Here is a 43,851-nt window from a genome sequence, read left to right as displayed (position 1 = left end):
TTGTTTTTTACACAAATCTATCTGCTCTCCCTTTATCTACTGGATTTTTACTTGTATTTTTATTTATAATCAAATTTTACTGATTAACCGGTAATACTATAGTAAATTCACTACCTTGTCCTATATTACTTTCTACCTCTATACTACCTTTATGGAGCTCTATTAATTGTTTGCTTAATGTTAATCCTAGTCCACTTCCTCCATATTCTTCTGAAGTAGTAGCATATGCTTGATCAAACCTATTAAAAATTGCTTTTTGTCTATCTTTAGCTATACCTATTCCATTATCTTTAACAACAATCTTAACTTTATTGTTTAAATCATATATCTTAATTTCTATTTTTCCGCCTTCTTTTGTAAATTTTACAGCATTTGATAATAAGTTTAATATTACCCTTTCAATATCTGATCCATCACACTCTATTAATTTTTCTTCTACTTCAGGATCTATAACTAATTCTATACCTTTACTTTCTATATACTCCTTCATTGATAATGAAATTTCTTCAACTAAATATACTATATCATTTTCCTTTATATTTAACTTATAGTTTCCTGCATCAATTTTAGATGTATATATTATATTATCTATTAAAGTAAGAAGCCTATTAGAGTTTCTTTTTATAGTTTTCATATAATCTCTAATCTTATCCTTTGGAATATTTTCATTATTTTCATTGAGCTTATCTATTAATTGCTGAGTAGATACTATTAAATTTAATGGAGTTCTAAGCTCATGAGATAAATTTATAAAATAATTATTTTTATATTTTTCATCCTTTAATAATCTTTTATATAATTCTTGATTTTCAATTAACTTTTTATTTAATTCTAAACTTCTTTGCTTAACCATATTATCAAGTATTTTTACTCTATTCCATACTATATATACTAAAATAACTGTCACTAATCCGTATATAAGATATGCAAAAGGTGTTTTCCATGGAGCAGTTCCTACTTTTATTGCTATAGATGTAACTTCACTCCACTCTCCATTCCCATTTCTTCCTTTAACTTTAAATGTATACTCTCCTGGATATAGGTTAGTATAACTTACATAATTCTTATTTCCTAAATTGACTTCTTCTTTATCTAACCCTTCTAATTTATAAGAATATTGAATCTTATTTGGTGTTGAATAATCAGGCATAAAAAATTCGAATCTTATTTGATTTTCATTATATTTTAATTTTATATTTTCACTTAATTCTAATTTATTATTTGCACTTTCTATACTTTGAATTTGTACTTTAGGTATATTAGAGGTTACTTTTATATCATTAGGATAAAAAGAGGTTACCCCCTGTATTCCCCCAAAAAACATCTCTCCGCTTTTACTTTTGTAATATGAATATTCATTAAACTCGTTTGATTGAATTCCATCAGTATAATTAAAATTTATAAATTCATTTTTTATTAAATCAAATTTACTTAACCCATAATTAGTACTAATCCATGGATTTCCAAATTCATCAAACAAAATTCCATATATAAAATTATTAGCTAAACCATCTTCCTCTGTAAATATATCATATTTACCTGTTTTTTTATTTATTTTTACTAAGCCACAATCTGTTCCTATCCATATTATATTTTCTACATTAGAACTTATAGTCATAATAATATTGTAGCTTTCATCTTCTAAACTATATATACTAAACTTTCCATTTTTATATCGTACTAATTTATTTTCATTCGCTACTACAAACCATATTTCTCCATCATTATCTTGATAAATATCTCTTATAGATAATTTATTTAATCCTAAAGATTTCAAATCATTATTATAGCTTTTAAATCCATTTTCTTCATCATAACTACATAATCCCTCTACAGTTCCTATCCATAACTGACCTAAATCATCTATACATAAGGACAACACATCATTATTTACTAATCCATCCTCATCTCCAAACATTTCTATTGTATTAGTATTTTTATTATATTTATTTAATCCATGTTGTGTTGCTATCCATATATTATTCTCATATCCAACTATATCTCTAATAAGATTATTACTAATTATAATTTCTCCTTCATAATCTTTTTTATAATCTAATCTTATAACCGTATTATTTTTTCTATCTAATATATTAACACCATTAAAAACTGTACCAATCCACAACATCTCATCATTATCTTCATATATTCCAGATATGTGGTTATCACTTAATGAATTATCATCTAAAACATTATTTCTATAATTTATAAAATTATTATTAGGATTAAATATACTTATGCCTAACGTACTTCCAATCCATATCATTCCTAACCTATCTTCACATAATACCTTTACTTCATCGCTTAATATGCTTGATTTATTTCCTCTTTCATACTTCCAAGTTTTAAATGTCTCACTTTCTTTATCAAACTTAGCAACTCCCCCTTCTGTACTTACCCATATATTTCCCCTAGAGTCACGTAGTATATCTGTTATTACTAAACCTGGAATACTTGTTGCTTCTTCACTATGCATATATCTATCAATTTTTCCTGTTGATATATTAATTCTATTTAAACCTCCATAATATGTACCAACCCATAAATATCCTTTATCATCTGCATATAATTTATATATATAATTACCACTTATTGTATTACTATCTTGCTCATTTTTAAAATAATGTATTACTTTGTTATTTTTTTTATCTATTTTATTTAATCCATTTGACGTTCCTACCCAATAATCACCATATATATCTTCTGTAATTGTATATACCTTTTGATTACTTAATCCATTTTCATCCTCATCATATATTCTAATAAAATTATCATTTTTTCTATTATATTTATTTAATCCATTATATGTTGCTACAAATATATCTCCATTTTTAGCTATTAATATATTTCTTATTCTATTATTAGAAAGATTACACCCATCAATATTAGATATGTATCTTATAATTTTATTACTTTTCTTATCTATTCTATTTAATCCAGTAGCCGTTCCAACCCATATATCTCCATTGAAATCCTCTTTTATATCAATAATAAGGTTCCCAGATAAAGTCTCCTTATCTTTCTTACTACTTTTATATACCTCAAATTCATGTCCATTATATTTATTTAATCCCTCTCCTGTTCCAATCCACATATAACCTTCACTATCTTGACATAAAGAATAAACTGTACTTTGTGATAATCCATCATCTATAGTTATATTTTTAAAACCGTTAATATTCATTTTTATAGTAGCTGAAACCTCTATGCCAATATATTGAAATATCATAATAAATAATAATACTAATAATAATGTTCTTTTGTTATTTTTCTTCATATTGTTCCCCTCATTTGTCTTCATTGAATATTACGTCTTGAATATTATACCATTTTTAAGTATTTTTTTGTTATATTAGAAATATTTTTCGATTAATTTATAAAAAAATAAGACTAAATTAAAAATTTAGTCTTATTTTTCGTATTATTTACTTACTTTGTGTATTCTTTCTAAATAAAATGTAATTATCATGGTCATTGCATAATCATAAATTAAAAATATAGGTTGAGCAACTATCCATAAAACAATACTAGCTATTAAACTTGTAGAAGTATCAACAAACTTTGAAACTAATGTTTCTAATCCAGCTACTATATTTATTCCTAGAATATTTTGCATTATTATAAATCCTATTAAAAAAGCTATATTAAAAAATAATAATTTTAATATTATTTCTATATTTTCTTTTCTCATTCTCTCTATAAAATATTTTATTATTCCATATACTCCAAAGAAAATAAAATATAGTAATCCAATATTAATTGGCACTAAGAAAAAAGCAATTAAACTAGATGAAATATAAACAAATATTGATGTTTTAACATTACTTCTTATAATACATACTGGTATTATTGCTGAAGCAATTGTTAATATGGTTAATGTACTTATAGGTAAAATTGATGCACTATATAAAATTATACTTGTTAGCGCAACTAATATTCCACCAAGTGATATGTCCTTTGCCTTCACTTCATTTCACCCCACATTTAAATTTATGCTCAATACTTTAACAGCATCCTATAAGGTCTCCTCCCATACATTCACACATTGAATCTAGACACCATAAATTCATACAGCAATCGCATGTATCCATACCACTTTGAGATGTTCTGTATGGTTGACTATATCCTCTAGTTCTAGCTTGTAGTTGGCTTAACGCTTGCCTATATTCAAAATTATTAGGATCCATAGAGCATGCTCTTTGAATGTTGTTATATGCTGATTCAAACCATCCCTTTGCCATCATCACTGTTCCATATAAATAATACCATTCAGCATCCCTATCTCTTATTGAATTTAATTTACTTTCTGCAACCGAAATATTTCTCATTTGAATTAAACTTCTTATTTCTGAATAAATTGCTGTGTTATTACTATATGTATTAGATTCATTATTATTTGAATTATATCCATTTGATGATGATGTATAGCTTCCACTTCCACCGTTATTTTTTAGCATTTCATAAGCCTTGTTTACTTCAACAAGCTTTTCTTGTGCTAAATCCTTTAATGGGTTATCTACATATTGATCTGGATGATATTGTTTTACTAATTTTCTGTATGCTGATTTTATTTCTTCTTGTGAAGCTCCTGGCTTTACTCCTAATACCTCATATGGATTCATTTTTAACAACTCCTTTTTATCCTTTAACCACTATTCTAATCCACAAAACTTAAATTTATCTTAATTAGTTCTTTTCTTTTCCTTACAATTACAATTATTTATTATCTTTTCATACTTATCCATCATTCCAAGACTTATTATATTTTCGAGTATTTCCCTATTTCTCTTTAAAGGTAACTTATCTAAAGACTCTCTACAATTATATCCACAATTAAGAATAGTAAATTCCATCCTTGGTTTAATTTCTATTAATAATTCTTCATAACTCTTGTTATTTTTATTGTATAAAAAATTTATAGGATTAAATTTTTTCTTTTCTATATCTTCTTTTAAATCATCCATTGCATCTATTAAATAAATCCATTTTCCAAGGGCATATCCTAAGTTATATAACTCATATCTTAAATTTTCAGAATCATCCTCAAAATTTTCTGGATACATTTCTAATATTTTGGCTACTATTAAAGCAAAAGGATGTGAAATCTCATCAATAGAATTAAAATTCTTATTCTTTTCTAATCTAGATAATTCATTTAAATTTTCTTCTATTATATCATTAACTTTAGTAACATTTCTGTTAAATTTTCTTTTATATGGCGATAACATTAAACTTTCAACCTTACTTTTTAAACTTTTATCGTCATTTACATCATCTAATAACTTATAATAAACTAAAGATACATTCATAGCTGCTGTGTACTCTAATGACTTATTGCTTATAATCATAGGTTTATTTTTTAAAGGGTGAGCCATACATCTTTGAAATTTTATTTGTGGAGACTCCTTATGTAAACCATCTAATAATAATCCTAAAAAAGTCATATCATAATTTAAAGTTAATCTCGGTAGATTTCCAAAATTCTCTTTTATATGCATACAAACACCACAATAATAACTTCTAAAGAATTCATATTCTCTTATTTTTAACTCTGGTTTAAGTGGAGTTACATATCCAAACAAACAATCACTCCTCACATTATTGTAATTAATATAAATTCAGTATAATTTATTTAAATTCATTAATCAAATTATACTAACAATATTTTCTTATTTTATTACTTATAATGAAAATAAAAAATCAAAATATTTTGCTTCTAACAATACTCTTGTATTCCACAATATATTTTGATTATTATTTATTTAATTTATTATTTTTAAAATTTTCCTGTACGTCCCCCATGAGTTCTTCCTGAACTTGATTTATGAACCGTAGTCTTTCCACCATTATCATTATTTTTTTCAATCTTACTCCTAGTAGTATAGGTATTTATAAATATATCCTTCTTTTTATTAAATTTTATTGAATCTCTATCAACATAATTTATACTTGATGTCGCTTTTGGTGATTTATATGAAAATACTACTATTAAACAGGCAATTGTTGCTGCTATAATACCAACTATTAATGCAATAATTAGTACTTTTATTACATTAGTGTTTTCACTGTATAACTGTTGATTCTCTACAGTTCCTAAATCCATATAGTATTTAATATCCGTCATAAATATTTTAAATCCATCTAAATACTGCTCATTACTTAAATATTTACTAACATCTTCAATTATTGAATCTAATCTATTATCATCAAAATAATTCAAAGCCTGTCCTTCTGTTGATATGCAAATATCTCTTTCTTGCATATCAATAAGTAGCAATACTCCACTATATTCTTTTCCAATTCCATAATTGTTTTCTTCGTAAAAGTCATCGGCAAAGCTTTGAGCATCTTTTCCACCTAATCCATCACTAGTTACAATAGCTAAATCAATTTTATAATCTTCCTTGAATTCATTTATACTACTTACTAGCTCTTCCTTTTCCAAATCAGAAAGTAACCCTGCATTATCTACTATTGGAGATGCTACAGCTAATGCTGAAACTTGAAATGAAATTATAAATATTAACAAACTTAATAAAAATAATATACTTCTTTTTAAGCACTTCATAAAATCATCCCTCCTAGAAACACAGCTAGAAATACTATACAAAATACAGTTATAAATAATAGTGCTAATTTCTGCTTTGAAATAGGTAAAGTTCCAAAAACTTTACCGTCTTGTCCATTCATTACAAAAATATATTCTTTTTTATCTGTACTATAAGTCATCATCCATACTGGTAATAGAGCATAATTACACTTTGTTTTATTAAAACTAATATGACTTTCTCTCATTTCTGTAGAAGAATACCCAGTTATAGATTCATTTAAAATTTCATTAGTTCCTTTCTTAATTCTATCTTCAATCATTGGTAAAACTTCTTCCTTTTTCATATCATACTTTTCCGAAATAAATCCCGGTAAATATGCTATTGAAAATTCTTTTAAATCACTGTAATTATAGGGTTCTATAGCCTCCATTACCTTATCATTCATTTTATTAGATGCATTATGTGGAACATTTTTAAAATTCAAATCAGCTTCCCTATAAATATCATAAACATCAGTTTTTACATACTTATAATCTCCACTTGTCCACACTGTAATTTTCTTTCCTCTAGCACTTAATTGCCCTGTAACAGATGAGTTAATTAACCAAAATGGAATATATATACCCGTTATCTTTTCCAATTGCTTATATGATGTAAATTCTCTAGATAAAAACCATTTACTTTTACTCCACTTTATAAATTCCTCTATTGCCGTATCTTTATCAATTTTAAAAGGAATTATTTTAGATGGTTTAAAATCTCCAGTAAACTTATCACTCATTACTATAGGACCATGACAATAGCAGCAAAAAGTGGTTGTTGTATTATTATCAGCTATGATTTCAGCTCCACACCTTGGGCATAAATATAGTGAGGCTTTCTTTTCTATATCATCTAATTGATTATTATAAACTTCTTCTAAATCTTCTTCTGTTATATGTTCTTTTTTTATATCATGAAGTTCTTCTATTTCTTCTATATTAAATTCACTCAAACAGAATTCACATTTTCCTTTTTGTGAAATCGGGTCAAATTTAATCTCAGCTCCACAATTAGGACATTTATAAGAAATTGCCGCCATACTACTCCTCCCTATATTTAATATTTAAAAATTATTTCTCTTAGTTAATTATATAAAAATTACATCGTAACTATTAACACTTTTTTTCAATAATTTTCATTTAAAATACTACTTCTTCATTTTTAAATTTAATAGAACACCTTATTATATTTTGTCTATATTTTTTTCATTAACAATTTTATATTTATACAGGAAAACTTGTTATATTTATCCTAATCACTTTAAATCTTTTAAATCTTTTTATATCATCTCAGCTATTATATTTTGTAGCCTTATATAGATTTGGTTAATTTTAGAATTTATTTTTTGGCTTGATTTTCACTTGTATTTTTATTCCATGAAAATTTGACAGTTATTTTTTCTTATAGTATAACCTATTTGCAGACGGAGGAATTAAATTTAATAATTTTGGAGGTGTTTTTTCTGTTTAAGAAAATTATTTCATTAACAACTTCGTTAGCTATATCAATTTTAGGTATAAATGAATTTTGTGCTAGTGCAAGCATGTTAATAGATTCAAATAATAAAGTTGTTAATTCAAATTATATTAAAATTAATGATAATAAATCAGATTTATCTAAAGAATTATCTAGCATCACTAATTCAAATATTTTACTAGATAACTCTATAGATAATACTGTTAAAAATACTTCAACACAAACTATAGTTCCTACATTTGAAAATATATTACAAGATGTTAATAATTATGAACTGAATAAAAATATCGATAACTCTCAAACAGAGGAAAATGTAAATAGAGCTATAGATGAGAATACTGATACTTCTATATCAAATAATACAGAAGTATCAGAAAATAATATAAGTCCATATAAAGCTACTTATACAATGGAAGCTACAGCTTATACTGGTGGTGATTATACTGCTATGGGATTAAAACCTACTCGTAACCCTAATGGTCTTAGTACAATTGCTGTTGATCCATCAATAATTCCTCTAGGGTCTAAAGTTTATATACCTGGTTATGGGGAAGCCATTGCTTCTGATACTGGTAGTGCCATAAATGGATATATTGTAGATTTATATCTTAACTCTTATGATGAGTGTGTATCTTGGGGGAGACAATATGTTACTGTTAACATATTAGCTTATCCTGGTGAATGGTAAATAAAAGTTTTATATCTAAAAAGATGTGTTAACTTAGTTTATTCTTTATTAAAGTTTATATTCTATATTTTTTTATTTAACTAATATTTTTATTACTTTTAAGCAATACTATTTAAGGTATTGTTTTAAAATTAATATATTTCTAAAGGAGTATTTCAATATGTTAAATAAAAAAACTATCTTTTGCCTTCATAAGTATAACTGTGAAAAAATTAAAAACTTATGCTTCAATGGTGGTTTTTATCAAAAATTCACTTGTGTAAAATGCGGAAAAATAAAAAATTACTATTGGTAATCCCAATAGTAATTTTTTATTTTAGTATTATTTAATTAATTCTGCATATTTAGCTTCAGCATCAGAAGAAACTTGACTATTAACTATAAATAATGAAACTAAATTTCCATTTACTTCAACTTTAGCATTTTCAGCAACTTCCTGTTCCTCTGGATAGAACGCACTTCCTATTTTATCTTGTAAAACTTGTTCAACTGAAGCTTTTACAGCATCAACTTTTCCATCCTTTGCTTTAACAACCATAATAAATCCTGGCCCTGGTGAAATTTGAGTTTCTAATATTCCATAGTCTTCTACATCATCTAAATTTAAATGATAAATTTCATTTGCCATAGTATCATCTATTTCTGCTGGCATTCTTACGTATCCCTCTTCACCTAACTTTTCAACAACTTCTTTTGCTGATACTGAAGATGCTTGTTCAACTGAAGAACCATTTCCTACATTTTTATTTCCACAACCAGTTAATGTTGCACCTACCATTATTGCAATTAAAGCACTAACTAATAATTTCTTCATTTTTATAACCTCACTTTATATATTTTGCTTATGTTATTTTTTGTTTCATTCCATTAGACTATACTAAACATAAAAATGTTCCTTAAAAATAAAAAATTTTTTAAAAAAATTTTTATAATAATTCCACTTCGACAATTTCCATTTATTTACATTTACTCTTATTTTGTTTATACTTTATATAGATAGTATCTCAAAATAAATACTTAAGGAAATGGGGTGTTATTCATAGAAAAAAAAGGATTTGATTTAAATTACAAAAGACAATTGCTTTATAGAAAAAAAAGAAAACGTAAGTTTATTTTACTTATAAGTACAATATCTCTTACTTTATTTTTCTTTTCACTACTACCTATAATAACTATTATGTCTAACAGCAAAAAACCAACTGTAAATTTCAACTTAGCAATACCAAAAGCTGTAGAAGAACCACGTTATACTATTTGTATAGATCCTGGTCATGGTGATTGGGATTATGGTGCAATTGGTGTTAATGGAACTGCTGAGAAGGATATTGTTTTATCTGTTGCCTTAGAGCTTGGTAAATTATTAGAAAATGAGGGTAGTTTCAATGTAGTTTATACTCGTGTAACAGATTCTATTCCTTGGATTGACTCTGCCAACGATAGTCTAAAAGAAAGAATTAATATTTCTAAAGTATCTAAAGCTGATTTGTTTATCTCTATACATTGTAACTATAGTTCTGATTCTAGTGATACCAAAGGAATAGAAACATGGTATAACCCCAATGATGAAAAAAGCTTATTACTCTCTCAATATCTTCAACAATCACTTGTGGATTTAGGATATTCAAGTAATAGAAATGTTAAAGCTTATGTTGATGGAGAAGAATTAGCTGTATTAGAAAAAAATACTGCTACCTCTTCACTTGTAGAACTAGGTTTCTTAACAAATATTTCTGATGAACACTATTTATCATCTAAATCAGGACAAGCTAATTGTGCAAATGCATTATTTTCTGCAATTGTTGAATATAAAAATAACTTAAATATAGACAAAGGTACGGAGTAGTAATTTTTCTTCTCCTTACCTAATTTTTGCTTATAACTTAATTTTTAATAGTAATTTCTATATACTATTTTTCCTCGTTAGTATCTTGTTCCTTATCCACAGTCTCTTGTTTCTTATCACCTAAATACCATTTAGCTACTGTTGTAGGATTACTTACTATTCCTGCTGCAACTAAAACAGCTAAAATTGCATTAGTTAATTCGCTATATTCTTCTGGAACAACTTTTACTCCAAATGCATTTAATACAAGAGGAATTAGAGCAAAAATAGATACCCATAAGCCATAATTTTTAAAACGACTCCAATCTATCTTCATCTTTATCACTCCCTTATACTATCAATATATAATTTTATTTTTATCCTGCTATACATTACTTCTTAATTTTTAAAATTAACTTATTTTTTAACCACTAATACTAAACTTATATTTTATAATCTTAATTTCTTCCTTTAATATTAATTATTAAATCTTTATATAAAAATAAAGCCATCTTAAAATAACTTCGTTACTTTAAAATGGCTCTTAATAACTATTTTATCGTTAGTGTATATGATGAGTTAAACTTTTCTCCAACTGCTAACTTTTGAATTCCTTCTTTATCTTTTAATTCACCATTAAAATCTTCATAATCAGCATGTCCATACCATGGTTCTATACAAACAAAAGGTGCTCCCGTTACCTTTGTCCATAATCCCATATATGGAAAACCAGTAAAGTCCATAGTTATATATTTATCATGATTTCTCGACTTTATGCTTATTTTGTTAGATTTTAAATTTTCAAATACTAATGCATCATCTTTGAATAAATCAAAACTTAAAGGTATAATATTTTCATTTTTTAAACCTGGTTTTTTTTCACGTTTAATATAACCTTCAGGACCTACTACCTTTTGTTGTAAATCCTCTTTTTCATTAAACTCAAAATAATAATCTTGTATTATCTCTCCCGGAAGAATAGGACACATAAATGCTGGATGTGCTCCTATCTGGAAATATATATCTTTATCATCTTTATTTTCTACTATATAAGATGTTACAACACTCTTCTCTAAAAGTGTATACTCTATTTTTAATGAAAATTTATATGGATAAATATCTAATGTTTCTTCCGAATATGTTAATTCAAAAACCAATTTATTATCAGTTTTTTCTATTAATTCAAATTCCCTAACTCTTGCAAGACCATGTTGTGGCAATTTATACTCCCTGCCATCTACTCTGTAAACTCCATCCTTTACTTTACCTACTATTGGAAATAAAACTGGGGCATGATAACTCCAGTAATTAGAATTACCATTCCAAAGATATTCTATATTACTTTCTTTTTCTGTAATATTATGAAGTTCAGCTCCGTGAGAACTTGCACTTATTCTTATGTTATTATTCTCCAATGTATATATCATAACTTCTTCCCCCTATACTTTTCTACTAGCTAGTTATTATTCTAATAACCTCATATACTAACTAATAAATTCTTATCTTCATTTTATAGTATAAATTATACTTATTAATTTAACAATATTTTTTGTTAACAATTACATAAAATTTAAATATCTTTTTTATTTTAGTGATAAATTGCTAATATATAACTTTAATATTATTAAATTAAGGTTAATTATCTTGTTATATTATAAATTTGGAATTGATTCCAATTTAAAAATACAAAATCCTCTGAAATCTATTGTAAATTTTTACTAAGTAACATATAATAATAATACATATGGAAAATGTTAGGAGGGTTTTGGTGTGGAAAATAACATTAAAAATACAAAAGAATCATTTCAAATATTTTTAGAGGAGCGTAATATTCCCGATCCAGATGAATTGCTGGGAAAAGCTCTTAGATATCTTAAGAACAAAGGTCAAATAGTTGAATTTAAAGGTTTTAATAAAAATAATGATGCAATCGTTGAAATAGATAACACACTATATAAATTTGATAAATGTTTCGGTCTTTGGCAATCAGCTAAATTCACAAAAATAGAAGATAACTATGTAAGTACTAATAGCACTACTAGAAAAACTAAAATAGAAAGTTTTTATTTATAATCTCTCTATACACATATGTAAAACTTTATCTATAAGCCTTAATTTATTTATAATTTCTAAATCTAATCCAAGAAATAAAGAGTTTGTATTTTCATATACAAACTCTTTATTTCTATTTCTTTACTCTCTCTTCATTTTCAGTTTTTTTAACTACTTCCTTATTATTTTCCTTTTTATCCATCACAGTCTTTTGCTTTGCTTGCGGCTTTGGTGGAAGTTTTTTTATAAATTTACCACCTATACTCAATTCTTCTTTCTCATTAGCTACCATTATAATTTCATCAGTTAAATCAATTGCTTTCTTTGAACAAAAATCTTTACATAACCCACAAAAAGTACATGATGTTAAATCAAATGACATTGTTATTTCTTGTCCACCCTCTATCTTTTCTACTGTTCTAGTTATAGCATTAGCTGCACATACTCGCATACAAATTCCACACCCAATACAAACATCTGCATTAAACTTTAATTTACCTCTATAATTTTCAACTCCTTTCATATCATCCAATGATTCTTCATTAGTTAATACCGGTTTAAAAATATTACTAATTCCCTCTAAAAAGTATGGAAGTTTAAACATATTCATATTCCTCTCTCTTCTTATTTAGTAATTCTATCGCTTCTAATATTCCCTTTGCTATTGCTTCTGGCTTAGGAGCACACCCTGCAACTGTAATATCTACATTAGTCCATTTATCTAATGGTCCATCAACAGAATAACTTCCTTTAAATACATTACATGATGCTGGACAAGAACCAATAGATACTATAACTTTTGGTTCTGGTACTTGCGCTAAAACTCTAAGCATTCTATCCCTTGATTGTGAAGTTACTGGACCTGTCACTACAACAATATCTGCATGCCTTGGAGAACCTGCAAGTTTAACTCCAAATCTTTCAATATCATATCTTGGTCCAAGTAATGCAACTAATTCAATATCACATCCATTACATGAACCTGTATTTACATGATATATCCAAGGAGATTTTTTTCTTCCATTTTCAATTATTGACATATGCTCTTGCCTCCCTATAGATTAAAACTTACTAATACATAACTTAATAAAGCTAGTATAGTTGGAACAGTCCAATAAAACTTAAACATTTGATGTGTTTTATATCTTCCCATAAGCCCTCTTACTATTGATAAACACAGTAATGAAATTATCGTAACAAGCACTAATAATATTAAAGTGTTAATAAGTAAATCTAATTCTAGTGAATTTGTTTTTACACCAATTCCCCCCAAAAATAGTACTACAAATAATGCACTCATTACATAAAACTTAATATTATGAGTAAGCTTGAATAAACCTAAATGTAATCCACTATATTCTGCAAGTGGTCCCTCACAAATTTCTGTTTCAGCCTCTGCTACATCAAAGGGAGCTACTCCTACTTTTGCCGGTAAAATCATTAAAAAAGCTATTGCTGCAGGAAATAATGATATAGTAAACATAAAACTATTAGTACTTTGTTGTGCATTTGCTATAGCTGATAATGAGTATGTTGTTCCTTGTCCTAATATTATTCCAGCTTTTTTACAAACAGCAAGCATGCAAGTTATAAGTGGCAATTCATAAGAAACCATTGTAACCACTTCTCTTGATACTCCAATAGATGCAAAAGGTGAACCTGAAGCCATTCCCCCTATAATCATCGCTACAACTGGAATTATTAATAAATATATTATTACAACTATATCTGCTGTACCACCAATAAATGTCCAATTATAAATAGGTAGTAATACTGGAATTATACAAATGCTCACCAATGCTATTATTGGTGCTATTTTAAATACTATTTTATTTGCATTTCTTGGAATAATAGTATCTTTCCCCATAAGTTTCACAAAATCATAAAAAGGTTGAGTAAGTTTAGGTCCTCTTCTTCTCTGCATCCTAGCCACAATTTTTCTATCTAGTCCTGCTAAAAATAATCCTACAATAACTGTAAAAATGAAGCCTGGAAATACAAGTAAATATATTAATTTATTTAAATATTCCATATTTCCCACCTCCTATAAAACTATAAACGTAACTACTATTACTACTACCAAAGTAGCTACTATCCATAAAGAATACTCATTTACACTACCATTATGCGCCTGCCTAATACTATTAAAGTATCCCTTTAACTGATGCTTCATTGCCCAAAACAAATCATTGCTTTGAATTTTAACATCCTCTCCCTTTTCTCCTCCAACGTAAATATCATATTTACATCCCTCAGTAAAAGGTGCTTTGCTATAGTTTGTACCATCTTTAGCAATTTCTCTGTACTTTTTAAATATACTCATATCAAAATTATTATTTTTAAATTCATCAATTTCCTTTCCTGAATTTTCGCCCTTAAAAGTAACAAATACTAAAACACCTAAAGTTAGTATTATAAATAGAACTAAAAAATTAGTTGGCTCATATATACCATTAGTTGAAAAGTTTATATCCTTAATAACTTCATTGCTAAATAATTCATCATATCTATTTCCTAGTGCTGAATTAACATATCCTCCTATATTAAAAATACTCTTAATAACAGGTGTTATTAAATTATTTATAATAAACTTAGGGAAAACTCCAAACACTACTGTTCCTAATGCTAATATTCCCATTGGAATTCTCATTGAAAGCGGAACTTCATTAATTTCAGTATGTTCTTCTCTTGATGGTCCAAAAAATGCACTAATTCCAACCTTTATAAAAGATGCCAAAGTAAGAGCTGAAACTACTACTGCTATTATTGAAACTATTCCTAAATTCCCACTAAATCCTGCTTCATAAATCATCCACTTTGATGCAAAGCCGCTAAATAACGGTATGCCACTGATTGCTGCTGCACCAAACATAAACATAGTCATAGTAAAAGGCATTCTTTTTCCTAGCCCTGACACCGAATCTAAGTCTGTAGTTCCTGTAGTATATAGTATTGCTCCTGCAATTAAAAATAATAATCCTTTAAATATTGCATGGTTTATCATATGATAAACTCCACCAGTCATTGCTAATACTGCAATTTCACCACTTTCTATAATTGCTATTCCAAAGGCTGTTATTATATATCCAATTTGTGAAACTGAATGGAATGCTAAAAGCCTCTTAAAATCATGTTGCAATAAGGCCATTGAGACACCTATTACCATAGTTATAATTCCCCATGCTAATATTAGATAGCCAATAGGTTCATTACTTGCTAATCCAAATACCATAAATACAAGCCTTATTATTGCATATACACCTGTTTTACTCATTACACCTGAAAGTATCATTGAAACTGATGATGGAGCCGCCATATGCGCATCTGCTGGCCAAGTATGACATGGTACCATAAATGCCTTTACAGCATATCCAACTATCATAAGTGAAAATGCCACTATCATTATAGGAGTTATTTCACCTTCCATTTTTATTAAAACTGCTATTTCTGCTAAATTTAATGTTTTAGTTTCACTATATATTAAGCAAGTTCCAAGTAAAATTAATGATGATCCCAGTGATCCTGTTACAATATACTTAAAAGCAGCTTCTACAGACTTATATTTATAATTTCTAAATGCAGTCAATGCTATTGCTGCAAATGTCATTATTTCAAGCATTACGTACATATTAAATAAATCACCAGTAAATACAAATCCTATCATACTTGAAGTTAATAATAAAAATAATACATAATATTTTTCTAGACCGTTATCCTTGCTCATATATTTTAAAGAAAATATTGAAGACAACAAACACGCTCCAGTGATTATAAGTCCTAAAAATATACCTAGAGAATCTATTTCAAGGGCTATACCATAAGCCTTTCCATTTATAGGTCTCCAATTTCCCATCCAGGTTACTATATTATTCCCATCAACTAGTACAGGTTTAACTAAAAGTAATACACATATAAAAGATATAAAAATAGCTGATACTGCTAAAATTTTTTTAAGTCTTAAATACTTATCTTTAAAAATTCCTAATACAAAAGCTAGTATAAAGGGCGTCATTATTGCTATTATTGGAAGATTATTAATAAACTCTTTACTCATCCTCTAATCCTCCTTATATCATCACTTTCTATACTTCCATAATGCTCTTTTATTTTTATTACTATAGATAGTGCTAATGCTGTAACGCAGGCCCCTATTACTATGGAGGTAAGAGTTAATGCTTGTGGAATAGGATCAACAAAAAATGTACTATTATCACTAAATATTGGTGCAGTCCCATTTGTTCTATATCCAATTGAAATTAACAACAAATTAATCCCTGAATCTACTATTCCCATTCCAATTACAATTTTTATTAAGTTTTTCTTTAATACAATTATGGCAATACCAATTGATATTAAAAGAAAAGCTCCTATATAGTTAATTGTCATTTACTCGCCCTCCTTTTTCTTTAAATTTGCCAACATAATTAGTATTAAAAAAGAAACACCAGCAAAAACCTTAAAGCCTACTGCAAAATTCATTAAGAATATACTTCCTGATGAAAACAAATTTCCCGGAATACCCTTTTCCAATATATTTCCAAAGAAAACTCCAGAACTTAATAATCCTATAAAAGCTAAAATTATGAATCCTAATGCTCCTATATCTTCAGCGACTTTAAATGTATTCTCCTTTATTCCTTTATTTATACCTTTAGATCCATATCCAATATAAATAGTGGAAATTGCACCTGCTATTAACACACCACCTTGGAATCCGCCTCCTGGTGATAAATGTCCATGTATTATTATATAAAGTCCTAATGTAAGCAAAATTGGTAATACCAAATTTGTACAAGACATAAGAATTGAATCTCTTCTTTTTCTCATATTATCTTTCCTCCTCTGCCTTTTTAGAAACTCTTAATACTGCAGCAACACCACAAATCGCTGTAAATAAAACTATTGATTCTCCTAATGTATCATATCCCCTAAAATCAAATACTGTTGCTGTTACTGTGTTTATAGCACCAGTCTCTGTCATAGTTTCATTTATTATTATTTGAGATGCATCACCAAAATGTTCTGGCTCTGATCCCATCTTAAAGGCCGTATAGGAAAATATTGCAAAAACCAGAAAAAGTATTAAATAAGTTATTTTCTTTTTCATTTCTTTTCCTCCTTTACCTTCTTATCTTTAACTTTATTCATTGTTACAATGAATATTACTGGTGTTAATATTGCACCAACTGCTGCTTCTGCCAATGCAACATCAGGAGCTTTTAGAATTAAAAACTCTAATGCTAAAAAACTACCTAAAACAACCATAGCTATTATGCAATGCAATATATCATCTAAAAAAAATATACAAAGAGCGGATATAACTAAGCCAATTACTATAAGTGTATTTAAAATACTTAAACTATTCATTTATATCCCTCCCATAATGATCAACCTTTGTTTTATCACATAATGGGACTTTTATTTTGTAGGCTGCTCTTGACATAGCATGTGCTGCAACTGGATTGCTTATAAGCAAAAATATCATGATAATTAATGCTTTTATCCCCAAAGATATATTAGAATTACCAAAACCATAAATGCTACAAGCTAAAGCTATTGGCATAGCTCCCATAGTCGCTATATTAGTTGCTGATTGAAGTCTACAAAAAGTATCAGGCATTCTAATTACACCAATAACTCCTGCTAAAGTGAAGAATAGCCCAATTATTATTAATATACAAACTATTACTTCTAACACAGACATCACAATTCCCCCTCTAAATATTTAGAAATTAAAACTGTACCTATAAACCCTAAAAGAGTAATTATTAATCCAAGGTCTAAAAACATTGCCCTTCCTTCAGTTGTTCCAAATAAAATCATTATTACTCCTAAAATTATATCTATAGAATCTGCTGCTAATACTCTATCTATTACTGTGGGCCCTTTAAATACCCTATATATTAGAACTAACGCTAGGATGGCCAAAATTATGGATACTACTGTAAATATAAGATTCATATTCATTATTTAAAAAGCCTCCTTACAAAATATTCAAACCTACCCTTTATAATCTCTGATGCTCTTTCTGTATCTTCAGTTTCAACATCAATCCAATGAATATACATTGCATTTTTATCTTCTTCTTCATATATATCCATAGTTATAGTTCCAGGAGTTAAAGTTATACAATTTGATAACATTGCAAGACCATAATCTGACTTTAAATCAGTTGTTATTTTTACTATTCCTGGATTAATATTTAACTTTGGAGCTAAAGCTTTTATTGCAACTACGAAATTTGCTTTTATTAATTCCCATGTGTATACTGGAATGAATATTATTAAATTAATTATTCTTAAATTTTTAAATAACCAAAATCCATCTTGTGGTGCAAAAAATGAACTTGTAAAACAACTAACTACTATGGCTACAATAGCACCTACTATAAGTTCTTGATGACCTAATTTAAATATATTAAAATCTTGCATTAAAAATAAAATCCAAAATAAATATGACAAAATAAAGGTCGAGATAAATGCTGTACCTTTTTTCATTAAATATCCACCTTCTCTTTTATATTTTTTTTAATAGCCAATTTATAAATTTTTTAGTTCCCCCTTCTTTTAATGAGTCCACTTTAAATATTTTAGAATATGGATTTCTAAGAAGTGTTTGCTTTTCAACTTCATTGTCATCAAATTTAAAATATTTAATCATATCATATTTTGTAATTACTACTGCATCAGCTTTTGAAAACATTAAAGGATATTTAACAACCTTATCATCGCCCTCTGGAACACTTAATAACGCTATTTTTAAAACTTCTCCAATATCAAATTCAGCCGGACACACTAAATTCCCTATATTCTCCACTATAACCAAATCTAAATCATCTAAGTCAAATTCACCAATAATATGCTTAATAGACATAGCTTCAATATGACAAGCACCTTGAGTATTAAGCTGAACTACAGGAATTCCCTCCCCTTTTATTCTTTTAGCATCTATAGTCCCCTCAATATCCCCTTCAATTACACCTACTTTTTTATCATATTTTTTTAATTCATTTATCAAATTTAATATAAATGTTGTCTTTCCTGCACCTGGCGATCCCACTATATTTATCATTGATACTGATTTTTCTCTTAGTTCTTCTTGTACTTCTTTATGACAATCTTCATTCCACTCTAATATTTGTCTCACAACTTTTATTTCCATCTTAATCAACCTCCATGGTATCTAAATAAAACTCTCTTCCTTTAATTATTTTATAGTTATTACCTTTACATTTAGGACATACATAATTATTTTCTCCAAGTTCACCTTTGTATCCACATTTATTACAAGTTATAGCAACCTTTATTTTCTCTATATTAATTTCCGCTTCTTCTGCAATTGTATCTTTTGCAACTATTTTAAAATAGTATGATATACAACTTGGAACTAAATCAGTTAATTCTCCAACCTTTATATTTAACTTTTTTATTCTTTTAACATTATACTTTTCGCCTTCATCTATACATATCTTTAGTATAGATTGTGTTACAGCTAATTCATGCATGATTTATTACCTATCCAAACATGAAAAACATGGATCTATACTAGCAACTATAAGTCCAGCATCTGCAATTGTATTATTTTTGAGCATAACAGGAACAGTCATTGCATTCTTAAAGGTTGGTACATGAATATTAACTCTTCCATTGGTTTGTCCACCATTGGATACTACATAATAAGTTACTTCTCCTCTTGGTGCTTCTGTAACTGCTATATACTCCCCTGCTGGAACTTTAGGTATTTTATTGCCTAAATTAATAGGACCTTCTGGCATATTCTTAAGTGCTTGCTCAATAATCTTGCAGCTTTCTTCTATTTCAATTAATCTAATCACAGCCCTAGAGAAAACATCTCCATCATTTGCTAAAGCTACATTAAAATCAAAATCTTCATAACAGTTATATGGCATACTTTTCCTTACATCAAAATTTACTCCTGATGCTCTTCCATGTGGTCCACAAGCCCCATAATTTAATGCATCATCAGTTGTTAAGATTCCAACTCCCTTTGTTCTTGCTGCTATACTTGAATCTTTAGCATATACATTATAAATATTTTTATATTCTCTTCTTAATTCTTCTATCATTTTTAATACCGTATCTTTTTGTTCTTTGGTAATATCTCTTCTAGCTCCCCCTACTATATTCATAGCATAATTTACTCTATTACCTGATATAACTTCTAACATATCCATTATCTTTTCCCTTGATGCAAAACACATCATAAATAATGAATCAAAAGCAATTATATGAGCAGCTAATCCTAACCATAAATAATGTGAATGTAATCTCTCCAATTCACTTATTATTACTCTTATATAACTTCCTCTTTTGGGAACTTCCATTCCTGCAATATTTTCTACAGCTAAACAATATGTCATGGCATGAGAGTGTGAACAAATTCCACATACTCTCTCTACTAAAGTTATTGTTTGAATATAATTTCTAGACTCTGTTAATTTCTCTATTCCTCTATGGTTATATCCTATAAATACTTCAGAATCTTTTATAATCTCTCCCTCTGTAAGTAGTTTTACATGAACCGGTTCTTCCAATGCAGGATGATAAGGTCCTAACGGTAAAATATAACTCACTTTTTTACCCCCTTTATTTATCTTTCAATTTCTTTAATTCTTCTAACGTCATAATAAGTATTTGTCCTTCTCCATTCTTAAACTCTTCCGGCAAAAATAATCTTCCACTAAATTCAAGTCCATCAAATTTTACTGGCATCATCTCTTGTATTTCTTCTTCAAACCATTGTGCACCCTTATATATATTAGTTAATGTTGGTATTCTATCTTCTCCGATTATTCGATACTGCCCTCGAACATCATCATATTCTAATGTATACACTACAATATTAGTTTTTTCTTTATTTACATATCCATTTATAGCGACTAATCTTCCACCTTTATCCCTAATATTTTTAACTATAGTTAAAAGATTTTCCTTAGAAATCTCATTAATAATATTATTACCCATGATTTTTCCCTCCTCTCTTTCTATTTTACTTTTTTTACCATTTCCATAATCTAATTATACTTCATTTCTATTTACAATTTAATATATTATGGTCATTTTAAAAAAATATCTTTTTATTCTTACTTATCACATTACTTATATTTTTTTGTTTTATATATACATTTTTTATGATATAATACATAATATATGATTGTTGTTTACATAGTATAATTTATAATTAAAGGAGTTTTTGCAATGGGTTTCAAAGATAAAATGACGAAATATTACTCTGATGCATACATGGAAAAATACGGAGATAGAATGACAAGTGTTTCTGGTACAGTCTTATCAGTAAAAAGTGAAACTAAAAGTTTTCTAGGTATTTTTAATAGATTACATGTTTGGTTAGTTGTTAAATCTGATGCAGGTAAGCAAATAGCTAAATGTGAATATAAGAGAAATAGATGGTTTAAAAAGCCTGAATTTATAGATATTAATCAAGGTCACAAAGTAATTATCATGGGTATTAAAGGTGAAAAAGGTAAAGCTAATTCAGAAGTTATTATGGCTTCTAACATCGCAAACTTAAGCACTAGAAAAGACCTTCATCCATTCGATCACAGCCAAATAAAGAAGGCTAGACAACAAGCTACAAAAATGAGATCAAGATAATAAAAAGAGTCGCAAAATAGCGACTTTTTTTATTATAAATATTTATCTATCAATATATTTCTATTTTTATATTTCTATTTTTCTTAAAATTATCTTTTTTAAGTATATTTTTTATTAATTATTTTAACATTTTATTCTATTTTTTTTCATTTTACCTCATCTTTAAACACACTTTAAGTATGCTTTTTGTAAAATACCACACTTTTATATTCATTATATGTACAAAATGTCTAATCTTTTTTATTCCTTATTTATACAAAAATGTTATAATATATCATATAAATTACAAAAAGAGAGGTGTTAAATATGAATTGTTGGTCAATACTTGGAATAGCTCCTACAAAAGATGTAAAAAGAATAAATGAAACATATGATAATCTGTTGAAAAATAAACCTTCAAAAAAACAAATGCTTAAAGTTGCATATGATAAAGCTGTAACATTAGCTAATTCATCTATTCAAGATATCGCTGGTGGTATAACTAAAACTAACAATTCTAATATATTAAATTACATAACTAACTATTGTAATGATAATACTCACATAGATAATATCTCTGATATTTTTTCTAGACTTAATTATATTTATTCTGATAGTTCTCTTAGATTTAATGAAAAGAATTGGATGTTAATATTAAATAACATCAGTTTTGATGATGAAAATACATTTGCTATTTTAGAAAATAAGTTTATTAACTTTTTAATAACTCACAGATATATACCAAATAAAATATATGTTTTTCTCAACAAAAAATTTAATTGGACTGAAAGGAAAAATTATCTTTATTCTCTATATAATAAAAATTCTATAGACTTACTTTTAAATACAATTTCAAATCCATTACCTATATCTTATAAATATCTTTCAAATATTAATCCAGAAATTGTAGAAGAGTATTTATCATTAAGAGAAAAAGCATATATCTATTTTAAAGATTCAAACATAAAAGAAAGTTATAAAAATCTAATTGCAGCCTATTCTCTTTATAAATTTGATTTTGATTTATTAAAATTATTAGGAAGTTATTATTATGAAAAAAAGGATTTTATAAGTGCATTACGTTATTTTAAAGAAGCACTTGATATCAATAAAAATGATTTATACTGTCTTTCAAAGTATGGTCATATTCTTTATAGCTGTAAACAATATTCTAATGCCGTTATTTACTTAGAGAAATACTTAGCTAATATTAGAAACGACTTAGATATATCGTCATTATACGACTTAGCCTATAGCTATTATTATTCTTTTGATTACGATAAATCTGAAAGGTTATTTAAAATTTTATTAAAACTAAACCCTAAAGATACATCATTAAATAACTATATAAAAAATATAAAAGAAAATAATTCAAACACTAAAGTCGCGCCAATTGTAAGACCTTCATATGAAAAATATATCGATAGTCAAATTGCACTATTTATTAATAATCTAGAGGAAATATACAGTAATTTTAATCTTAGAACTTCATTAAATATTTGGGAAAACTTTATTAACAACCATATGAATGACTCTAAATTATTTTATATTTTGGAAAATGAATTACTATTATTTTTAGAAAAACATAAATATATTCCTACCGAAGTTTTAAAGTTACTTCAAAAGCAATTTAATTGGAACGAACGCTATAATGAACTTATCACACTCTATCCTAAAATAAACATTAATTTTATATTTACAGAATCAAAAAAGATTAATGCACCTAGCTATAAATATTTAGCTAATGTACCTAATGATCTCTTAGAAATATATCTTGAAAATCGTACTTTAGCATCAAATTTAATTGATTCCAAATCTAAAGATGCATTAAAGTATTTAGATTTAGCTCATAATATTTATACAGAAGACTGTGAATTATTTAGATTATATGGTGATTACTTTTCTTATATGAATTTAACTTATGATGCTATAAACTATTATAAAAAAGGACTAGCACTAGATTCTAATAATTTTTTATGTTCTATTAATTTAGCTATTTTATTAGTTGATGTAAAACAATATAAAGAAGCTCTTTATTATTTAGAAAAAGAAGCTAATTCTATATCTGGTTGCCTTTTTACTAATAACGAAAATTTCTTATATAGATATGCACTTTGCTACTACTATACTAATGACTTAAACAATGCAAAGATTAACTTTAAAAAGCTACTTAAACTTGCTCCTAACCTTCACTATCCAAAAATATACTTACGCAATATTAATAATAGGTTAGCTGGCAGAACAAAGAAAATAGTTAATATAGAAGTTATAAATAACCCTAACTATAAAGAAAAAGAATTTATTCCTAATACACTTAAAACTATCTCAAATATTTTCAGCAATATGAAATATCTCTACAAACACTCTTAACTTTATTCTTGTCTAAAGTTAATAAAAAAATTATTATATAACATTCTTAAAGTTAATGTTCTTGCTACAAACACTATATAAAATATAGCAAGGACATTAACTTTTATACTAATATCCTTAATTATTGCTAAAATAGCCATATAGAAAAATTTATTATAATATTGTAGTGAAAATATTTGTAATTAATTTTTTAACTTCACTATAGTTTGCAATAGTCTATTTACAATGCTCACAGGCATATTGACGATCACACTCCTGTAGAGTACCACTATTTATTACTTTACTTCTTGAAAGTGTTCTACATGTACTACTCATATGATAACTCTTTCCTTTTGGAGTCCAGTATACTGTTATTAGAGTTTCTTCCGTTAATATATCTGTATCTTCATCTATTTCTTCGGCATTTATATAACTTTCAATATTTTCTTCTTTTTTTTCATCAATATCTATTTTAATTTCACCTATATATGTACTTTTCTCATTAATATTATTTTGATTTTCATCTATTATATCTATACTTATTAAATCTTCAATCTTATTATCATACTCACTAATCTCTACTTCTTCTGAAATATCTTCATCTTCTATTTGAACAGTATTTTCATATACTTTTTCTTCTTCATTATAAGAATCTTCTACTTTTACAGTTTCTATTTCTTTATTATTTTTTGATTCTTTACTATTTTCATCCTTATATTCTTTAACTTCTTTATTCTTATTTTTATCCTTCTTCTTAAATATATCTAATGGTAAATTTTCAACAACTGTAACAACTGCTTTTCGTCTAAAAAATTCTCCTTTAAATAGATATATAATACAACATACTACTATTATTGATACTATTATTTCAAACATTATTAATTTATCTTCCTTATTACATATTTACAAAATTTTAATCTAATAGCTATCAGTTGTAATACTATAATTTCTATAAATAAATTATATGAAACTATATAACAACTTCTAACCTTCTGTTAAATCTAAATTTTCTTATAATTAAAAATTCCGTGTATTTATAGTATTTAACTCTTTTGATTATACTATTACCATCAATGTAAATAAAGTGCTATTTATCAATATCATTAACTTATTTAAATAAAATTTTAATATTCTCTCTTTTTAAATTAAAATAAAATCCACAATGTATAATTTTAGGTATTTATACATATCTAAAATCGCATTGTGGATAATTTTATTATTACATTTTAAACCCTTAGTAAACTACTAATTCTGTATCATTAATAGCCTTTTCAACCATTGCATCTATATCTAAAACTGATTCAGCTTTTCTCATTGCTTCTAATTGTGGTTTTGTTTTAGGGTGCTTTGGTACGAATATTGTACAACAATCTTCATATGGTAATATTGAAGTTTCAAATGTTCCAATTTCCTTAGCTATATCCATAATTTCTTCTTTATCCATAATTATTAATGGTCTAAATACTGGTCTATCTGCACAATCTGTACTTACTATTAAACCTTCCATTGTTTGACTTGCAACTTGACCTATACTTTCACCACTTGAAATTGATTGTACTCCATACTTTTCTGCTAAAGCACAAGCACATCTCATCATAAATCTTCTCATTAATATAGTTAATTCATCTGGTCTGCACTTTTCCATTATATCTAATTGAATTTCTGTAAACGGAACAATATATAAGTTAACTCTTTCTGTATATTTTGCAAGTATTTTTGCTAATTCTTTAACCTTATCCTTAGCTCTTTCAGAAGTATATGGATGACTGTGATAATAAACACAGTTAAGTTCAACACCTCTTCTTGCCATTAAATAACCTGCAACTGGTGAATCTATACCACCTGATAACATAAGCATTGTACTACCATTCATTCCATAAGGTAATCCTCTTACCCCTTTTATTTTATCGTTACTTGTACATATATATGCCTTTTCTCTTATCTCTACTTTAACTAAACATTCTGGATTTTTAACATCAACATCTAAATCGCCTTCAAAATGATGTAGAATATATCCTCCAACATCCCTAGATGTTTCTATTGAATTTAAAGCAAACTTTTTATTTGCTCTATTTGTTTCTATTTTAAAAGTCTTAGGATTAGCTTCTTTAATTCTCTTTAAACACTCTTCCTTAATTGCAGTTAAATCTCTTTCAACTTCTGTTACTATCCAAACTTCAGCAACTCCAAAAACCTTTCTTACTCTTTCTGTAGCTTCTTTTATATTTTCTGCCTTAATAAAATATCTACCTTGATCAGTAATAAACTCATAGTTTAATCCTTCAAGCTTTTTCTTTATATTATCTCTTAATTTCTTTTCAAATTTCCCTCTATTTTGCCCCTTTAAAAATATTTCTGGCGCATACTTAACTAATATTAATTCATTACTCATCTTTTTACTCTCCTTAAAAACACTAACGACTTCTTTAGTACGTCAATTGTATAATCTACATCATCTTTTGTATTTTCATATGAGAAAGAAAATCGTATCGCTGATTCAATTTCTCTATTATTTAATCCTAAAGCTTTTATTACATAACTTCCATGAGCTGCACTAGATTTTGATGTACACGCAGAACCAGTTGCAACATAAATTCCTTGATCTTCTAATAAGTGTAATAATACTTCTGCTCTAACACCTAAAAATGATACATTTAAAATATAAGGTGAAAAACCATCTAAAGGACTATTAATTCTAATATTGTCTATTTCTTTTAATCTTTCTATAAAATAAGCTTTAACTTCTAATACTTTATTATAATTTAAATCCATATTTTCAAAAGTAATTTTAGCAGCTTTTTCAAATCCAATTACTCCAGGTAAATTTTCAGTACCTGCTCTAAATCCTTTTTCCTGTTCACCACCAGAAATAAGAGAATTTAATACAATCCCCTTTTTTATGTATACAAAACCTACACCTTTAGGTCCATGTATTTTATGCCCTGCTACTGTTAAAAAGTCTATTTTTGATTTATTAACATCAATAGGAAGTTTTCCATATCCTTGAACTGCATCTATATGTAATTTAGCTCTATTACTTTTTTCTTTTATTAGATTTCCTATAGCTTCAATATCTTGTATAGCTCCCATTTCATTATTTACATACATTATTGAAACTAAAACAGTATCTTTACATATTGCTTCTTCCAAATCTTCTAATGAAATTTTACCTTCACTATCAACATCTAAATATGTAACCTTAATGCCTCTATCTTCTAATTCTTTACAAGTATTAATTATAGAATGATGTTCAAAAGTTGTTGTAATTAAATGATGTCCTGGCTTTAATAGCCCTTTTAAAATTAAGTTATTTCCTTCACTTCCTCCAGAAGTAAAGTATATTTCATCTTTATTACACTTAATAGTTGATGCAAAATATTCTCTTGCTTCATTTAATCTCTTTTCACATTTCATTCCTATCTTATGTAAAGATGATGGATTGCCAAAATACTCCTTCATACCTTTACTAACTTCTTCTATTACTTCATCGTAAGGCACAGTAGTTGCACTATTATCAAAATAAATTTCCATTGACAATCACTCCTTTCCTTTAGTATTTGCATCACATTATTTTAAAATTCTATCATTTACTTTAACATAAGTAAATAATTTATAAAAGAAAAATCTAGTATTCCTATATATTTTGTATGAAATCTAATAATAAATAAAAAATCTTTTAATACGCTTTATTCTATTTAAATTAAAGAACTTTAAAATACTAAATCATTTAGTGTATCATGATTAATTGTAGTTGCTAAAAGTATAAGTAATATTGCAATTAAACTTCTATAATTGCTTTTTATTGTTTTCTCATTTCTTGCTTCACCAGTTTGTGCAGCTGATGTCATATAACTATCCCATATAATAAAAGTAAAAATTGATGTTGATAATAAATATAACTCATTAGTTATTTTAGGGCTTTCACTTAAATCTGCTAAATTTTCCGAGTAATTTGTACCATTTATTTGATCTGAAACCTGCATTCTTTGCCAATTAATATATTCAGCACTTAATAAAATCCCATAAATAGTTATAAATATTCCTATTAAAGATAAATTTAATATTGACTGTTGTTTTAGTAATGCTTCCTTTTCCTCCTCAGTCAAAGTGCTTTGTTCCTCAGTAGTAGTATTATTTTCTGTATTATTTATAGTTTCTTTATTCTTACTTCTTTTGGCAGTACTATTTTTATTATTTTTCTTCATATCATATAGCCCTAAATTAGTTTTCATTATAATATATTCCTAATATTAATTGTTGATACCTTATAGTCATCTTCTATTGTTTTAAAGTTCTTTCATCTTAATTTAATTCACATATGATATTTGCTTAAAATTTTTTTATAGAAAAATAACCAATGCTTCTTAATTGAAACATCGGTTATTGTTGCTTTTCATTAATTTTTAGCTTCTAAAACTAAATGTTACTTTTATTCCATTGCTATAAATTCTACTTTATCAACAAACTCTAATTTACTTAAGTCTTCAAGTACTTTACTTAATTCAAGCTTTATTGTAGAAATATCTATTGTTAAACTTAAATTTGCTAAATTATTTATTGGAATACCTTGATCTATGGTTAAAATATTTCCACCTTGCTCTGAAATAAAATTTAATATATTTGAAAGCACTCCCTTCTCATGTCTAATTATCATATTAAAAGTAGCTTTTCTACCATTAGACATTTGTGAAAATTCAAATACATAATCTTTATATTTATAGTAAACACTTCTACTTATTCCTACAAGCTTAGTAGCTTCTGTAATTTCTTTAACCTTTCCTTCTTGCAATATTTTTTTAGTTTTCATTACCTTTTCAAAAACCTCAGGCAAAACTTTTTTATCAATAACTAAATAATCACCATTCATTTTAATCACCTTTCAAAATTTTTGCCCCAACTTTATCTATTGCTAATTCTTTAATATTCCAATTTAATTTTTCTTCTTTAATAAACTTTTTAATATCATCTACAAAATCCAAATCATTTTCATCTATAATTGCCATAATAGTCGGTCCAGCACCACTTAAAAAGCATCCATATGCCCCTATATTTAATACTTTTTCATAAACTTCATCAAAACCTTCAATAAGCTTGCTTCTATATTGTTGATGTAGTCTATCCTTAGTTGCTTCTCTTAATAACTTATAATTACCATTCATAAAGCATGAGATTAGAAGTGCTGCTCTTCCTATATTATAAACTGAATCCTTAAACGAAACTTCTCTTGGCAAAATTGCTCTTGCTTTTTCAGTAGAAAGTTTAAAGTTTGGAATTAATGCTATAAATTTAACACCATTTTTAATTTCTATTTTATTATATAAAGTTTCTCCATTTGCCATAACTGTTGAAACTAAGCCACCAAATATAGCTGGACATACATTATCCGGATGCCCTTCTATATCAATCGCTAATTTAAAAACTTCTTCTTTTTCAAGTTCTTTATTCATCAAGGCAAATGCCCCTATAAGCCCTGCTACTATGCAACTTGAGCTTGATCCTAAGCCTCTTGAAATCGGAATATCTTGTTTTATAATTTTAATTTTAAGCCCTTTAAATTTAAAATTATATTTATTAAATACCTTTTTCATTGCCATGAAAATTATATTATCTTCATTTTTAAATTCTTGTTCAAATCCTTCAAAAGATATACCTTCATCTTGCAAAGAAAATCCATACTCATTATAAATACTTAAAGCAATTCCCAAAGAATCAAAACCTGGCCCCAAGTTAGCTGATGTTGCTGGTACTCTTACTCTAATCATTATAATTCACCTTTAAAAATTTTAATAGTGCTTGTTTCATTTCTTTCTTTTCATATACATCTTTATGCAGAACTTTCTTTTTATCTAACTCTTTAAGATTTTTAGGAATTTTAATCTTAGTATACTCTTCTAATAAATTTAATAATTCAAAATCATTTTTTCCTTCAATATCTAATTCTAATGCTCTACAGATACTTCTTGGAAACTTATACGGACTTGCTGTAGATACAACTAATGCTTCTGTATAATCTGAGGTTTCTTTTCTATATTTTTCAAGAACAACATATCCTACTGCAGTGTGTGTATCTATTAAATATTTTTTCTCATTATATACCTTATTTATAGCATTATAAACCTCTTCTGTATTTGCATAGTTTCCATAAAAGTCATTTAACAACTTTTTGCTTAATTCTGAAATTTTATAAGCCCCATTTTTATTTAACTTCTCCATAAGCTTTGCTGTTTCTTCACTATTTCTATTAGTAATTTCAAATATTAATCTTTCTAAATTAGAAGAAACTAAAATATCCATTGATGGTGATTCTGTTAATATCAACTCTCTACGCTTATCATAAATTCCCGTTTGCATAAAATCAGTTAATACATTGTTTTCATTTGATGAACATATTAGCTTTTCTATAGGTAGCCCCATTTTTTTGCTATAGTACGCTGCTAATATATTTCCAAAATTCCCCGTTGGAACTACTATATTTATCTTATCGCCCTCTTTTATTTTTTGCTTATTTACCAACTCAAAGTATCCATAAAAATAATAAACTATTTGTGGTATTAATCTTCCAATATTAATTGAGTTTGCAGATGATAATAAAAATCCATTAGATTTTAAAAATTCCTTTAACTCAACATCCCCAAATATTTCTTTAACACCACTTTGAGCATTGTCAAAATTTCCTTCAATCCCTATTACTTTTACATTATTCCCATCTTGTGTTGTCATTTGCTTTTGCTGAATTGCACTAACCCCATTTTTCGGATAATATACTATAACTTTAAATCCATTCACATTACTAAACCCCTGTAATGCAGCTTTTCCTGTATCTCCTGAAGTTGCAGTTAGTATAACTATCTCTTCTTTTATATTTTTATCTTCTTTTGCAGCCTTCATAATTTGTGGTAAAAATAAAAGTGCTGCATCTTTAAAAGCTGATGTAGGTCCATGATATAATTCTAAAAAACCTTTTTCTTCCTTAACATAGAATTTATTGCTATATGCATTATTAATTGCTTCTTTTAATTTATCTTTACCTATATCATCAAAAAAATTACTTATTATTTCATATGCAAGTTTTTCATAAGAAAGCCCCTTTTTTTCTTTTAAAACTTCATATAAACTTGGAAAACTTATTGGAACATATAATCCTCCATCATCAGCAATCCCCTTTATAATTGCTGTAGAAGATGAAATAACGTCCCATTTTCCTCTAGTACTTATAAACTTCATTTTACACCCCCTATTTATTACTTATATTATTCATCTTCTATTTACTAATATACTTTTTTGCAATAATTACCATAGATAAATTTTATCATGTTTCCCTATAAAACACAACTGTTTTTTATTTGTATACATATCACCTTTCTACATTCATTTACTCCTATTAATTTATAAAAAATAAAAGACAGCTATATCAAGGCTTTAATATAAATGCAATGATACATTTATATTATGATATAACTGCCTTTACATGTTATTTCATGTTGCTTATCCTTTTAGTCATCTTCTTGATTTTAATAGTGTATGCTTTATCTAATTGATGTTTTAAAAGTTAAATTTTTTTCTTATTTCTTTGATTTTATAAGTAAATACACACTATTTATTAAGAATATTATTCCTGAGAAGAATATTACTAATAGCCATTGTCCTAGATTTAATGCAACAGTATTAAATATTCCCCTTAAAAAAGGTACATATAATATACAACAAATCATTGTGATTGATACTAATACAGCACCTAATAAATATATATTAGTAAATATATTTATCTCAAATATTGAATGTCTTTCAGACCTACATTCAAATACATGAAGTAATTGTGACATAACTAATGTACATAATGCTATAGTTCTACAAGTTGCTAAATTCATTCCGTAATATCTACCTACCATAAATGAAAGTAATGTACATACACCTATTAAACATCCTCTTACTATTATTTTTTCCCAAAGTCCTCTTGCAAAAATTCCTTCATTTTTTTGCCTTGGTTGTTGCCTCATTATATCTTTATCTGGTGGATCAACACCTAAAGCTATAGCTGGTAGTCCATCTGTTGCTAAATTAACAAATAAAATCTGAATTGGAGTAAGTGGATTTGGCATATAAAATAATGATGCTAAAAACATAGTTAATACTTCACCTAAGTTACAAGATAATAAATATCTAATAAATTTTCTTATATTATCATATATAACTCTTCCTTCTTCAACAGCAGATACAATAGTTGCAAAATTATCATCCATTAAAACCATAGCTGCTGCTTCTTTAGTAACATCTGTTCCTGATATACCCATTGCAACGCCAATATCTGCTTCTTTAATAGCTGGTGCATCATTAACTCCATCACCTGTCATAGCAACTATATTATTTTTTTTCTTAAATGCCTTAACTATTCTTAACTTATGATTAGGAGATACTCTAGCAAATACCCTTATCTTATCAACTCTTTTACTTAATTCTTCATCAGACATTTTTTCTAACTCTTCTCCAGTTATAGCTTGATCATCTGTTGTACATATATTTAATCCTTTAGCTATTGCAAGAGCTGTATTCTTATGGTCTCCTGTAATCATTACTGGTTTAATACCAGCTAATTTACATTTCATTACCGCATCTTTAACTTCTGGTCTTGCTGGGTCAATACTACCTGCTACCCCTAAAAATATTAAGTTATTTTCAACACTTTCATTTTTTACAAGCTTTTCTTCCTTATATGCTGCTGCAATACATCTTAATGCCCTATTGGACATACTTTCTATATAATTATATAATTGCTTTTTCTTTTGAGGTGTAAGTATTTTTATCTTTCCGTTTTCTAAAACAGCACTACATTTTTCTAAAACTCTTTCTGGTGCACCCTTCATATAAAGGGTTTCCTTACCACTTTCATTCATTATTACAGTCATCATTTTTCTAGTAGAATCAAATGGTATTTCATACACTCTATTGGCTTTATCTACAAAATTTTGAATACTATTAACATCCTTAAAAAAAGCTTTTACTAAAGCTGTTTCTGTTGGATCACCCATAAGAGCTTTTTCTATATTTTTAACTTCATAATTGTAATTTGTATCATTACAATATATAAATGCCTCTTTAAGTTTTTCACAATTATTAAGTGATTCTTTATCTAATTCATATATTTTACCATTTAGTAAAACTTCTTTTACTGTCATCTTATTTTGAGTTAATGTTCCTGTTTTATCAGAGCAAATCACCGATGTACACCCTAATGTTTCAACTGCAGGCAACTTTCTAATAAGAGCATTTCTCTTAAGCATTCTACCTACACCTAGTGCTAATGCAACAGTTACTATAGCTGCTAATCCTTCTGGTATAGCTGCAACAGCTAATGATACTCCAAGTAAAAACATCTCTGTAATATCATTTCCTCTTATTATTCCCAATACTGTTACTATTACACAAACAACTATACAAACAACTACCAATATTTTTCCTAAAGAATCTAATCTTTCTCTAAGTGGTGACTTTTCTTCCTCTATGTTATCTAAAAGATTTGCTATTTTACCCATTTCAGTATCCATACCTATAGCATCAACTAATAACAAACCTCTTCCCTTTAAAACTATAGTTCCCATAAACCCACTATTTTTTCCCTTGCTTGTATCTTTCGATATTCCTACTGATTCTCCTGTTAACAGTGATTCATCTACTACTATATTAGCCGTATCAATAAATGTTCCATCTGCTGGAATCCTATCTCCTGATTCCAGTACTACTAAATCACCAATTGTTAAATACTTAGAATTTACAACTTTTACATTTCCATCTCTTATTACCTTACAAGTTGGCGCTGCTAGCTCCTGAAGAGCTTCTAATGATTTTTCTGTTCTAAACTCTTGTACGAATCCTAGTATTGCGTTTACAACTACAATAATAAGTATTGTTACAGCATCTGCTTTATCTCCAATAATACCTGATACAATAGTTGCTCCAATAAGTACCCAAACTAAAAAGTCATTAAATTGAGATAAAAAAATTAAAATTGGTGATTTCTTTTTATTATGTTTAAGCTCATTTAAGCCATGGTCAGCTATTCTTTTTTCAGCTTCCCTAGTGCTTAATCCCCTATTAAATCCTTTTTCCTGTATCACCCTTTTTCCTCCTTCTTAAGAACTCTTGTATATATATATTAATGTTTATGTAATACTATGATTGATTAATGAAAAATTCTGTAACCATCAATAATAATTTTTATTTACAAATTAGCTTTACAAATATAGAATAATACTATGTGAAATTTGCATTAGTTTCATTAAATAACTTACTTTAGGAGGCTTAATTGCATGAAAGATATAATTTATGTAACTGGGCATAAAAACCCAGACTCTGATTCAATTTGTGCGGCTTACGCATATGCTGAGTTAAAAAATAAAATAGGTGATATGAACGCTATCCCTGTTAGACTTGGTAATGTAAATCAAGAAACTCAATATATATTAGATTATTTTGGCGCTGAAGCACCAAAATTCTTAAGCACAGTTAAACTTAAAGTTGAAGATTTAGAATTTGATGTTATAAATCCTATAACTCCAGAAATATCTTTAAAGACAGCTTGGAATATAATGAGAGATAAGAATATCAAAACTTTACCTGTTGCTGATGAAAATCAACACTTACTTGGTGTTCTTGCAGTATCTAACCTTACTTCTTGCTATATGGATATTTGGGACAACAGAATTTTAGCAAAAAGTAATACAACTTTAGATAATATCATTGATACTTTATCAGCTAAAGCTTCTTATATAAATGAAGAAGTAACTCACTTCCCTGGTAAAATAGTTGTTACTGCTATGCAACCTGATACAATGTCTGGTCATATAGAAGAAGGAGACATTGCTATAATTGGGGATAGAGAAGAAGCTCAAGAAGCATTAATCAAACTTAACGTTTCATTAATGATAGTAACTGGTGGATATGCTCCATCCGAAAGAATAGTAAACTTAGCTAAAGAACATGGAGTAACTATTATTGTAACTCAACATGATTCATTTACAGCTTCAAGACTTATTGTTCAAAGTATCCCTGTTGGATATGTAATGATAAAAGAAAATCTAGTTACTTTCTCAACTGATGATTTAGTTGATGATATTAAAGGAATTATGACTGAAACTAGATTTAGAAGCTATCCTGTAATAGACCTAAATGGTAAAGTTGTAGGAACAGTATCTAGATATCATTTAATATCTGATCATAAGAAAAAAGTTATTCAAGTTGACCATAATGAAAGAGGTCAATCTGTTGATGGACTAGAAGATGCTGAAGTTTTAGAAATCATCGACCACCACAGAGTTGCTGATATTCAAACAAACAATCCGATTTTCTTCAGAAACGAGCCAGTTGGAAGTACTTCAACAATAGTTGCTAAGTGCTTCTTTGAATCTGGAATTAGACCATCAAGAAAAGCTGCAGGTCTTTTATGTGGTGCAATAATTTCTGATACTTTATTATTCAGAAGCCCAACTTGTACTCAACAAGACATATATAACTGCAAAAAGCTTGCTGAAATTGCTGGTATAAACATAGAAGAATTTGCAAAAGAAATGTTTAAAGCTGGTACATCTTTAAAAGGCAAGACAGTTGAACAAATCTTCAACTCTGACTTCAAACCATTCACAATTGAAGATATAAAAGTAGGTATCGCTCAAGTTAACACAATGGATATTGAAGGATTTATGCCTTTAAAAGAAGAAATGTTACAATATATGGACCAAAAAGCTAAAGAAGCTAGCTTAGATATGGTTATGTTATTATTAACTGACATATTAAATGAAGGTTCTGAAATATTAGTAACAGGTGCTAAACCTGAAATAGTTGAAAAAGCATTTAAAGTTACATTAGAAAACAATGGTGCATTCCTTCCTGGAGTTCTTTCAAGAAAGAAACAAGTTGTGCCACCAATAACTAATGCTATAACATCTTAATTTAAACTATAACTATAAATAGCACATAACTTTTATAATGTAATTTGTTATTTAATTATAAGTAAATTCTAAAATAAAACTGTATCAAAAAATATTTTCATGTTGATAAATATTTTTGATACAGTTCTTTTATTTATATTATAATTAGGTTTTTACAGTATTAAAAATTACTTTTAAACTTTCAACCACCCTAAATTTTATATTTCCCTTTTACCTTCTAAAAGTTCTTCATATATATTCATAATTTTTCTTAAGACTTCATTATTAACATCAAATTTAATATTATCAATTTTTTCAATTGGTAATATAGCAACAGAAGTTCCTGAAATAAATACTGCATCTAACTCCCCTACTTCTGATGCTTTTACCTCTTTTTCTTCTATTTTTATTCCCAATTCATTTGCTATTTTAAATATTTTATCTCTTGTAATTCCCTTAAGAACATGCTCTGCTTTTGCTGTTATAAGTTTTCCATCCTTTATTCCAAAGAAATTTGATTTACTTCCCTCTGTTATAAATCCATTTCTATCTACTAAAAGTGCTTCATGCGCATTAGCCTCTTTCATTTTCTCTGCAATTTTAGCCCTAAAATCAGTGCTAACTATCTTTAAGTTTGGATTTTCTCTTTCTCCATAGTAAAGTATAGTCTTTATTCCTTTTTTATAATATTCTGCACTTGGATAGGAATGCATTATATAATATATTTTAAAATTACCACTTGTAGTATTATAAGTAATTTTTATATTTCCAATAACATCATCATTAGCTTTAATAACTTTATCTATTAATTCTTTTATTTTTTCATCATTGAACGGAAATTCTTTATGTATAAGCTTAAATGATTTCTTCATTCTTTCTAAATGATCTTTTAAGAATGCTGGTTTTCCATTAACCACTCTCAATACTTCATATATTATTTTTTCTTTATAATCTTCGTCAGTAAATTTTTCAATAGGAAATATATCTCCATTATTTAAATAAAATTTATTTATAGCTTCCATAATATTAACTCCATTTAATCTTTAAATTTTATTTCCAATTTAATATTTCTATTTCATGTTTCTTTTTATAATTAATTAAGTATGGTTTACCTACTAAATCTAATAATGGCTTATCTGAAAGCGAATCTGAGAACATATATGAATTTTTAAAATCTGCATTTATATTCTTCTCTTTTAAAACTTCATTTAATCTTCTAACTTTTTCTTCTCCTTTGCAGTTATTACCATGCATTTCTCTTATAAATTTACCATTTTCAAATTTGAATTTAGTTCCTATTATCAAATCAACTTCTTTAATTGCATAAAACTCTTTAATATAAAATTCCGGTGATGCAGATATTAAAATTACCATATATCCTTCTCTTTTAAGTTTTTTTATCATATCAACAGCATCTTTATAAAGAATTGTACTTAATCTTTCATCATAAAATTGCTTTGTTAAAATAGCTAAATCTTTTTCTTCTATATTTTCAATAAACTTTAAAAAACACTCTTTAACTCTTTTTTCATCATATACTTTTATGCTATACATCAATCCTGAATATAAAGCCCTTGGTAAAAATCTTATATTTTTTATATCCTTTAATACGATATATTTAAAAAACTCCATTAATGTTTCTTTTCTTGTTATAGTATAATCTATATCAAATATTGCTAATTTCTCCACGTCTAATCCTCCATTTTTAACTTTTTCTTTTAATATAGTACATATTAAAGGCTGCGCATTAAATAGCAACAGCCTCTTAAATATTTATTAGTCTAACTTTTCAATAAACTTATTAATTCTAACTAACCCTTCTTTAATTGCATCTAATGAAGTTGCATATGACACTCTTAAATAATTATCAAGGCCAAATGCTCTTCCTGGAATAACTGCAACTTGCTCTTCTTCCAATAATTTAGCAGCAAAATCCATAGAGTTATTAATTATATCCCTATTAAGTTTCTTTCCTAAATATTTTTCAATATTTATCATAATATAAAATGCACCTTTTGGTTTATTATACTTATATTTTTCATTTTCTCAAGTTCAGAAACCATATAATTTCTTCTTTTTTCAAACTCTTTAATCATGTGTTGTATTTCGTCTTGTGGTCCATTTAACGCTTCTACCGCTGCATATTGAGTTATTGAACATACATTAGATGTCATATGACTTTGTATATTAGTCATAAGCTTTGCTATTTTTTCACTAGATGCTGAATATCCCATTCTCCATCCAGTCATTGCATAAGATTTAGATAATCCATTTATAACTACAGTTCTTTCATATGCATCTTTTGATAAACTAGCAATACTTACATGCTTTTCTCCATCATATACAAGCTTTTCATACATTTCATCTGAAATAATAATTAAATCATGCTTTTTTGCAAATTCCGCAATTATATTTAATTCATCTTCTGAATAAATTGTTCCTGTTGGATTATTAGGAGTATTTAATACAATAGCTTTTGTTTTTTCAGTAACTACTTCTTCTAAATTTTCCTTTGTAAATTTATACTCACTACTTTCATCACTTTTTACAAAAACAGCTTTTCCGTCTGCTAAAGCTATAAGTTCAGGATAACTTACCCAATAAGGATTTGGAACAATAACCTCATCACCTGGATTTAATATAGCTAAAAATGTATTAGCAAGACTTTGCTTTGCTCCAGTAGAAGCTACTATTTGTGAAGGATTATAATCTAAATTATTATCTTCCTTAAGCTTTTTACATATTGCTTCTCTTAATGAAATTATTCCATTAACATTTGTATATTTAGTATTTCCATCTTCCATAGCCTTTATAGCTGCATTAATTATATTCTTAGGTGTATTAAAATCTGGCTCACCTGCACTAAAGCTAATTACATTTATTCCATTTGCTTTCATTTCTTTAGCTTTTGCTGTTATAGCTAAAGTTACCGATGGTTCTATTCTTTCTGCTTTATTTGAAAAATTCATGCCTTTTGCCCCCATTACTTTCTATTAAAATTAATAAATTTATTTAATAATTCTTCATTTAAACCGTAACTACCAATTCTTGCTGCTTTACATTCTTTAACTCTACCATGATAATCACTTCCTCCAGTAACATATAATTTATGTTTTCTAGAAATATTGAAGAACTTATTAATATCACTTTGCGAATGGCTTGGATGATAAACTTCAATTCCTTTAAGCCCAAAACATTTTAATTCTTTAACAATATTTTCAACTTCTATCTTTCTATATATTTGTCCAGGATGTGCTAATATAGCAACACCACCTGCAGAATTTATAGTTTCTATACACTCTTTATAGTTTAATCTAAACCCTTTAACATATCCTGGCTTTCCTTTAATTAAAAAACTTCTAAAAGCACTTTTGTAATCTTCGAAATATCCCTTTTTAACCATAGCATTTGCTACATGACTTCTCCCCACAGTACAATCAATATCTATAGCTAAATCTTCTATATCTAAATTTATATCATGATTTTTTAAATTAATTAATATTTCCTCTACTCTTTTTATTCTTTGAAAATTTAATTTATCAACCATTTCTTTTAATGAACTATTATTTATATCAATAAAATAGCCTAAAATATGCAATTCCATCTCTTGATACTCTGTACTAAGTTCTATTCCAGGAATTATATTTATTCCTTCATACTTATTATTAATTACATATTGTGATGCAATAGAATCATGATCCGTTATGGATATATATTTAATATTTTTTTTCATTGCTATATTTATTATTTCTTCTGGGCTTTTAATTCCATCAGAATAATTAGAATGAATATGTAAATCCGCATACTTCATCTTATTCACCTTTTCTTTAAGTGAAGCTTTAATCTCCAATTAATATAAAAACTTATCTATATTTTTAATATAAATTTACTTCAACTTTTTCTTTATCTTAGTTTAATTCATCAACTTATTTGTTATTCCATTAAACCTTAAAATATAAGATTAAATTTTAAGAATTTAAGTAATATTTCCCATAATAAAAATATATCATTTAACTATTAAAAAGTAAATTAAAACACCTTCTTACGTATAAATAATTAACTCTAAACATTTAAATTATTTTATAAAAGGCTCTGTTAGACAATAATGTTGATATGTGCATATAAGTCTTAAATAGTGTTATAATATAGATAATAACACTATCGGAGGTAAGATTTATGGCAACTCTTTCAAATATAAAGTCAGATATAACATCACTTAGTGAATACCAGTTAAGAGAATTATTTAACTATATAGGTGAGATGCTTACTCTTGGCTCATCTAATGTAAGTCTTAATAAAGAGTTTAGAGAATCAAGATTTAGCAAGGGGCAATGTTGCCCCCATTGCGAATCTACTTCTGTAGTAAAGAATGGTAAATTGAATGGTAAGCAACGTTATGTATGTCGTTCTTGTAGTAAATCCTTTAATGATTTAACTAAATCTGCGTTATCCTGTACTAAGTTACCTCTACAAACGTGGATTGAATATGTTAAAGGAATGGTTATAGGACTTTCTATAAGAAAGAACGCTGAAAATGTAGGTGTAGGTGTTAAAACATCATTTTATATGAGACATAAAATTCTTGATTGTATAAGAGCATTTATGGGTGTTGGTGATGTAGACGGTATAGTAGAAATGGACGAAACATTTGTTGCCGAATCTTTCAAGGGGAATCATAAAAAGAGTGGTTTTAAAATGCCGAGACCTGCTCGAAAAAGAGGCAAACAAGTTAAGAAACGTGGTATAAGTAATGAACAGGTTTGTATAGCAACAGCAATTGATAGAAATGGAAATATAATATTAGAACCCTTATGTAAAGGAAGGGTTACTTACAATGCTCTTGAAAGGCTTTATGAAGGAAGGATAGACTCTAACTCAATAATCTGTACAGATAGCCATAAATCGTATATACAATTTGCCAAAGACCTTGAATTAGACCATAAAAAAATAGCAAGAGGTCATTATAAAAATGATATATACCATATAAATCATGTTAATTCGTTGCATAGTAACCTGAAAATTTGGATGTATAGATTTAAAGGAGTGTCTACTAAATTTCTATCTAATTATATGAGTTGGTATAAGTGGCTACAAAGTTTTAGCACTGATAAAGAAGTTATAAAAACAAAGAATATGCTTATCCATAGTGTAATTCCATTTGTTGACACTAAGATAGAAGGATACAAGGAAATAAAATATAATTTCTTTTAGGTATTGCTTGATAAGTGTATGTTTGTTAGTATTATATGTAAAAATTATACTGAAAGATTACGAGGTGGGGGATTATGAATGAACTTATAAAAATTCTAAGAGATTATGATAATGATGATATTATAAAGGATTTTTTATTAGATAAAGAATTAGAATTTTATAATAACGACATGAAAGATATAATTATTTCTTTGGGTTTTTATATTCCTAATTATAACATATTAACATCATTACTTGAAATTCATGACAGTGTAGACCCAACTGAAACTGAAATGTTTGCGAATGGACCAATAACCAATGTTATAAATATATATCATACTAACATAAGTTATTTGTATTTAGTTAGAAGAGAGCAATTTGGATTAAGAGACGAAGATGCTATAATAACAGAATTAGTGTTTAGTAATAATACTAAAGAATTGATGAATAAATTGAAGATAGACCTTTGCAATAGAAATATTGTTAGGGAATCTAAACAGAGTTTATAGTTAGATAGGGTTGTAATTTGTACAACCCTATTTTGAGTACAATATCAACAATTTAATCTAACAGAGCCTTATAAAAAAAAGTTGCAACAATTAAATTGTTACAACTTTTTATTATTATTCGTCAGCTAATACGTTAGTGTAGTTTCAGTAACTTTATCAAATTCAGCTTCTTCTGGAACTATAAGTTCTCCTTCTTCAGTTGATCTGAAAAGATATACTGACTCATCTTCTGGATTTTGAGCTAAAACATATTCGTTTTCTTCAAATTCAAAAGCATCAACTATTGGACATGAAATTACATTTCCATTGTCATCTTCTAAATCTACAACGAAGTGTTCATGTTCGTGTTCTCCACATCCACAGTTATCTCCACATCCGTGATCGTGATTATGTTCGTGTCCGCATCCGCAGCCTTCACCGCATTTATTTAATTCTTTTTCCATGTTTACATTCCTCCTTAATAATAAGTTAAACAATTTATCTTGAAAATAAACATTTAAAAGATAAAATTATAAATTTTTATTTAACTTAAGTAGTCTTTATAATTGTACCCCTATTTTGAGGAAAATAAAAGAAAAATATATTATTTTCACTAAAATTTTATTTTCACTTCAAATTCAATCAAGTAAAGTGGAATTTTAAGGAAATAAAAAGTCATTTACTTACTCTATTTCTAACTAACTATTAACTAAAAAGAGGCTATGCTATGCATAGCCCCTAATATTTATTCTTGATTTGCAAGTTTTCTATAATTTTCAAGTCTTTCCATTGCATCAGCTTGTGTCTTTTCAAATAAAGCATCTGCAGCTTCTGGAAAAGCTTTAGCTAATGAAGCATATCTAACTTCACCCATTAAGAATTCTCTGAAGTCACCCTTTGGTTCTTTTGAATCTAAAGTGAATGGATTTTTAGTTCCCTTTAATGTTGGATTATATCTATATAATGCCCAATATCCACAATCAACAGCTTTTTTAGCTTCAGCTTGTGAATTAGTCATACCAGCTTTAATACCATGATTTATACATGGAGCATAAGCAATAATTAATGATGGTCCATCATAAGCTTCTGCTTCAGCTATTGCTTTAAGAACTTGGTTCTTATCTGCACCCATAGAAACTTGAGCCACATATACATAACCATAGCTCATAGCCATCATTCCTAAATCTTTCTTCTTAGTTCTCTTACCAGAAGCAGCAAACTTAGCTATTGCAGCTGTTGGTGTAGCTTTAGAAGATTGACCACCTGTATTTGAATAAACTTCTGTATCAAATACTAATACATTTACGTTTTCTCCTGATGCAAGAACATGGTCAAGTCCACCGTATCCGATGTCATATGCCCAACCATCTCCACCAAAGATCCATTGTGATCTCTTAACGAAGAATTCTTTATCAGCTAATATAGTCTTAGCTATTTCAGCATCACTATTTTCAAGTGCAGCTACTAAAGCATCTGCTCTTTCTCTAGTTCCAGCACTTTCTTCTTTATTATCTAACCAATCCTTTAATATAACCTTAGTATCATCAGCTAAATCACTTTCTAATGCTAACTTAACATTTTCAGCAACTCTATCTCTTATAGCTTTAACACCTAAGAACATTCCTAATCCATATTCAGCATTATCTTCAAATAATGAA

The 43,851-nt window shown here is 27.3% G+C and carries 44 protein-coding genes and 2 pseudogenes; 8 read left to right on the top strand and 38 right to left on the bottom strand.

The window, feature by feature from the left end:
- Positions 1-76: 76 nt before the first annotated feature.
- The 6 genes from HMPREF0216_RS01255 to HMPREF0216_RS01230 form a co-directional block, all read right to left on the bottom strand.
- On the bottom strand, positions 77-3,277 hold the full coding sequence (locus HMPREF0216_RS01255; RefSeq protein WP_040418447.1) for a ligand-binding sensor domain-containing protein: 3,201 nt from the start codon (positions 3,275-3,277) through the stop codon (positions 77-79).
- 144 nt (positions 3,278-3,421) lie between these two features.
- A complete protein-coding gene (locus HMPREF0216_RS01250; protein ID WP_005210218.1) occupies positions 3,422-3,967 on the bottom strand; it encodes a DUF2232 domain-containing protein in 546 nt (181 codons plus the stop codon).
- Positions 3,968-4,004: 37 nt separating this feature from the next.
- Positions 4,005-4,622: a J domain-containing protein gene (locus HMPREF0216_RS01245; protein WP_005210215.1), complete on the bottom strand. Its 618-nt coding sequence runs from the start codon at positions 4,620-4,622 to the stop codon at positions 4,005-4,007.
- A gap of 60 nt (positions 4,623-4,682) precedes the next feature.
- On the bottom strand, positions 4,683-5,582 hold the full coding sequence (locus tag HMPREF0216_RS01240; protein ID WP_040418445.1) for a DUF5685 family protein: 900 nt from the start codon (positions 5,580-5,582) through the stop codon (positions 4,683-4,685).
- A gap of 194 nt (positions 5,583-5,776) precedes the next feature.
- Positions 5,777-6,568, bottom strand: a complete 792-nt coding sequence (locus HMPREF0216_RS01235; protein WP_005210211.1) for a TPM domain-containing protein — start codon at positions 6,566-6,568, stop codon at positions 5,777-5,779.
- The gene (locus tag HMPREF0216_RS01230; RefSeq protein WP_005210210.1) at positions 6,565-7,632 is read right to left on the bottom strand and encodes a TFIIB-type zinc ribbon-containing protein; all 1,068 of its coding nucleotides are present in this window, start codon (positions 7,630-7,632) and stop codon (positions 6,565-6,567) included. Before HMPREF0216_RS01230 ends, HMPREF0216_RS01235 begins: the two co-directional genes overlap by 4 nt.
- An 828-nt stretch (positions 7,633-8,460) precedes the next feature.
- Between HMPREF0216_RS01230 and HMPREF0216_RS18040 the strand changes: the two are divergent.
- Positions 8,461-8,757: pseudogene (locus HMPREF0216_RS18040) on the top strand (3D domain-containing protein); the annotation flags it as partial.
- A 322-nt stretch (positions 8,758-9,079) separates the two neighbouring features.
- Here HMPREF0216_RS18040 and HMPREF0216_RS01220 read toward each other — a convergent pair.
- Positions 9,080-9,571 (bottom strand): DUF4358 domain-containing protein, encoded by a 492-nt coding sequence (locus HMPREF0216_RS01220; RefSeq protein WP_005210204.1) that lies wholly within the window; start codon positions 9,569-9,571, stop codon positions 9,080-9,082.
- A gap of 216 nt (positions 9,572-9,787) precedes the next feature.
- On the opposite strand from HMPREF0216_RS01220, the gene HMPREF0216_RS01215 reads away from it, so the two are divergent.
- Entirely contained in the window at positions 9,788-10,600 is an 813-nt protein-coding gene (locus tag HMPREF0216_RS01215; RefSeq protein ID WP_005210202.1) for an N-acetylmuramoyl-L-alanine amidase family protein, read from the top strand.
- A gap of 64 nt (positions 10,601-10,664) precedes the next feature.
- On the opposite strand, the gene HMPREF0216_RS01210 is transcribed toward HMPREF0216_RS01215, so the two are convergent.
- On the bottom strand, positions 10,665-10,916 hold the full coding sequence (locus HMPREF0216_RS01210; RefSeq protein ID WP_005210194.1) for a phage holin family protein: 252 nt from the start codon (positions 10,914-10,916) through the stop codon (positions 10,665-10,667).
- A 214-nt stretch (positions 10,917-11,130) separates the two neighbouring features.
- The gene (locus HMPREF0216_RS01205; protein WP_005210192.1) at positions 11,131-12,006 is read right to left on the bottom strand and encodes an aldose 1-epimerase family protein; all 876 of its coding nucleotides are present in this window, start codon (positions 12,004-12,006) and stop codon (positions 11,131-11,133) included.
- Positions 12,007-12,349: 343 nt separating this feature from the next.
- On the opposite strand from HMPREF0216_RS01205, the gene HMPREF0216_RS01200 reads away from it, so the two are divergent.
- Positions 12,350-12,652, top strand: a complete 303-nt coding sequence (locus HMPREF0216_RS01200) for a hypothetical protein (protein WP_005210190.1) — start codon at positions 12,350-12,352, stop codon at positions 12,650-12,652.
- Between the two features lie 112 nt (positions 12,653-12,764).
- Here HMPREF0216_RS01200 and HMPREF0216_RS16125 read toward each other — a convergent pair whose 3' ends face one another.
- The 15 genes from HMPREF0216_RS16125 to HMPREF0216_RS01125 are packed head-to-tail and all read right to left on the bottom strand — an operon-like array spanning position 12,765 to position 21,615.
- Complete coding sequence (locus HMPREF0216_RS16125) at positions 12,765-13,241, bottom strand: 4Fe-4S binding protein (RefSeq protein WP_005210188.1); 477 nt, start codon at positions 13,239-13,241, stop codon at positions 12,765-12,767.
- Positions 13,228-13,671 (bottom strand): NADH-quinone oxidoreductase subunit B family protein, encoded by a 444-nt coding sequence (locus HMPREF0216_RS01190; RefSeq protein WP_005210187.1) that lies wholly within the window; start codon positions 13,669-13,671, stop codon positions 13,228-13,230. Before HMPREF0216_RS01190 ends, HMPREF0216_RS16125 begins: the two co-directional genes overlap by 14 nt.
- A gap of 14 nt (positions 13,672-13,685) precedes the next feature.
- Positions 13,686-14,663: a respiratory chain complex I subunit 1 family protein gene (locus tag HMPREF0216_RS01185; RefSeq protein ID WP_005210185.1), complete on the bottom strand. Its 978-nt coding sequence runs from the start codon at positions 14,661-14,663 to the stop codon at positions 13,686-13,688.
- Between the two features lie 12 nt (positions 14,664-14,675).
- On the bottom strand, positions 14,676-16,685 hold the full coding sequence (locus tag HMPREF0216_RS01180) for a proton-conducting transporter transmembrane domain-containing protein (RefSeq protein WP_005210182.1): 2,010 nt from the start codon (positions 16,683-16,685) through the stop codon (positions 14,676-14,678).
- Positions 16,682-17,017 (bottom strand): sodium:proton antiporter, encoded by a 336-nt coding sequence (locus HMPREF0216_RS01175; RefSeq protein WP_005210180.1) that lies wholly within the window; start codon positions 17,015-17,017, stop codon positions 16,682-16,684. Before HMPREF0216_RS01175 ends, HMPREF0216_RS01180 begins: the two co-directional genes overlap by 4 nt.
- Positions 17,018-17,458: an MnhB domain-containing protein gene (locus HMPREF0216_RS01170; protein WP_005210178.1), complete on the bottom strand. Its 441-nt coding sequence runs from the start codon at positions 17,456-17,458 to the stop codon at positions 17,018-17,020.
- Between the two features lies 1 nt (position 17,459).
- Positions 17,460-17,738, bottom strand: a complete 279-nt coding sequence (gene mbhE / locus HMPREF0216_RS16120; protein WP_005210175.1) for a hydrogen gas-evolving membrane-bound hydrogenase subunit E — start codon at positions 17,736-17,738, stop codon at positions 17,460-17,462.
- Positions 17,735-17,998: a hydrogenase subunit MbhD domain-containing protein gene (locus HMPREF0216_RS01160; RefSeq protein ID WP_005210172.1), complete on the bottom strand. Its 264-nt coding sequence runs from the start codon at positions 17,996-17,998 to the stop codon at positions 17,735-17,737. The genes mbhE and HMPREF0216_RS01160 overlap by 4 nt, the downstream gene beginning before the upstream one ends.
- On the bottom strand, positions 17,991-18,335 hold the full coding sequence (gene mnhG, locus HMPREF0216_RS01155) for a monovalent cation/H(+) antiporter subunit G (protein ID WP_005210170.1): 345 nt from the start codon (positions 18,333-18,335) through the stop codon (positions 17,991-17,993). The genes HMPREF0216_RS01160 and mnhG overlap by 8 nt, the downstream gene beginning before the upstream one ends.
- Positions 18,335-18,598: an MrpF/PhaF family protein gene (locus HMPREF0216_RS01150; RefSeq protein ID WP_005210169.1), complete on the bottom strand. Its 264-nt coding sequence runs from the start codon at positions 18,596-18,598 to the stop codon at positions 18,335-18,337. The genes mnhG and HMPREF0216_RS01150 overlap by 1 nt, the downstream gene beginning before the upstream one ends.
- Entirely contained in the window at positions 18,598-19,128 is a 531-nt protein-coding gene (locus tag HMPREF0216_RS01145; RefSeq protein WP_005210167.1) for a Na+/H+ antiporter subunit E, read from the bottom strand. The genes HMPREF0216_RS01150 and HMPREF0216_RS01145 overlap by 1 nt, the downstream gene beginning before the upstream one ends.
- Positions 19,129-19,147: 19 nt before the next feature.
- Entirely contained in the window at positions 19,148-19,792 is a 645-nt protein-coding gene (gene hypB, locus HMPREF0216_RS01140) for a hydrogenase nickel incorporation protein HypB (RefSeq protein ID WP_040418443.1), read from the bottom strand.
- A gap of 1 nt (position 19,793) precedes the next feature.
- Positions 19,794-20,135 (bottom strand): hydrogenase maturation nickel metallochaperone HypA, encoded by a 342-nt coding sequence (gene hypA / locus HMPREF0216_RS01135; protein WP_005210164.1) that lies wholly within the window; start codon positions 20,133-20,135, stop codon positions 19,794-19,796.
- 6 nt (positions 20,136-20,141) lie between these two features.
- The gene (locus tag HMPREF0216_RS01130; protein WP_005210163.1) at positions 20,142-21,224 is read right to left on the bottom strand and encodes a hydrogenase large subunit; all 1,083 of its coding nucleotides are present in this window, start codon (positions 21,222-21,224) and stop codon (positions 20,142-20,144) included.
- Between the two features lie 13 nt (positions 21,225-21,237).
- Positions 21,238-21,615: an NADH-quinone oxidoreductase subunit C gene (locus HMPREF0216_RS01125; RefSeq protein ID WP_005210161.1), complete on the bottom strand. Its 378-nt coding sequence runs from the start codon at positions 21,613-21,615 to the stop codon at positions 21,238-21,240.
- A 234-nt stretch (positions 21,616-21,849) separates the two neighbouring features.
- On the opposite strand from HMPREF0216_RS01125, the gene HMPREF0216_RS01120 reads away from it, so the two are divergent.
- Both HMPREF0216_RS01120 and HMPREF0216_RS01115 read left to right on the top strand, forming a co-directional pair.
- A complete protein-coding gene (locus HMPREF0216_RS01120) occupies positions 21,850-22,266 on the top strand; it encodes a hypothetical protein (RefSeq protein WP_005210159.1) in 417 nt (138 codons plus the stop codon).
- Between the two features lie 306 nt (positions 22,267-22,572).
- A complete protein-coding gene (locus HMPREF0216_RS01115; protein WP_005210157.1) occupies positions 22,573-24,615 on the top strand; it encodes a tetratricopeptide repeat protein in 2,043 nt (680 codons plus the stop codon).
- Positions 24,616-24,831: 216 nt separating this feature from the next.
- Here the strand turns inward: HMPREF0216_RS01115 and HMPREF0216_RS16115 are convergent, their stop codons facing one another.
- The 8 genes from HMPREF0216_RS16115 to HMPREF0216_RS01075 all read right to left on the bottom strand — a co-directional run bounded on the left by HMPREF0216_RS16115 (position 24,832) and on the right by HMPREF0216_RS01075 (position 34,706).
- A complete protein-coding gene (locus HMPREF0216_RS16115) occupies positions 24,832-25,470 on the bottom strand; it encodes a hypothetical protein (protein ID WP_005210152.1) in 639 nt (212 codons plus the stop codon).
- A gap of 358 nt (positions 25,471-25,828) precedes the next feature.
- Positions 25,829-26,986, bottom strand: a complete 1,158-nt coding sequence (gene thiI, locus HMPREF0216_RS01105; protein WP_005210150.1) for a tRNA uracil 4-sulfurtransferase ThiI — start codon at positions 26,984-26,986, stop codon at positions 25,829-25,831.
- Positions 26,983-28,125, bottom strand: coding sequence for a cysteine desulfurase family protein (locus HMPREF0216_RS01100; protein ID WP_005210148.1), 1,143 nt, complete (start codon positions 28,123-28,125; stop codon positions 26,983-26,985). The genes thiI and HMPREF0216_RS01100 overlap by 4 nt, the downstream gene beginning before the upstream one ends.
- 179 nt (positions 28,126-28,304) lie before the next feature.
- Positions 28,305-28,826, bottom strand: a complete 522-nt coding sequence (locus HMPREF0216_RS01095) for a hypothetical protein (protein WP_005210146.1) — start codon at positions 28,824-28,826, stop codon at positions 28,305-28,307.
- Between the two features lie 197 nt (positions 28,827-29,023).
- On the bottom strand, positions 29,024-29,461 hold the full coding sequence (locus HMPREF0216_RS01090; protein ID WP_040418440.1) for an ACT domain-containing protein: 438 nt from the start codon (positions 29,459-29,461) through the stop codon (positions 29,024-29,026).
- Position 29,462: 1 nt separating this feature from the next.
- Complete coding sequence (thrB, locus tag HMPREF0216_RS01085; protein ID WP_005210143.1) at positions 29,463-30,356, bottom strand: homoserine kinase; 894 nt, start codon at positions 30,354-30,356, stop codon at positions 29,463-29,465.
- Positions 30,349-31,818 carry a threonine synthase gene (gene thrC, locus HMPREF0216_RS01080; RefSeq protein ID WP_005210141.1) on the bottom strand — a complete coding sequence of 490 codons (1,470 nt, stop codon included), beginning with the start codon at positions 31,816-31,818 and terminating at the stop codon, positions 30,349-30,351. Before thrC ends, thrB begins: the two co-directional genes overlap by 8 nt.
- Before the next feature lie 338 nt (positions 31,819-32,156).
- The gene (locus HMPREF0216_RS01075; protein ID WP_005210139.1) at positions 32,157-34,706 is read right to left on the bottom strand and encodes a calcium-translocating P-type ATPase, PMCA-type; all 2,550 of its coding nucleotides are present in this window, start codon (positions 34,704-34,706) and stop codon (positions 32,157-32,159) included.
- A 192-nt stretch (positions 34,707-34,898) separates the two neighbouring features.
- Between HMPREF0216_RS01075 and HMPREF0216_RS01070 the strand changes: the two genes are divergently transcribed.
- Positions 34,899-36,536, top strand: coding sequence for a putative manganese-dependent inorganic diphosphatase (locus HMPREF0216_RS01070; protein WP_005210137.1), 1,638 nt, complete (start codon positions 34,899-34,901; stop codon positions 36,534-36,536).
- Positions 36,537-36,733: 197 nt separating this feature from the next.
- On the opposite strand, the gene HMPREF0216_RS01065 is transcribed toward HMPREF0216_RS01070, so the two are convergent.
- The 4 genes and pseudogenes from HMPREF0216_RS01065 to HMPREF0216_RS01050 form a co-directional block, all read right to left on the bottom strand.
- Positions 36,734-37,537, bottom strand: coding sequence for an aminotransferase class IV (locus tag HMPREF0216_RS01065; RefSeq protein WP_005210132.1), 804 nt, complete (start codon positions 37,535-37,537; stop codon positions 36,734-36,736).
- 28 nt (positions 37,538-37,565) lie between these two features.
- Positions 37,566-38,204 carry an HAD-IB family hydrolase gene (locus HMPREF0216_RS01060; RefSeq protein ID WP_040418449.1) on the bottom strand — a complete coding sequence of 213 codons (639 nt, stop codon included), beginning with the start codon at positions 38,202-38,204 and terminating at the stop codon, positions 37,566-37,568.
- A gap of 87 nt (positions 38,205-38,291) precedes the next feature.
- Positions 38,292-39,484: pseudogene (locus tag HMPREF0216_RS01055) on the bottom strand (pyridoxal phosphate-dependent aminotransferase).
- Positions 39,485-39,498: 14 nt separating this feature from the next.
- Positions 39,499-40,326 (bottom strand): PHP domain-containing protein, encoded by an 828-nt coding sequence (locus HMPREF0216_RS01050; protein WP_040418438.1) that lies wholly within the window; start codon positions 40,324-40,326, stop codon positions 39,499-39,501.
- A gap of 365 nt (positions 40,327-40,691) precedes the next feature.
- Between HMPREF0216_RS01050 and HMPREF0216_RS01045 the strand changes: the two genes are divergently transcribed.
- Together HMPREF0216_RS01045 and HMPREF0216_RS01040 are read left to right on the top strand one after the other, a co-directional pair.
- Positions 40,692-41,726 (top strand): IS1595 family transposase, encoded by a 1,035-nt coding sequence (locus HMPREF0216_RS01045; RefSeq protein ID WP_005210120.1) that lies wholly within the window; start codon positions 40,692-40,694, stop codon positions 41,724-41,726.
- A 74-nt stretch (positions 41,727-41,800) separates the two neighbouring features.
- On the top strand, positions 41,801-42,214 hold the full coding sequence (locus HMPREF0216_RS01040; protein ID WP_005210118.1) for a hypothetical protein: 414 nt from the start codon (positions 41,801-41,803) through the stop codon (positions 42,212-42,214).
- A 125-nt stretch (positions 42,215-42,339) separates the two neighbouring features.
- Here HMPREF0216_RS01040 and HMPREF0216_RS01035 read toward each other — a convergent pair whose 3' ends face one another.
- Together HMPREF0216_RS01035 and HMPREF0216_RS17545 are read right to left on the bottom strand one after the other, a co-directional pair.
- Positions 42,340-42,657: a DUF1292 domain-containing protein gene (locus tag HMPREF0216_RS01035; RefSeq protein WP_005210115.1), complete on the bottom strand. Its 318-nt coding sequence runs from the start codon at positions 42,655-42,657 to the stop codon at positions 42,340-42,342.
- A 281-nt stretch (positions 42,658-42,938) separates the two neighbouring features.
- Positions 42,939-43,851: thiamine pyrophosphate-dependent enzyme (locus HMPREF0216_RS17545; RefSeq protein WP_005210111.1), on the bottom strand; the 913-nt coding region annotated here is incomplete at its 5' end.

The sequence above is a fragment of the Clostridium celatum DSM 1785 genome (assembly GCF_000320405.1).
Lineage (GTDB): Bacteria > Bacillota > Clostridia > Clostridiales > Clostridiaceae > Clostridium > Clostridium celatum.
The sequence above is the reverse complement of the archived record's forward strand: the minus strand, read 5'-3'. Positions and strand labels throughout refer to the sequence as shown.

What these genes read in the sequence shown, in the direction of transcription:
- HMPREF0216_RS01175 (WP_005210180.1), bottom strand. Translation starts at nt 17,017, where the DNA reads ATGACAATTAACTATATAGGAGCTTTTCTTTTAATATCAATTGGTATT.
- HMPREF0216_RS01050 (WP_040418438.1), bottom strand. Translation starts at nt 40,326, where the DNA reads ATGAAGTATGCGGATTTACATATTCATTCTAATTATTCTGATGGAATT.
- HMPREF0216_RS01210 (WP_005210194.1), bottom strand. Translation starts at nt 10,916, where the DNA reads ATGAAGATAGATTGGAGTCGTTTTAAAAATTATGGCTTATGGGTATCT.
- HMPREF0216_RS01145 (WP_005210167.1), bottom strand. Translation starts at nt 19,128, where the DNA reads ATGAAAAAAGGTACAGCATTTATCTCGACCTTTATTTTGTCATATTTA.
- HMPREF0216_RS01125 (WP_005210161.1), bottom strand. Translation starts at nt 21,615, where the DNA reads ATGGGTAATAATATTATTAATGAGATTTCTAAGGAAAATCTTTTAACT.
- thrC (WP_005210141.1), bottom strand. Translation starts at nt 31,818, where the DNA reads ATGAAGTTTATAAGTACTAGAGGAAAATGGGACGTTATTTCATCTTCT.
- HMPREF0216_RS01230 (WP_005210210.1), bottom strand. Translation starts at nt 7,632, where the DNA reads ATGGCGGCAATTTCTTATAAATGTCCTAATTGTGGAGCTGAGATTAAA.
- HMPREF0216_RS01185 (WP_005210185.1), bottom strand. Translation starts at nt 14,663, where the DNA reads ATGGAATATTTAAATAAATTAATATATTTACTTGTATTTCCAGGCTTC.
- HMPREF0216_RS01100 (WP_005210148.1), bottom strand. Translation starts at nt 28,125, where the DNA reads ATGGAAATTTATTTTGATAATAGTGCAACTACTGTGCCTTACGATGAA.
- HMPREF0216_RS01035 (WP_005210115.1), bottom strand. Translation starts at nt 42,657, where the DNA reads ATGGAAAAAGAATTAAATAAATGCGGTGAAGGCTGCGGATGCGGACAC.
- HMPREF0216_RS01150 (WP_005210169.1), bottom strand. Translation starts at nt 18,598, where the DNA reads ATGAATATGAATCTTATATTTACAGTAGTATCCATAATTTTGGCCATC.
- HMPREF0216_RS01255 (WP_040418447.1), bottom strand. Translation starts at nt 3,277, where the DNA reads ATGAAGAAAAATAACAAAAGAACATTATTATTAGTATTATTATTTATT.
- HMPREF0216_RS01120 (WP_005210159.1), top strand. Translation starts at nt 21,850, where the DNA reads ATGGGTTTCAAAGATAAAATGACGAAATATTACTCTGATGCATACATG.
- HMPREF0216_RS01045 (WP_005210120.1), top strand. Translation starts at nt 40,692, where the DNA reads ATGGCAACTCTTTCAAATATAAAGTCAGATATAACATCACTTAGTGAA.
- HMPREF0216_RS01040 (WP_005210118.1), top strand. Translation starts at nt 41,801, where the DNA reads ATGAATGAACTTATAAAAATTCTAAGAGATTATGATAATGATGATATT.
- hypA (WP_005210164.1), bottom strand. Translation starts at nt 20,135, where the DNA reads ATGCATGAATTAGCTGTAACACAATCTATACTAAAGATATGTATAGAT.
- HMPREF0216_RS01170 (WP_005210178.1), bottom strand. Translation starts at nt 17,458, where the DNA reads ATGAGAAAAAGAAGAGATTCAATTCTTATGTCTTGTACAAATTTGGTA.
- HMPREF0216_RS01090 (WP_040418440.1), bottom strand. Translation starts at nt 29,461, where the DNA reads ATGAATGGTGATTATTTAGTTATTGATAAAAAAGTTTTGCCTGAGGTT.
- mnhG (WP_005210170.1), bottom strand. Translation starts at nt 18,335, where the DNA reads ATGTCTGTGTTAGAAGTAATAGTTTGTATATTAATAATAATTGGGCTA.
- HMPREF0216_RS01180 (WP_005210182.1), bottom strand. Translation starts at nt 16,685, where the DNA reads ATGAGTAAAGAGTTTATTAATAATCTTCCAATAATAGCAATAATGACG.
- thiI (WP_005210150.1), bottom strand. Translation starts at nt 26,986, where the DNA reads ATGAGTAATGAATTAATATTAGTTAAGTATGCGCCAGAAATATTTTTA.
- HMPREF0216_RS16125 (WP_005210188.1), bottom strand. Translation starts at nt 13,241, where the DNA reads ATGAATATGTTTAAACTTCCATACTTTTTAGAGGGAATTAGTAATATT.
- HMPREF0216_RS01160 (WP_005210172.1), bottom strand. Translation starts at nt 17,998, where the DNA reads ATGAATAGTTTAAGTATTTTAAATACACTTATAGTAATTGGCTTAGTT.
- HMPREF0216_RS01190 (WP_005210187.1), bottom strand. Translation starts at nt 13,671, where the DNA reads ATGTCAATAATTGAAAATGGAAGAAAAAAATCTCCTTGGATATATCAT.
- HMPREF0216_RS01220 (WP_005210204.1), bottom strand. Translation starts at nt 9,571, where the DNA reads ATGAAGAAATTATTAGTTAGTGCTTTAATTGCAATAATGGTAGGTGCA.
- HMPREF0216_RS01070 (WP_005210137.1), top strand. Translation starts at nt 34,899, where the DNA reads ATGAAAGATATAATTTATGTAACTGGGCATAAAAACCCAGACTCTGAT.
- HMPREF0216_RS01065 (WP_005210132.1), bottom strand. Translation starts at nt 37,537, where the DNA reads ATGGAAGCTATAAATAAATTTTATTTAAATAATGGAGATATATTTCCT.
- HMPREF0216_RS01115 (WP_005210157.1), top strand. Translation starts at nt 22,573, where the DNA reads ATGAATTGTTGGTCAATACTTGGAATAGCTCCTACAAAAGATGTAAAA.
- hypB (WP_040418443.1), bottom strand. Translation starts at nt 19,792, where the DNA reads ATGGAAATAAAAGTTGTGAGACAAATATTAGAGTGGAATGAAGATTGT.
- mbhE (WP_005210175.1), bottom strand. Translation starts at nt 17,738, where the DNA reads ATGAAAAAGAAAATAACTTATTTAATACTTTTTCTGGTTTTTGCAATA.
- HMPREF0216_RS01095 (WP_005210146.1), bottom strand. Translation starts at nt 28,826, where the DNA reads ATGAAAACTAATTTAGGGCTATATGATATGAAGAAAAATAATAAAAAT.
- HMPREF0216_RS01205 (WP_005210192.1), bottom strand. Translation starts at nt 12,006, where the DNA reads ATGATATATACATTGGAGAATAATAACATAAGAATAAGTGCAAGTTCT.
- thrB (WP_005210143.1), bottom strand. Translation starts at nt 30,356, where the DNA reads ATGATTAGAGTAAGAGTACCAGCAACATCAGCTAACTTGGGGCCAGGT.
- HMPREF0216_RS16115 (WP_005210152.1), bottom strand. Translation starts at nt 25,470, where the DNA reads ATGTTTGAAATAATAGTATCAATAATAGTAGTATGTTGTATTATATAT.
- HMPREF0216_RS01235 (WP_005210211.1), bottom strand. Translation starts at nt 6,568, where the DNA reads ATGAAGTGCTTAAAAAGAAGTATATTATTTTTATTAAGTTTGTTAATA.
- HMPREF0216_RS01245 (WP_005210215.1), bottom strand. Translation starts at nt 4,622, where the DNA reads ATGAATCCATATGAGGTATTAGGAGTAAAGCCAGGAGCTTCACAAGAA.